Origin of the sequence: Streptomyces griseicoloratus (assembly GCF_014534645.1) — a bacterium.
Classification (GTDB): domain Bacteria; phylum Actinomycetota; class Actinomycetes; order Streptomycetales; family Streptomycetaceae; genus Streptomyces; species Streptomyces griseicoloratus.
Window position 1 is genome coordinate 1 of sequence record NZ_JACVQF010000213.1, and the last position, 54,748, is coordinate 54,748.

At 72.6% G+C, this 54,748-nt stretch carries 56 protein-coding genes, 1 pseudogene and 1 riboswitch (1 of these 58 cut by a window edge); of the genes and pseudogenes, 25 read left to right on the forward strand and 32 right to left on the reverse strand.

Annotated elements, in window-relative coordinates:
* Positions 1 to 23: 23 nt before the first annotated feature.
* On the reverse strand, positions 24 to 869 hold the full coding sequence (locus H0H10_RS25680; RefSeq protein WP_188183486.1) for a spermidine synthase: 846 nt from the start codon (positions 867 to 869) through the stop codon (positions 24 to 26).
* A 91-nt stretch (positions 870 to 960) separates the two neighbouring features.
* On the reverse strand, positions 961 to 2,130 hold the full coding sequence (gene tuf, locus H0H10_RS25685) for an elongation factor Tu (protein WP_188183487.1): 1,170 nt from the start codon (positions 2,128 to 2,130) through the stop codon (positions 961 to 963).
* A 409-nt stretch (positions 2,131 to 2,539) separates the two neighbouring features.
* Between tuf and H0H10_RS25690 the strand changes: the two genes are divergently transcribed.
* The 3 genes from H0H10_RS25690 (at position 2,540) to H0H10_RS25700 (ending at position 4,621) form a co-directional block, all read left to right on the forward strand.
* Positions 2,540 to 3,304, forward strand: coding sequence for a TVP38/TMEM64 family protein (locus H0H10_RS25690; RefSeq protein WP_188183488.1), 765 nt, complete (start codon positions 2,540 to 2,542; stop codon positions 3,302 to 3,304).
* Between the two features lie 199 nt (positions 3,305 to 3,503).
* Entirely contained in the window at positions 3,504 to 4,379 is an 876-nt protein-coding gene (locus tag H0H10_RS25695; RefSeq protein WP_188183489.1) for an undecaprenyl-diphosphate phosphatase, read from the forward strand.
* A 62-nt stretch (positions 4,380 to 4,441) separates the two neighbouring features.
* Positions 4,442 to 4,621, forward strand: a complete 180-nt coding sequence (locus tag H0H10_RS25700) for a hypothetical protein (protein ID WP_188183490.1) — start codon at positions 4,442 to 4,444, stop codon at positions 4,619 to 4,621.
* A 29-nt stretch (positions 4,622 to 4,650) separates the two neighbouring features.
* Here the strand turns inward: H0H10_RS25700 and H0H10_RS25705 are convergent, their stop codons facing one another.
* The gene (locus H0H10_RS25705) at positions 4,651 to 5,391 is read right to left on the reverse strand and encodes an SDR family oxidoreductase (protein WP_188183491.1); all 741 of its coding nucleotides are present in this window, start codon (positions 5,389 to 5,391) and stop codon (positions 4,651 to 4,653) included.
* A gap of 136 nt (positions 5,392 to 5,527) precedes the next feature.
* On the opposite strand from H0H10_RS25705, the gene H0H10_RS25710 reads away from it, so the two are divergent.
* Positions 5,528 to 5,983, forward strand: a complete 456-nt coding sequence (locus H0H10_RS25710; protein WP_188183492.1) for a nuclear transport factor 2 family protein — start codon at positions 5,528 to 5,530, stop codon at positions 5,981 to 5,983.
* Positions 5,984 to 6,080: 97 nt separating this feature from the next.
* Entirely contained in the window at positions 6,081 to 7,655 is a 1,575-nt protein-coding gene (gene lnt, locus H0H10_RS25715) for an apolipoprotein N-acyltransferase (protein ID WP_188183493.1), read from the forward strand.
* Here lnt and H0H10_RS25720 read toward each other — a convergent pair.
* Positions 7,579 to 8,484: a Gfo/Idh/MocA family protein gene (locus tag H0H10_RS25720; protein ID WP_188183494.1), complete on the reverse strand. Its 906-nt coding sequence runs from the start codon at positions 8,482 to 8,484 to the stop codon at positions 7,579 to 7,581. The two genes, lnt and H0H10_RS25720, sit on opposite strands and share 77 nt — an antisense overlap.
* Before the next feature lie 12 nt (positions 8,485 to 8,496).
* On the reverse strand, positions 8,497 to 9,684 hold the full coding sequence (locus H0H10_RS25725) for an FAD-dependent monooxygenase (protein WP_188183495.1): 1,188 nt from the start codon (positions 9,682 to 9,684) through the stop codon (positions 8,497 to 8,499).
* A gap of 94 nt (positions 9,685 to 9,778) precedes the next feature.
* Between H0H10_RS25725 and H0H10_RS25730 the strand changes: the two genes are divergently transcribed.
* The 3 genes from H0H10_RS25730 (at position 9,779) to H0H10_RS25740 (ending at position 11,542) form a co-directional block, all read left to right on the forward strand.
* Positions 9,779 to 10,369: a TetR/AcrR family transcriptional regulator gene (locus tag H0H10_RS25730; protein WP_188183496.1), complete on the forward strand. Its 591-nt coding sequence runs from the start codon at positions 9,779 to 9,781 to the stop codon at positions 10,367 to 10,369.
* A gap of 43 nt (positions 10,370 to 10,412) precedes the next feature.
* Complete coding sequence (locus H0H10_RS25735) at positions 10,413 to 10,925, forward strand: DinB family protein (protein WP_188183497.1); 513 nt, start codon at positions 10,413 to 10,415, stop codon at positions 10,923 to 10,925.
* A gap of 113 nt (positions 10,926 to 11,038) precedes the next feature.
* A complete protein-coding gene (locus tag H0H10_RS25740; protein ID WP_309141893.1) occupies positions 11,039 to 11,542 on the forward strand; it encodes a hypothetical protein in 504 nt (167 codons plus the stop codon).
* Positions 11,543 to 11,554: 12 nt separating this feature from the next.
* On the opposite strand, the gene H0H10_RS25745 is transcribed toward H0H10_RS25740, so the two are convergent.
* From H0H10_RS25745 to H0H10_RS25775, 7 genes are all read right to left on the reverse strand, one after another.
* Entirely contained in the window at positions 11,555 to 12,082 is a 528-nt protein-coding gene (locus tag H0H10_RS25745; RefSeq protein WP_188183499.1) for a hypothetical protein, read from the reverse strand.
* 123 nt (positions 12,083 to 12,205) lie between these two features.
* Entirely contained in the window at positions 12,206 to 12,889 is a 684-nt protein-coding gene (gene ung, locus H0H10_RS25750) for a uracil-DNA glycosylase (RefSeq protein WP_188183500.1), read from the reverse strand.
* A 101-nt stretch (positions 12,890 to 12,990) separates the two neighbouring features.
* Positions 12,991 to 14,577, reverse strand: coding sequence for an ABC transporter substrate-binding protein (locus H0H10_RS25755; RefSeq protein WP_188183501.1), 1,587 nt, complete (start codon positions 14,575 to 14,577; stop codon positions 12,991 to 12,993).
* A gap of 186 nt (positions 14,578 to 14,763) precedes the next feature.
* The gene (locus tag H0H10_RS25760) at positions 14,764 to 15,519 is read right to left on the reverse strand and encodes an SDR family oxidoreductase (RefSeq protein ID WP_188183502.1); all 756 of its coding nucleotides are present in this window, start codon (positions 15,517 to 15,519) and stop codon (positions 14,764 to 14,766) included.
* Between the two features lie 17 nt (positions 15,520 to 15,536).
* Complete coding sequence (gene fabG, locus H0H10_RS25765) at positions 15,537 to 16,298, reverse strand: 3-oxoacyl-ACP reductase FabG (protein ID WP_188183503.1); 762 nt, start codon at positions 16,296 to 16,298, stop codon at positions 15,537 to 15,539.
* A gap of 590 nt (positions 16,299 to 16,888) precedes the next feature.
* Positions 16,889 to 17,272 (reverse strand): DUF3037 domain-containing protein, encoded by a 384-nt coding sequence (locus H0H10_RS25770; RefSeq protein ID WP_188183504.1) that lies wholly within the window; start codon positions 17,270 to 17,272, stop codon positions 16,889 to 16,891.
* The gene (locus H0H10_RS25775; protein ID WP_188183505.1) at positions 17,269 to 18,042 is read right to left on the reverse strand and encodes a HipA family kinase; all 774 of its coding nucleotides are present in this window, start codon (positions 18,040 to 18,042) and stop codon (positions 17,269 to 17,271) included. Before H0H10_RS25775 ends, H0H10_RS25770 begins: the two co-directional genes overlap by 4 nt.
* 115 nt (positions 18,043 to 18,157) lie before the next feature.
* On the opposite strand from H0H10_RS25775, the gene H0H10_RS25780 reads away from it, so the two are divergent.
* Positions 18,158 to 18,622 (forward strand): Rieske (2Fe-2S) protein, encoded by a 465-nt coding sequence (locus tag H0H10_RS25780; protein WP_188183506.1) that lies wholly within the window; start codon positions 18,158 to 18,160, stop codon positions 18,620 to 18,622.
* A 14-nt stretch (positions 18,623 to 18,636) separates the two neighbouring features.
* Entirely contained in the window at positions 18,637 to 19,104 is a 468-nt protein-coding gene (locus H0H10_RS25785) for a pyridoxamine 5'-phosphate oxidase family protein (RefSeq protein WP_188183507.1), read from the forward strand.
* Between the two features lie 50 nt (positions 19,105 to 19,154).
* Here H0H10_RS25785 and H0H10_RS25790 read toward each other — a convergent pair whose 3' ends face one another.
* Positions 19,155 to 20,057: a LysR family transcriptional regulator gene (locus tag H0H10_RS25790; protein WP_188183508.1), complete on the reverse strand. Its 903-nt coding sequence runs from the start codon at positions 20,055 to 20,057 to the stop codon at positions 19,155 to 19,157.
* A gap of 74 nt (positions 20,058 to 20,131) precedes the next feature.
* Here H0H10_RS25790 and H0H10_RS25795 point away from each other — a divergent pair, with 74 nt between their 5' ends.
* Complete coding sequence (locus H0H10_RS25795) at positions 20,132 to 21,100, forward strand: DMT family transporter (protein WP_188183509.1); 969 nt, start codon at positions 20,132 to 20,134, stop codon at positions 21,098 to 21,100.
* Positions 21,101 to 21,278: 178 nt separating this feature from the next.
* Here the strand turns inward: H0H10_RS25795 and H0H10_RS25800 are convergent, their stop codons facing one another.
* Entirely contained in the window at positions 21,279 to 22,610 is a 1,332-nt protein-coding gene (locus tag H0H10_RS25800; RefSeq protein WP_188183510.1) for an aminotransferase class I/II-fold pyridoxal phosphate-dependent enzyme, read from the reverse strand.
* 35 nt (positions 22,611 to 22,645) lie between these two features.
* On the opposite strand from H0H10_RS25800, the gene H0H10_RS25805 reads away from it, so the two are divergent.
* The gene (locus H0H10_RS25805) at positions 22,646 to 23,332 is read left to right on the forward strand and encodes a pyridoxamine 5'-phosphate oxidase family protein (RefSeq protein WP_188183511.1); all 687 of its coding nucleotides are present in this window, start codon (positions 22,646 to 22,648) and stop codon (positions 23,330 to 23,332) included.
* Positions 23,332 to 23,964: an FMN-binding negative transcriptional regulator gene (locus tag H0H10_RS25810; RefSeq protein WP_188183512.1), complete on the forward strand. Its 633-nt coding sequence runs from the start codon at positions 23,332 to 23,334 to the stop codon at positions 23,962 to 23,964. The genes H0H10_RS25805 and H0H10_RS25810 overlap by 1 nt, the downstream gene beginning before the upstream one ends.
* Positions 23,965 to 24,032: 68 nt before the next feature.
* On the opposite strand, the gene H0H10_RS25815 is transcribed toward H0H10_RS25810, so the two are convergent.
* The 3 genes from H0H10_RS25815 to H0H10_RS25825 all read right to left on the reverse strand — a co-directional run bounded on the left by H0H10_RS25815 (position 24,033) and on the right by H0H10_RS25825 (position 26,792).
* Entirely contained in the window at positions 24,033 to 24,983 is a 951-nt protein-coding gene (locus tag H0H10_RS25815) for a DMT family transporter (protein WP_188183513.1), read from the reverse strand.
* A 182-nt stretch (positions 24,984 to 25,165) separates the two neighbouring features.
* Positions 25,166 to 26,170, reverse strand: a complete 1,005-nt coding sequence (locus H0H10_RS25820; RefSeq protein ID WP_188183514.1) for an EamA family transporter — start codon at positions 26,168 to 26,170, stop codon at positions 25,166 to 25,168.
* A gap of 82 nt (positions 26,171 to 26,252) precedes the next feature.
* Positions 26,253 to 26,792 carry a Clp protease N-terminal domain-containing protein gene (locus H0H10_RS25825; protein WP_188183515.1) on the reverse strand — a complete coding sequence of 180 codons (540 nt, stop codon included), beginning with the start codon at positions 26,790 to 26,792 and terminating at the stop codon, positions 26,253 to 26,255.
* Positions 26,793 to 26,989: 197 nt separating this feature from the next.
* On the opposite strand from H0H10_RS25825, the gene H0H10_RS25830 reads away from it, so the two are divergent.
* Entirely contained in the window at positions 26,990 to 27,178 is a 189-nt protein-coding gene (locus H0H10_RS25830; protein WP_188183543.1) for a hypothetical protein, read from the forward strand.
* Between the two features lie 68 nt (positions 27,179 to 27,246).
* Here H0H10_RS25830 and H0H10_RS25835 read toward each other — a convergent pair whose 3' ends face one another.
* Positions 27,247 to 27,951 (reverse strand): PadR family transcriptional regulator, encoded by a 705-nt coding sequence (locus H0H10_RS25835; protein ID WP_188183516.1) that lies wholly within the window; start codon positions 27,949 to 27,951, stop codon positions 27,247 to 27,249.
* A gap of 209 nt (positions 27,952 to 28,160) precedes the next feature.
* Here H0H10_RS25835 and H0H10_RS25840 point away from each other — a divergent pair, with 209 nt between their 5' ends.
* On the forward strand, positions 28,161 to 28,970 hold the full coding sequence (locus tag H0H10_RS25840) for a PhzF family phenazine biosynthesis protein (protein WP_188183517.1): 810 nt from the start codon (positions 28,161 to 28,163) through the stop codon (positions 28,968 to 28,970).
* Between the two features lie 49 nt (positions 28,971 to 29,019).
* Here the strand turns inward: H0H10_RS25840 and H0H10_RS25845 are convergent, their stop codons facing one another.
* Entirely contained in the window at positions 29,020 to 29,817 is a 798-nt protein-coding gene (locus tag H0H10_RS25845) for a CPBP family intramembrane glutamic endopeptidase (RefSeq protein ID WP_188183518.1), read from the reverse strand.
* 87 nt (positions 29,818 to 29,904) lie between these two features.
* Positions 29,905 to 31,422: a glutamate-cysteine ligase family protein gene (locus tag H0H10_RS25850; protein WP_188183519.1), complete on the reverse strand. Its 1,518-nt coding sequence runs from the start codon at positions 31,420 to 31,422 to the stop codon at positions 29,905 to 29,907.
* A gap of 558 nt (positions 31,423 to 31,980) precedes the next feature.
* On the opposite strand from H0H10_RS25850, the gene H0H10_RS25855 reads away from it, so the two are divergent.
* From H0H10_RS25855 to H0H10_RS25865, 3 genes are all read left to right on the forward strand, one after another.
* Positions 31,981 to 32,571 carry a hypothetical protein gene (locus H0H10_RS25855; protein WP_188183520.1) on the forward strand — a complete coding sequence of 197 codons (591 nt, stop codon included), beginning with the start codon at positions 31,981 to 31,983 and terminating at the stop codon, positions 32,569 to 32,571.
* Positions 32,572 to 32,924: 353 nt separating this feature from the next.
* Positions 32,925 to 33,128 (forward strand): DUF5999 family protein, encoded by a 204-nt coding sequence (locus H0H10_RS25860; RefSeq protein ID WP_188183521.1) that lies wholly within the window; start codon positions 32,925 to 32,927, stop codon positions 33,126 to 33,128.
* Between the two features lie 225 nt (positions 33,129 to 33,353).
* Positions 33,354 to 34,421 (forward strand): LacI family DNA-binding transcriptional regulator, encoded by a 1,068-nt coding sequence (locus H0H10_RS25865; protein WP_188183522.1) that lies wholly within the window; start codon positions 33,354 to 33,356, stop codon positions 34,419 to 34,421.
* 121 nt (positions 34,422 to 34,542) lie between these two features.
* On the opposite strand, the gene H0H10_RS25870 is transcribed toward H0H10_RS25865, so the two are convergent.
* The 4 genes from H0H10_RS25870 to H0H10_RS25885 all read right to left on the reverse strand — a co-directional run bounded on the left by H0H10_RS25870 (position 34,543) and on the right by H0H10_RS25885 (position 38,825).
* Entirely contained in the window at positions 34,543 to 35,628 is a 1,086-nt protein-coding gene (locus H0H10_RS25870; protein ID WP_188183523.1) for an endo-1,4-beta-xylanase, read from the reverse strand.
* A 63-nt stretch (positions 35,629 to 35,691) separates the two neighbouring features.
* Positions 35,692 to 36,531, reverse strand: a complete 840-nt coding sequence (locus tag H0H10_RS25875) for a carbohydrate ABC transporter permease (RefSeq protein WP_188183524.1) — start codon at positions 36,529 to 36,531, stop codon at positions 35,692 to 35,694.
* On the reverse strand, positions 36,528 to 37,526 hold the full coding sequence (locus H0H10_RS25880; protein WP_188183525.1) for a carbohydrate ABC transporter permease: 999 nt from the start codon (positions 37,524 to 37,526) through the stop codon (positions 36,528 to 36,530). Before H0H10_RS25880 ends, H0H10_RS25875 begins: the two co-directional genes overlap by 4 nt.
* A 6-nt stretch (positions 37,527 to 37,532) precedes the next feature.
* Positions 37,533 to 38,825, reverse strand: a complete 1,293-nt coding sequence (locus tag H0H10_RS25885; protein WP_188183542.1) for an extracellular solute-binding protein — start codon at positions 38,823 to 38,825, stop codon at positions 37,533 to 37,535.
* Between the two features lie 404 nt (positions 38,826 to 39,229).
* Here H0H10_RS25885 and H0H10_RS25890 point away from each other — a divergent pair, with 404 nt between their 5' ends.
* From H0H10_RS25890 to H0H10_RS25915, 6 genes are all read left to right on the forward strand, one after another.
* Entirely contained in the window at positions 39,230 to 41,185 is a 1,956-nt protein-coding gene (locus H0H10_RS25890; RefSeq protein WP_188183526.1) for an APC family permease, read from the forward strand.
* 103 nt (positions 41,186 to 41,288) lie between these two features.
* Positions 41,289 to 41,684 (forward strand): TOBE domain-containing protein, encoded by a 396-nt coding sequence (locus tag H0H10_RS25895; RefSeq protein ID WP_188183527.1) that lies wholly within the window; start codon positions 41,289 to 41,291, stop codon positions 41,682 to 41,684.
* 248 nt (positions 41,685 to 41,932) lie between these two features.
* Complete coding sequence (modA, locus tag H0H10_RS25900) at positions 41,933 to 42,775, forward strand: molybdate ABC transporter substrate-binding protein (protein ID WP_309141894.1); 843 nt, start codon at positions 41,933 to 41,935, stop codon at positions 42,773 to 42,775.
* A complete protein-coding gene (gene modB / locus H0H10_RS25905; protein WP_188183529.1) occupies positions 42,772 to 43,623 on the forward strand; it encodes a molybdate ABC transporter permease subunit in 852 nt (283 codons plus the stop codon). The genes modA and modB overlap by 4 nt, the downstream gene beginning before the upstream one ends.
* Positions 43,624 to 43,696: 73 nt before the next feature.
* Complete coding sequence (locus H0H10_RS25910; RefSeq protein ID WP_188183530.1) at positions 43,697 to 44,788, forward strand: ABC transporter ATP-binding protein; 1,092 nt, start codon at positions 43,697 to 43,699, stop codon at positions 44,786 to 44,788.
* 28 nt (positions 44,789 to 44,816) lie between these two features.
* Positions 44,817 to 45,251, forward strand: a complete 435-nt coding sequence (locus H0H10_RS25915) for a TOBE domain-containing protein (RefSeq protein WP_188183531.1) — start codon at positions 44,817 to 44,819, stop codon at positions 45,249 to 45,251.
* A gap of 61 nt (positions 45,252 to 45,312) precedes the next feature.
* Here H0H10_RS25915 and gcvP read toward each other — a convergent pair whose 3' ends face one another.
* Entirely contained in the window at positions 45,313 to 48,198 is a 2,886-nt protein-coding gene (gene gcvP, locus H0H10_RS25920; protein WP_188183532.1) for an aminomethyl-transferring glycine dehydrogenase, read from the reverse strand.
* A 177-nt stretch (positions 48,199 to 48,375) separates the two neighbouring features.
* A riboswitch (glycine riboswitch) is annotated at positions 48,376 to 48,471 on the reverse strand.
* Between the two features lie 126 nt (positions 48,472 to 48,597).
* Here gcvP and H0H10_RS25925 point away from each other — a divergent pair.
* Positions 48,598 to 48,969 carry a PRC-barrel domain-containing protein gene (locus H0H10_RS25925; protein WP_188183533.1) on the forward strand — a complete coding sequence of 124 codons (372 nt, stop codon included), beginning with the start codon at positions 48,598 to 48,600 and terminating at the stop codon, positions 48,967 to 48,969.
* On the opposite strand, the pseudogene H0H10_RS25930 reads toward H0H10_RS25925, so the two are convergent.
* The 7 genes and pseudogenes from H0H10_RS25930 to H0H10_RS25960 all read right to left on the reverse strand — a co-directional run.
* Positions 48,891 to 50,436: pseudogene (locus tag H0H10_RS25930) on the reverse strand (DNA polymerase IV). The gene H0H10_RS25925 and the pseudogene H0H10_RS25930 sit on opposite strands and share 79 nt — an antisense overlap.
* A 53-nt stretch (positions 50,437 to 50,489) precedes the next feature.
* On the reverse strand, positions 50,490 to 51,173 hold the full coding sequence (locus H0H10_RS25935; protein ID WP_188183534.1) for a MerR family transcriptional regulator: 684 nt from the start codon (positions 51,171 to 51,173) through the stop codon (positions 50,490 to 50,492).
* Between the two features lie 193 nt (positions 51,174 to 51,366).
* The gene (locus H0H10_RS25940) at positions 51,367 to 51,840 is read right to left on the reverse strand and encodes a bifunctional nuclease family protein (RefSeq protein ID WP_188183535.1); all 474 of its coding nucleotides are present in this window, start codon (positions 51,838 to 51,840) and stop codon (positions 51,367 to 51,369) included.
* Positions 51,841 to 51,923: 83 nt separating this feature from the next.
* Positions 51,924 to 52,661 (reverse strand): transcriptional regulator FtsR, encoded by a 738-nt coding sequence (gene ftsR / locus H0H10_RS25945; protein WP_188183536.1) that lies wholly within the window; start codon positions 52,659 to 52,661, stop codon positions 51,924 to 51,926.
* 42 nt (positions 52,662 to 52,703) lie between these two features.
* A complete protein-coding gene (locus H0H10_RS25950) occupies positions 52,704 to 53,663 on the reverse strand; it encodes an FHA domain-containing protein (protein WP_188183537.1) in 960 nt (319 codons plus the stop codon).
* A 61-nt stretch (positions 53,664 to 53,724) separates the two neighbouring features.
* A complete protein-coding gene (locus H0H10_RS25955) occupies positions 53,725 to 54,558 on the reverse strand; it encodes a DUF881 domain-containing protein (protein WP_188183538.1) in 834 nt (277 codons plus the stop codon).
* 5 nt (positions 54,559 to 54,563) lie between these two features.
* A protein-coding gene (locus tag H0H10_RS25960) for a small basic family protein (protein WP_003977440.1) crosses the window boundary here: on the reverse strand, positions 54,564 to 54,748 show its 3' portion. Its footprint extends 148 nt past the window's final position; 185 of the gene's 333 nt are visible here — the last part of the coding sequence; its start codon lies off the right edge, out of view; the stop codon is at positions 54,564 to 54,566.

Here is a 54,748-nt window from a genome sequence, read left to right on the forward strand (position 1 = left end):
GCGTCCCGGAGCCGGCACCCGGCTCAGCCGATGCCGAACGCCCCGTCGGGAGGCACGGGTGACGGAACGGCGTCCTCGTCCCGCACCGGCCGGGCAGCGCCGATGAAGTCCCGCAGCGCGGACCCGTGCTCGACCCGGGCCGGGAAGACGTCGGCTGCCGTGAGCCTGGTCAGTCCCGCCGTGTCGAGGGGCCGGTGCGCGGCGACGAGGACGGCGTTGCCGAAGCGGCGGCCGCGCAGCACGCCCGGCTCGGCGATCAGCGCCAGTTCCTCGAAGAGCGTGGCGAACCCGGCCAGTTGCGAGCGCAGGAAGGCGAACGGCGCCGCGTCGGCCAGGTTGGCGAGGTAGACGCCGTCGGCCCGCAGGACGCGTTCGGCCTCGCGGGCGTAGGCGACGGAGGTCAGGTGCGCGGGGACGCGTGAGCCGCCGAAGACGTCGGCGACGAGGACGTCGGCGGAGTCCGCGGGGGCGGCGGCCAGCCAGGCCCGCGCGTCGGCGGCGTGCGTGACGATGTGCGCGCCCTCCGGCAGCGGCAGGTGCTCGGCGACCAGCTCCAGCAGGCCGCCGTCGGCCTCCACCACGTCCTGCCGGGAGCCCGGCCGCGTCGCGGCCAGGTACCGGGGCAGGGTCAGGGCACCGCCGCCGAGGTGCAGGACGTCCAGCGGACGCCCCGGTTCGGCGACGGTGTCCAGGACGTGTCCGAGCCGCCGCGCGTACTCGAACTCCAGGTGCGCCGGCTCGTCGAGGTCGACGTAGGACTGCGGCGCCCCGTCCACGGTCAGCAGCCAGGCCCGTTTCCGGTCGACGTCGGGCATGAGCTTGGCGGTGCCGTGGTCGGTCACCCGGGTGACGGGTATGGCTTCGTTCACCTTCCCATTGTGCCGGGGCGAAGCGCCCCGAAGGGGCGCGGGACAGCACCGGCGTGCGGCCCCGCAGCCCCCCGCGGACGCGCACCGCCCCTCAGTGCACGGCGGTCACGGTCCCCGCTCCCACGGTCCGCCCGCCCTCACGGACGGCAAACCCGAGGCCCGGCTCGAGAGGCACGTCACGCCCGAGTTCGACGGTCATGGTGACCGTGTCACCGGGCCGGGCGACGGCCGCCTCACCGAGGTCGACGTCACCGACCACGTCCGCCGTACGGATGTAGAACTGCGGCCGGTAACCGGTGGACACCGGCGTCGTGCGCCCGCCCTCGCGCGCCGACAGCACGTACACCTGCGCCGAGAAGCGCCGGGCCGGCACGACACTGCCGGGCGCGGCGACGACGTGCCCACGGCGCACCGTGTCGCGGGCGACACCGCGCAGCAGCAGGGCCACGTTGTCCCCGGCCTGCGCCTCCTCCATGGGCTTGCCGAAGGTCTCCAGCCCGGTGACCACCGTCTCGACGGACGCCCCGAGCACCTCGACCCGGTCGCCGACGCGGACGGTGCCGCGCTCGACCGCACCGGTGACGACCGTGCCCCGGCCGGTGATGGTGAGCACGTTCTCGACGGGCAGCAGGAACGGCGCGTCCAGATACCGCTCCGGCATGGGCACGTAGGTGTCCACGGCGTCGAGCAGCGCCTCGACGGACGCCGTCCACCGGGGGTCGCCCTCCAGGGCCTTGAGGCCGGAGACCCGTACGACGGGCACGGCGTCGCCGCCGTATCCGTGCGCGGTGAGCAGCTCGCGGACCTCCAGCTCGACCAGGTCGGTCAGCTCCTCGTCGCCCGCGTCGGCCTTGTTGAGGGCGACCACGATGTGGTCGACGCCCACCTGCCGGGCGAGCAGGACGTGTTCGGCGGTCTGCGGCATGATCCCGTCGAGCGCGGAGACGACGAGGATGGCCCCGTCGAGCTGGGCGGCGCCGGTGACCATGTTCTTGACGTAGTCGGCGTGGCCGGGCATGTCGACGTGCGCGTAGTGCCGGGTGTCGGTCTCGTACTCGACGTGCGCGATGTTGATGGTGATGCCGCGCGCGGCCTCCTCCGGCGCCCGGTCGATGCGGTCGAACGGGACGAAGGTGCCGGCGCCGCGCTCGGCGAGGACCTTGGTGATGGCGGCGGTCAGGGTGGTCTTGCCGTGGTCGACGTGACCCATCGTGCCGATGTTGAGATGCGGTTTGGTGCGGACGTAAGCCGTCTTGGGCATGGCGGTACCTCGAAGCCTCGTGGTGGCGGTGATGGGACCCCGGGAACTCGCCGACCCTCCCCCTGCGGGGTCCGCCGGACGATCCGGGGAGGGTCAGCTTCGGGCGCCGTCGACGGCGGTCAGGAAGTGGGGAACGGCAGCCTTCGGGGCATCCGCGGCGGCGGATGCGGCGAGGTGGAAGGCGTACCGGAACATGACGCCGATCATCGCCGACGCCTCGCCCGGCGTCGAATGGTTTTCAGCGCACGGCAGTTCGAGCGGTCACGGGCCGGTGTTCCGCGGCGCCTCCCGCACGGGCAGCGCGGCGAGGTGTGCGCCGCGGTTCGCCACGTCCGGTGTTTGCGCCGTTGTGACGCTCATGAGACGCACCATACGGCGATCACACACATTTGTCGGTTAGTGTCACCGGATGCTCGATGCCACCACCCGCTCTGGGGGCACCGCCACGGCCTCTCCCCGGGCCGTCACCACCGCCGCCGCCGGTCCGGTCGCGCCGGCCGGCTTCGCCGCCCGCGTGACGAGAGTGCTGCTCTCGCCGTGGTCCCGGCTGTCGCTGCTCGTCGCCCTGCTGGCCTCGGCCGCGGTGACGGTGCTGCTGTTCGAACCGCAGAAGCTGCTCGTGCACGGCTGGCCGCCACAGCTCGGCGGAGCCGCGGCGGCGGTGGCGTACGCGCTGGCCTACGGGCTGTGCACGGTCGCGTTCGTGCCGCGCCCGCTGCTGAACCTCGCGGCCGGTGCCCTGTTCGGCTCCCAGATCGGCCTGGTCTCGGCCCTGGCGGGCACGGTGCTCGGCGCCGGCATCGCCTTCTGCCTCGGCCGGGTGCTGGGCCAGGAGGCGCTGCGCCCGCTGCTGCGGGGCAGGTGGCTGAAGGCCGCGGACGGGCAGCTCAGCCGGCACGGCTTCCGCTCGATGCTGGCGGCGCGGCTGTTCCCCGGCGTGCCGTTCGCCGCCGCCAACTACTGCGCGGCCGTCTCCCGCATGGGCCTGCTGCCGTTCCTGCTCGCGACGGCCCTCGGGTCGATCCCGAACACGGCCGCCTACGTCGTCGCCGGCGCCCGCGCCTCGGCACCGACGTCGCCGGCCTTCCTGATCGCCCTGGCCGGCATCGCCCTGCCGGGACTGGCGGGCGCGGTGGTGGCCTGGCGCAAGCGGCACCGGCTGCGGGGGCGCTGACGGGACGTCCGGCACCGGGTCGCACGCGGGGCGGGCGGCGCCCGGGCCGGGAGGGCGACCCGGCCCAACCCCTGTGCCGTTCCATTCACCCAAGGACGCTACGCTGCCCCTCGACACGCCCGACCCCTGATCACCGCACGTGGCGGCTCGGTGTGTCCATCGTCCGTTCCACGATCGGCCACTTGGACTCCGTAACTTCATGTCTTGGTTTGAATCTCTCATCCTCGGACTCGTCCAGGGGCTGACCGAGTTCCTCCCCGTGTCCTCCAGCGCCCACCTGCGGCTGACGGCGGCGTTCTCCGGCTGGCACGACCCGGGCGCGGCCTTCACGGCGATCACCCAGATCGGCACGGAGGCCGCCGTACTGATCTACTTCCGCCAGGACATCGGGCGGATCATCTCGGCCTGGACCCGGTCGCTCCGGGACAGGACCATGCGCAAGGACCCCGACGCGCGCATGGGCTGGCTCGTGATCGTCGGCTCGATCCCGATCGGCGTGCTCGGTCTGACGCTGAAGGACCAGATCGAGGGGCCGTTCCGCGACCTGCGGGTCACCGCGACCATGCTGATCGTCGTCGGTGTGATCATCGGCGTCGCGGACCGGATGGCGGCGCGCGACGAGACCGGCGGCCGGCACCGCGCGCCCAAGCGCCGCAAGGAACTGCAGGACCTGGGCGTCCGCGACGGCCTGATCTACGGCCTGTGCCAGGCCATGGCCCTCATCCCCGGCGTCTCCCGCTCCGGCGCGACCATCAGCGGCGGCCTGTTCATGGGCTACCGGCGCGAGGCCGCGGCCAGGTACTCCTTCCTGCTCGCGATCCCGGCGGTGCTCGCCTCCGGCCTGTTCGAGCTGAAGGACGCGATGGAGAGCGACCACGTCAGCTGGGGGCCGACGATCTTCGCGACGATCATCGCCTTCGCCACGGGGTACGCGGTCATCGCCTGGTTCATGAAGTTCATCTCGACCAAGAGCTTCATGCCGTTCGTCTGGTACCGCGTCGCGCTCGGCGTGGTGATCATCGTTCTGGTCGCGTTGGGCGTCCTCAGCCCGCACGCCGCGGAGTCGGCGGGCTGACGCACACGGTCCTGTAGCCGTCCGGTAGCGCACTGTCAGTGCTTGCCCCTAGGCTTGTCCGCATGTCCCCCGATTTGGTTACCCCTGGTTCCGTGCGGTCCGCCGCGGAGCTGAACGAGCAGATCCGCGCCCTGTGGCGGCGCGCGGGCGGGACCCTGTCGTCCCAGGAGCGCGCGGAGTACGAACTGCTGGTGGTCGAGTGGGCGGCCGCGATCCGGGGCGAGGTCATCGAGGCGGCGTGAGCCGGGCGCCGGCCCGAGGCACGCGCCCCTCAGCGGCCGCCCGCCACCCGCAGCACGGCCCCCGTCGTGTACGAGGCGTCCGGCGACATCAGCCAGGCGATGGCGGCGGCGATCTCCTCGGCCCGGCCAGCACGGCGCAGCGGGATCGCCGGAGCCATCTGCCGGACCCGGTCCGGCGCGCCCATCGCGGCGTGCATCTCCGTGTCGACGAGGCCCGGTGCGACCGCGTTGACGCGGACACCGTCCGGGCCGAGCTCCTTGGAGAGCCCGACCGTCAGGGCATCGATGCCGGCCTTCGTCGCCGCGTAGTGGACGTACTCCCCCGGGCTGCCGAGGGTCGCCGCACCCGACGACACGTTCACGATCACGCCGTTGCCCCGGGCGGTCATGAGCTGCGCGGCGCGGCGGGCGCACAGCAGCGCGCCCAGGAGGTTGACGTCGAGGACGCGGCGCAGGTCCGTGGTGTCGCTGTCGGCGAGGCGGCCCAGCGGACCGGTCACCGCCGCGTTGTTCACCAGCCCGGTCACCGGTCCGAGGGTGCTCTCGGCGACGTCGAAGAGCCTGTCGACGTCGGCCTCGGCCGAGGTGTCCGCCCGGACCGTGACAGCGCGGCCGCCGGCCTCGCGCACGCCCGCCGCCACCGCTTCCGCGGCCGCCTCGTCCCGGACGTAGCCCACGGCCACGTCGTGCCCGTCCGCCGCGAGGCGCAGGCAGGCCGCCGCGCCGATTCCCCGGCTGCCGCCGGTGACCACCGTGACCGGACGCGACATGAGGACCTCCTGAAACGACTCGTTTGATCGATCATCGATCATCTTAGGCGCGATCATCGTGGCCGCACAGGTGCGCGGGCCACCGAATACGGCCGCGCCCCTTGGCTGGGCACCTCCCATGCCCAACACTGAGCCGATGACGCAGCGTGTGGAACTCGCGACCGTGAGGGACCGGCTGGCGGTCGACCAGTTGGTGACCGACTACGCGGTGGCGCTGGACGACGGGGACTGGACGGCGTACCGGGAGCTGTTCGCACCGGGCGGGCGGGCCGACCACCGGGCGGCCGGCGGCATCGCGGGGGACGCCGGGCAGGTCGCCGCGTGGCTCGCGGAGAACCTGCGGCCGTTCCCGGTACGGCAGCACCTGATCGTCAACCGACGGGTGCGCTTCGGCGTCTGGGAACAGGACACCGGCGACACGGCCCGCCTCCGGGCCGACTACGTCAACGCGATGGGCCCCGCCGGCCGGGACGGCGTCCCGGGTACGCCCGACTTCCTGAGCGGCGGCCGGTACGTCTTCGGGCTGCTGCGGACGGCTGACGGCTGGCGGCTCGGCGAGGTGGTCGCCGAGGAGAAGTGGCGGCGCCTGTGATCGACTGTGCCGGTGCCGGTGCCGCCCGGCCGGATCTTCTGCTCCCGGTCCCGCCCAGGGGCGCACACTGACGGCACCACGGGGTAGGGAAGCGCCTATGAAGACGCTGGGCCACTGGCTCGCCTCCCCCTGGCGGCGCTCGGCCGTCGCCGCCGTCGCCGGCGCCCTGCCCGTGCTCGCCTTCCCGGCCCCCGGCCTGTGGTGGTGGGCCTGGGTCGCCCTGGTCCCCTGGCTGCTGCTCGCCCGTGCCGCGCCGAGCGGGCGCCGGGCGGTGTACGACGGCTGGTGGGGCGGGTTCGGGTTCATGCTGGCCATGCACCACTGGCTGCTTCCCAACCTGCATGTGTTCACCTTCGTCATCGCCGCGCTGCTCGGCGCGCTGTGGGCCCCGTGGGGCTGGCTGGTGCGCCGTCTGCTGGGCTCGGCACCCTCGGGCGGCCGGGTCGCGGCGGCACTGGTCGTGCTGCCCTCGGGCTGGCTGGCGGTGGAGCTGGTCCGCTCCTGGCAGGGGCTCGGCGGCCCCTGGGGCATGCTCGGCGCCAGTCAGTGGCAGGTCGCGCCGGCGCTGCGGCTCGCCTCGGTCGGCGGGGTGTGGCTGCTCAGCTTCCTGGTGGTGGCCGTCAATGTGGCCGTGGCCGTCCTGATCGCCGTCCGCCGCGCCCGCGTGCCCGCCGTGGCCGGGCTCGTCGCGACCGCCGCGGCCACCTCGGCGGCCTGGGTGTGGTCACCGCGCCCGGACACCGACGAGCGGGTCGCGGTCGCCCTGGTGCAGCCGGGCGTCGTGGCCGGGCGGGACAGCGCCGACCGCCGGTTCGACCTCGAGGAGCGGCTGACCCGCCGGCTGGCCGGCCGGGACGTCGACCTGGTCGTGTGGGGGGAGAGCAGCGTCGGCTTCGACCTGGACGACCGGCCCGACCTCGCGCGCCGTCTCGCGGCGCTGTCGCGGGAGACCGGGGCGCGGATCCTGGTCAACGTGGACGCGCGGCGCTCGGACAGACCCGGCATCTACAAGAGCTCGGTGCTCGTCGGCCCCGACGGCCCGACGGGAGACCGGTACGACAAGATGCGGCTCGTGCCCTTCGGGGAGTACGTGCCGGCCCGGTCCGTGCTCGGCTGGGCCACGTCCGTCGGCGAGGCGGCGGGCGAGGACCGCAGGCGCGGCTCGCGCCAGGTGGTGATGGACGTCGGGGACGGGCTGCGGATCGGGCCGATGGTGTGCTTCGAGAGCGCGTTCCCCGACATGAGCCGCCGTCTCGCCGCGGACGGCGCCGAGGTGCTGCTCGCCCAGTCCTCGACCTCGACGTTCCAGCACAGCTGGGCGCCGGGGCAGCATGCGTCACTGGCCGCGCTGCGCGCCGCGGAGACCGGCCGCCCGATGGTGCACGCCACGCTGACGGGGGTCTCCGCGGTGTACGACGCGAGCGGCGCGCGGATCGGGCCGTGGCTCGGCACCGAGGCGAGCGCGGCGCACGTGTACGAGGTGCCGCTCTCCCACGGCAGCACGCCCTACGTCCGCTTCGGCGACTGGCCGGTGCGGGCGGCGCTGCTGGTCCTCGCCGTCTGGGGCGCTGCCGAGGGCGTACGGACGCTGCGGCTCAGGCGTGGCGCTCCTGCACCGCGCGTACGACCCGCTCGCACAGTTCATGGGTCTCCAGCGCGTCCCGGGCACTGAGCACCTTGCCCGCGCGCACGGCGTCCAGGAAGGCCAGGACCGCCTGCTCGATGCCGCGCTGCCGGGCCACCGGCACCCAGTCGCCGCGCCGCCGCACGGTCGGCTGGCCCCGGTGGTCGATCACCTCGGCGAGGTTGACCACCTGCCGCTTGGTGTCCTGGCCGGAGACCTCAAGGATCTCCTCCGCCGAACCGCTGAGCCGGTTCATCACGCCGAGCGCGGTGAAGCCGTCCCCGGCGAGCTGCAGCACGACGTGGTGGAGCAGGTCGCCCTCGACGCGGGCACGGACGCCGACGTCGTCGATCTGTCCGGGCACCAGGAAGCGGAGCGTGTCGACGACGTGGATGAAGTCGTCGAGGATCATCGTGCGCGGTTCCTCGGGCAGCCCTATGCGGTTCTTCTGCATGAGGATCAGCTCGCGCGGATGCTCGGCGCACTGCGCGTACCCGGGGGCGTAGCGGCGGTTGAAGCCGACGGCGAGGCTCGTGTTCCGCTCCTCGGCCAGGGCCACCAGCCGCTCGGAGTCGGCGAGGTCGTAAGCGAGCGGCTTGTCGACGTAGGTCGGGACGCCGGCCCGGAGCAGCCGGGTCACGATCTCGGGGTGGACGGCCGTCGGCGCGTGCACGAAGGCGGCGTCGAGGTCCTGGGCGAGAAGCGCGTCGAGGTCCGCGTGCCGCCGGTCCGGCGGGAGGTGGAGGCCGTCGGCGATGCGGGTGAGCGTCGCCGGGGTGCGGGTCTGCAGGTGCAGCTCGACCCCGGGCAGGCCGGCGAGCACGGGAAGGTACGCCTTCTGCGCGATGTCGCCGAGTCCGATGCAGCCGACCTTCACGGGGTGTGCTCCTCACTGACGCATGTCGGGACGGGTGTGCTGCGAAGCATACGGCCGCTGCGGGGGCCGCCAGTCGGCGATGCCGTCGAAGCTGCGCAGGAACAGCGCGGGCCCGGCCTTCGACAGGGCGGCGATCACCGCGTTGCGTACGGCGATGCCGGCGCGGTTGCTCATCATGTCGAGCCGGGCGACCTTGACGGCCTGGCGCGCGATGGCGGTCGTGCGGGGCAGCCTGGCGGCGGTGTAGGCGGCGAGGTCGTCACGGTGGTGGGCGAGCACGATCGCGTCCTCGATGGCCTGGTTGCCGCCCTGGCCGAGGGTCGGCGGCATGGCGTGCGCGGCGTCGCCGAGCAGGGCGACCCGGCCGCGGTGGTAGGCGGGCAGCGGCTCGGCGATGTGGTGCACGTCGTGGCGCAGGACGTCCTCGGGGCGGGCGGCGGCCAGGACGGCGGGGATGGGGTCGTGCCAGTCGCCGTACCGGCGCAGCAGCTCCGCCCGCTCGTCGTCCGGTGCGTGCCCGCCGGCGGGGGTGACCGCGGCGGCGTAGGCGTAGACCCGGCCGTCCTTGAGCGGGTGCGTGCCCCAGATGCGGCCCGGGCCCCAGCTCTCGTGCGAGGCGAACCGGACGCCGGGCACCGGGATCACGACCCGCCAGGTGGTGAATCCCGAGTAGACGGGGCCCGGGTGCTGCGGGAACAGCACCCGGCGTGCGGCGGACCGGATGCCGTCGGCGGCCACGACCAGGTCGGCCTCCAGTTCGCCGTCGGGTGTGCGGACCGTGGCCGGCCGATGGGCGTCGCCGGGGTCGGTGACGGTCGCGGCGGCGGCCGTGCGGACGGCGTCCGGCGGCAGCTGGGCGGTGAGGCTGTCGATGAGGGTGGCCCGGTGCAGCAGCACGAGGGGACCGCCGAAGCGCCGGGCCGCGGCGTCGGCGTCGGAGCGGGAGAGCCAGCGTCCACGCGGGGTGCGCAGTCCGCCGTCGCCCTGCCAGGCGGCGAGGTCGCGGATCTCGTCACCGAGGCCGATGACGTCCAGGGCCCGGAGGGCGTTGGGGGACAGGGAGATCGCCGCCCCGATCGGCTGGAGCGTGGGGGCGCGCTCCAGGACGGTGACCTGGGTCCCCCTGCGGTGCAGGGCCGCCGCCGCGGTCAGCCCGCCGATTCCGCCGCCGATCACGACGGCCCGCATCGACCGTGCCATGGCTCCTCCTCGTCTCCACCGCACTCACTACAACTGTAGTGAGGTGATGTCCCGACTGTACTACAGCTGTAGTTCCGCGGGTAGGTTGACCTCCATGTCCGTACGCACCGCAGGCGCCTCGCGCTCCGATCTCGTCGCCGACACCGCTCTCGCCCTGCTCGCCGAGCGCGGGATGCGCGGGCTCACGCACCGGGCGGTCGACGAGGCGGCCGGACTCCCCCAGGGCTCCACCTCCAACCTCGCGCGGACCCGGCAGGCGCTCCTGGAACTGGCGGTGCGGCGCCTGGCCGAGCGGGAGGCGCGGGTGCTCGGGCTGCACGAGATGCCGGACCCCCGCGGCGGCCTCGACGCCCTGGTGGACGCGCTGGCGCTGGCGACGCACCGGGCCCTGACCCGCAACCGGGAACTGACGCTGGCTCGCTACGAACTCGCCCTGGAGGCCACGCGCCGCCCCGAGCTGCGCGCCCATTTCGACGCGGCGGGCGCCCGTTTCCGCGACCAGCTCGACGCCCTCGTCAGGGCCATGGGATCGGCCGACCCCGACCGGCACGTGCTGTCGCTGGTCGCCTGGGCGGACGGGCTGATGTTCTCCTGCGTGGCCGGGTCCTTCCACGCCGAGGTCCCGGGCCTCGCGGAGGTGCGGGCGGGCCTGCGCGAACTGCTCGACGGCATGCTGGGCGGCTGAAACCCCGTGGTGGGACCGGGCCCGCGTCGGCGAGGATGCGGGCATGACCACCGAACGCCGTGAACCCGCCAACGACGCCGACGAACGCACCATGCTGGAGGGCTGGCTGGACTACCACCGCAGCACCCTCGCGTGGAAGTGCGAGGGCCTGACCGACGCCCAGCTCAGGACCGCCTCCGTGGCACCCTCCGGACTGTCCCTGATGGGCCTGGTGCGGCACATGGCCGAGGTGGAACGCAGCTGGTTCCGCAGGGTGCTCGCGGACGAGGACGCCGGGCCCATCTACTACGGCGACGAGGACCCGGACGGCGAGTTCCGGCTGACCGAGGGGGACACCTGGCAGGAGGCGTACACCACCTGGCAGACCGAGATCGCGATCGCCCGCCGCCATGCGGCCGGCTTCCGTCTCGACGAAATGTCCCGGGGAAGGCACCGGCGGACCGGCGAGCGGTTCAGCCTGCGCTGGATCCACACCCACATGATCGAGGAGTACGCGCGTCACAACGGCCACGCCGACCTGATCCGCGAGTGCATCGACGGCGCCACCGGCGACTGACGTCACCCCCGCCGGTCCCGGGGCCCTCGTACGGGGCCGGAGATCACCCGTGTGGGCCAACCGAGGCCCGTCCCGCTGCCATGGAGCGCGCCCGACCCGCCAGAGTGGCGCGCGTGCATCGATCGACGACCACCGCAGCGCTCCTGGTGACCGTGACGGCCTCCGCCCTGACCGGCTGTGTGACGGTCCAGCGGACACCCGGGTCCGACCCGGCGGCGGCCGGCGCCCGCTCGTCGGCGCCGCGTCCCGACGGCCCGGTCACACCGCGGGCCGTGCAGCCCCCGGCCCGGGAGGCACTGGAGCGGATCACCCCCTCCGACGGCCCGGACCGCGCCTCCGGCGAACCCCGGAGCACGGTCCCCTCCGCGACGCCACCGCGGCGCAAGGCCCCGGCGGCCCGACCGGAACCGCGGCCGCGGACGGCCCGCCCCGAGCCGCGGCAGCGGGAGGGCGGGCCCACGCCGGCACCCCGTCCGTGGACCCCTCGTCCCGCCGGCCCGGCCGGCGGGCGTGCGGGCGGGGACACCGCGGACCTGTGCTCCCTCGGGAAGACGTACGGCGGCTGGCGGGCGGGCAGCCCCGAGGCGGTCATCTGCGAGCAGGCGTACGGCCGCTGAGAGCGCCCGCCCCTAGGGCCGCTGCCGCGGCGGGCCCCAGGGCCAGGGTCCCTCCGCCGAGGGGCCGTCGTCGCCCAGCCGCAGCTCCATGCGGCCGATCTCCATGCGCACGCCCTCGCCGTAGCGGTCGTCGCCCAGCGACTCGGCCGCGTACCGGGCCCGCCGCAGATGGGCGCGCGCGGCCTCGCGGTGGCCGAGCCTGTCGTAGTCGGCGGCGAGGTTGAGGTGGAGCGTCGGGTAGAGGGCGCGCGCGGCGAGGGCCCCGGGGTGCTCGGCCAGCCGGTCGGCCGTGAGTTCCTCGGCGGCGGCCAACGCCCTGAGGTCCCAGGCCAGTTCGTCCCCCGGGTCGTCCTGGGTGTCGGCCAGGTAGTGGGCCAGGGTGCAGCGGTGCAGCGGGTCGCCGTGCTCGCCGATCTCGGCCCACAGGTCGAGGAAGCGACGCCGGGCCTCCTCGCGGTCGCCCGCGTGATGCAGCATGACGACCTGCCCGATCCGCGTCGGCACGGCGTCCGGCGCCGCCTGCTCCTGTCCCTTGGCCACCGCGTCCTCCGTACCACTCGTCGGCTGTTCCCGACGAACGCTAACGGCACGCACCGGCAATCCCGGTCAGGCGGCTCCGTGGGGCACGGGCCGGCCGGTGGCGGACCGGCCCGTCCGGCGGGGTCAGCCCAGGTTCGGGATGCGCCAGTCGATGGGCTCGTGGCCCTGCCGGGCGACCGCCTCGTTGATCTGCGTGAACGGGCGGGAGCCGAAGAACTTCTTCGCCGACAGCGGCGAGGGGTGCGCGCCCTTGACCACGGCGTGCCGCGTCTCGTCGATCAACGGGAGCTTCTTCTGCGCGTAGTTGCCCCACAGCACGAACACCGCCGGGTCGGGCCGGTTCGCCACCGCGCGGATCACCGCGTCGGTGAACAGCTCCCAGCCCCGGCTCTTGTGCGAGTTGGCCTCGCCCGCCCGGACGGTCAGCACGGCGTTGAGCAGCAGGACGCCCTGCTTCGCCCACGGCATCAGATAGCCGTTGTCCGGGATCGGGACGTCCAGCTCCGCGTGCAGCTCCTTGTAGATGTTCCGCAGGGACGGCGGGACCTTCACGCCCGGCCGGACCGAGAAGCACAGGCCGTGGCCCTGGCCCTCGCCGTGGTACGGGTCCTGCCCGAGGACCAGCACCTTCACCCGGTCGTACGGCGTGGCCTCCAGGGCGGCGAAGACCTCCTCGCGCGGAGGGTAGACCGGGCCGTTCGCCCGCTCCTCCTCGACGAACTCCATCAGCTCCTTGAAGTAGGGCTGCTGCAGCTCGCCGCCCAGCACCTCGCGCCAGGACTCGGGCAGCATGGCGATGTCGGTCACGTCAACTTCCTTACGCTGTGCGGTCGCTTCCAGGCCACAGAACCTACAGGCGACCACTGACAACCGGGCCCCGGGGGCGTTCGGCGAGGGCGTGGCCGCCCCTACCAGCTGGTCTTCCGGTAGAGCTGCCACATCATCATGATCGTCGACGGGTCCAGGGCCCGCTCCGCACCCGAGATGTCCTCGCTCGCGGCCACGTACTGCTTGCCCTGCCACAGCGGGAGCAGCCGCGCGTCGTCCACGAGGATCTGCTGCGCCTCCTCGAACTCCTTCACCACGTTGGCGCGGTCCCCCTCGCGCCGCGACCGGGGCAGCAGATCGCCGGTGATCTCCGGCGCCGGGTAGGGCGTGCCGAGCGCGTTCTGGTCGCCGACGAAGGGGGCGATGAAGTTCTCGGCGTCCGGGAAGTCGGGGGACCATCCGCGTCCGAACACCGGGTACTCGCCCTTCTGGTAGCCGGTGACGTACGTCTTCCAGGGGCGGCTCTTGAGGGTCACCGTGAACAGGCCGGAGGCCTCCAGCTGGCGCTTGAGCTCCTTGAACTCCGCGGCCGTCTCGGAGCCGTAGCGGTCGGTGGTGTACCAGAAGGTCAGCGGGACGGGCTCGGTGATGCCCGCCTCGGTGAGGATCGCGCGGGCCTTGGGGACGCTGGGGTCGCCGTAGTCGTCGAAGAAGCCCGTGGTGTGGCCGGTCAGCCCCTTCGGGACCATCGAGTACAGCGGGTCGACGGTGTCCTGGTAGATCGTGTGGGCTATCGCGGCCCGGTCGATCACCTGGGCGACGGCCTGGCGCACGGCCCTCCGGCCCGCCCAGGGGTCCTCGGGGTTGAAGACCAGGTAGCTGATCTCCGTACCGGTGCCCTCGACCAGCTGGAGGTCCTCCTCCTTGCTGGCCCTGCCCTGGAGCGTGATGATGTCGTCGGCCGCGAGGCCCCGGTAGGTCACCTGGATCCGGTCGTCGCGCAGCGCCTTCACCATGGCGGCCGAGTCCTTGAAGTAGCGGATGGTCACCGCCTTGTTGCGGCGCTCCGCGAAGCCCTTGTATCGGTCGTTGCCGACGAGTTCGGCCTGCTCGCCGTCCTCGTACGACCGGAGGGTGTACGGCCCCGAGCCGACGACGCCGCCCTCCTCGCGCAGGGAGTCCGCCGGGTAGGTGTCGGGGTCGACGATCGACATCGCGGGCGTGGCGAGCACGAAGGGGAAGGTGGCGTCCGGCTTGTTGAGGTGGAAGACGACCTCGCGCCCGCTCGGTGCCTGGACCCGGTCGAGGCTGCCCAGCAGACCGGCGGGGCCGCCGTTGACGTTGATCTTCCTGATCCGGTCGATCGAGTGCTTGACGGCCTGGGCGTCCAGCGGGTCCCCGTCGGAGAAGGTCAGGCCCTCGCGCAGCTCGCAGCGGTACACCTGGTTCGTGCTGTCCGTGAACGCGCACTCGGAGGCCGCGTCGGGCTCGGGGGCGGTCGCGCCGTTGGGGTAACTCAGCAGGGTCTGGTACACGTTGCGGAAGAGCTCCCAGGAGCCGTCCCAGGACGCGGCGGGGTCCAGCGTGCTGGGGGCACTGGTCGTCCCGACGACGATCGGTTTCTCCTCGTCGGAGGGGTCGGACGACAGAATGCCGCACCCGGTGACCAGTGATGACATGGACGCGATGGCCGCCACCCGCCGCAGGCATCGGTTCCGGTTGAACACGCGCACGCTCCTCGATCTGCCGTACCAAGGGTCGGCAGACCATACCGCAGCGCCACGCCCCCTGAACCCCCTTCTGAACAGGGGTTTTGATCATTTCGGGAATGACTACGTTGTCATGACCCCTGAAGTCTCGAAACGCGGACACGGGCGCCGTCGTCGACGGCGCCCGTGCCGGGATCGCGAGCGTCAGGCCACGCCGGCGTTCAGGAAGATGCCGCCGTCGACCACCAGCGTCTGGCCGGTGATCCAGTCGGACTGGGCGGAGGTGAGGAACGCGGCGGCGCCGCCGATGTCGGAGGGCACGCCGAGCCTGCCCAGCGGGTAGCCCGCGGCGGCCTCCTCCTCCCGGCCCTCGTACAGGGCCGCGGCGAACTTGGTCTTGACGACCGCCGGGGCGATCGCGTTGACCCGCACCTTGGGCGCGAACTCGTGCGCCAGCTGTGCGGTCAGGTTGATCAGCGCGGCCTTGCTGACCCCGTAGGCGGCGATGAAGGGCGAGGGCGACAGCCCCGCGACGGAGGCGATGTTGACGATCGCGCCGCCGTTGTCCTTCTGCCAGGCGTGCCAGGTGCGCTGGGCGAAGCCGAGCGCCGAGATCACGTTGGTCTCGAAGACCTTGCGCGCGATGTTCAGGTCGAGGTCGGCGATCGGGCCGAACACCGGGTTGGTACCGGCGTTGTTGACCAGGAAGTCGACGCGGCCGAAGGCCTCCATCGTGCGCTCGACGGCGACGGCCTGGTGGGCCTCGTCGTGCGCCTTGCCGGCGACGCCGATGACCCGGTCGGCGCCGAGCTTGTCGACGGCCTCCTTCAGGGCCTCCTCGTTGCGGCCGGTGATGCACACCCGGTCGCCGCGCGCGACCAGCGCCTCGGCGACGCCGTAGCCGATGCCGCGGCTGGCGCCGGTGACGAGGGCGACCTTGCCCGAGAGTTCCACTGTCATGTCCGTTTCCCCGGCCCCTAGTCGAGCGGTCCGCCGGCCACGTACAGCACCTGGCCGGAGACGAAGCCGGCGGCCTCGCCGGTGAAGAAGGCGATGGCGTTGGCGATGTCGTCGGGCTCGCCGACGCGCTGCACCGGGATCTGGGTGGCGGCGGCGGCCTTGAAGTCCTCGAAGCCCATGCCGACGCGCTCGGCGGTCGCGGCCGTCATGTCGGTGGCGATGAAGCCGGGGGCGACGGCGTTGGCGGTGACGCCGAACTTGCCGAGCTCCTTGGCGAGGGTCTTGGTGAAGCCCTGCAGACCGGCCTTGGCCGCCGAGTAGTTGACCTGGCCGCGGTTGCCGAGCGCGGAGGAGGAGGAGAGGTTGACGATGCGGCCGAAGCCGGCGTCCACCATGTGCTTCTGGCAGGCCTTCGACATCAGGAAGGCGCCGCGCAGGTGCACGTTCATGACGGTGTCCCAGTCGGAGACGCTCATCTTGAACAGCAGGTTGTCGCGCAGCACGCCCGCGTTGTTGACGAGGATCGTCGGCGCGCCCAGTTCCTCGGCGATCCGCGCGACGGCGGCCTCGACCTGCGCCTCGTCGGAGACGTCGCAGCCGACCGCGATCGCCTTGCCGCCGGCCGCGGTGATCTTCTCCACGGTGTCCTTGCAGGCCGCCTCGTCGAGGTCGATGACGGCTACGGCACGGCCCTCGGCGGCCAGTCGTACGGCGGTGGCGGCCCCGATGCCGCGCGCGGCGCCGGTGACGACGGCGACCCGCTGCTCAGTGGTGGACATTGCTGCTTCTCCTCGACCTAGGGGTGCGGCTCATGCGGAGCGCCCTGCGGTGAGCGACCGCTTAGTACCTTCAGCAGACGTGACGCTAGAAGCACCGGCACCCGGTGTCAACGGGACACCGGCCCGGTGTGATCCATTACCTGGGCCCCACGTCCGGTTTCCGGCCCCGAATCGCCCGTTCGGCCCAGTGGGGCGGGCCGTCCCACGGGCAACGCCGGCCCCGGGTCGACGGGACACAGTGCGCGGCGCGATACCGCAGTGGCGTGGCACGCGGCGGCCTGGACGGCGGCGACGCTCCGGACGGCCCGGACGGTGACGCCGAGGCCGACACGGCGGCCTGGACGGCGGCAACGCTCCGGACGGCCCGGACAGTGCCCCCGAGGCCCACGCGGCGGCGCCCGGAGCGGCGGCGGCGCAGCGGACTCCGGCGGGGCGCGCCCTTCCGCGGCCGCGGCTCGACGGGGAGAGGTGTGCCCGACCGGGCGGCTCGGACGCCGGCGTCGGCCCGGCCCGTCACGGGCGTCTCGCTCACCGGCGGCCAGGCGCCGGGCGGCACCGCCGGTCGCTCGCGGAGGTGACGGCCGTGCCGTCTACCGCACCAGCAGGTCCAGCAGCCGTTCGGTCTCGGCCGCCGGATCGGCCGTGAGACCGGTGTGGACCGGACCGGGCTGGACGATCGTGGAGCGGGGGGCGATCAGCCACCGGAAACGGCGGCCGGCATCGTCGCCGGACGCCTGGCCCGCCGCGGCCCCGCCGGCGCACACGCCCTCGACGGCACGCAGCGCGGCCCGCACGCCCGCCAGGTCCACGGCGGCGTCCAGCGCCAGCAGCCTGGCCTCGTCCAGGTGGGTGCGCGCGCCGACGTACGCCTTGGCACGGCAGTACACCAGCACCCCGGCGTTGACGCACTCGCCGCGCTCGACGCGGGGCACGACGCGCAGCAGCGCGTACTCGAAGACGTGCCGTTCGCTCACCGGTCCCCCTCCGTTCCGTCGATGCCCTTGATGCGCTCGTGGACGACCGCGGCGCGGGCCAGCAGCGGCCGGGCGTAGGCCCGCCGGAGGTCGTCGGGCGTGACGAAGCCCGGCTCGTCGGCCAGCCAGACGTCCGGGATCTCGGCGGTGACCTCGGCGAGGAGTTCCTCGGTGACCAACGGCGCGAGTGCCGCGGCGGCCGCGGCGACGTCCGGTGCGAACGGCGCGAGGGCGTGGTCGCGCGCGTCGTAGGGGCGGGCGGCAGAGGCTTCGGCGCCGGGCCAGTTGTGGTGCCAGATCATGGTCGCGCCGTGGTCGATCAGCCACACCTCGCCCCGCCAGCGCAGCAGGTTGGGGTTCCGCCAGGACCGGTCGACGTTGTTCACCAGCGCGTCGAACCAGACGATCCGCCCGGCCTCCTCGGGGCTCACCTCGAAGGCGAGCGGGTCGAAGCCGAGCGCACCCGAGAGGAAGTCCATGCCGAGGTTGGTGCCGCCGCTGGACTTGAGCAGTTCCTGCACCTCCTGGTCGGGCTCGCCGAGGCCCAGCACCGGGTCGAGGCCGACGGTCACCAGCCGCGGCACCCGGAAGCCGAGCCGGCGGGCGAGTTCGCCGCAGACCACCTCGGCGACGAGGGTCTTGCGGCCCTGCCCGGCGCCGGTGAACTTCAGGACGTACGTCCCGAGGTCGTCGGCCTCGACGAGTCCCGGCAGCGAGCCGCCCTCACGCAACGGCGTGATGTAGCGGGTCGCGATGACTTCCTTGAGCATCGCCCCAGGTTACCGGCGTGCCGACGGCAGGGCGCCGGGCACGGTCTGAACGGCACGCGCCCGCCGGCCGTACCTCTCTGTAGATCACTCATCCACCCCGGAAGGGAACGCCAGCATGACCAGCGCACAGTTTCAGCCCGCAGCGGGACCGGCACGTCGTACCGTCGTGGCGGCGGCCGGAGCGGCGGGGCTCGCCGTCGCGCTGACCGCGTGCGGGGGCTCGGACGACGACGCCTCCGGCGGCAAGGCGGCGGACTCCTCCGGTTCGGGCGGCGGTGAGAGCTCCGGTGCCGGGACGGCGCTGGCGGCGACCGCCGACATCCCCGAGGGCGGCGGCAAGGTCTTCCCCGATCAGAAGGTCGTCGTCACCCAGCCGGCCGCCGGTGAGTTCAAGGCGTTCTCGGCCACCTGCACCCACCAGGGCTGCGCGGTGAAGAGCGTCTCCGGCGGTCTCATCAACTGCCCCTGCCACAACAGCAGCTTCTCGATCACCGACGGCAGCGTGCAGAGCGGCCCGGCGCCCAAACCACTGCCCGCCGTGCGGATCACGGTCAGCGGGGACTCGGTCCGACTGGCGTGACAGGAAGGGGCCGCATGACCGTCACTCAGCGCCGGGGCCGGAAGATCATGATGACGGCCGGTGAGCTGGACGCGTTCCTCACCACCCAGCGCACCTGCCGGGTCGCCACGGTCTCGGCCGGCGGCGCCCCGCACGTGAGCACGCTGTGGTTCGCCTGGGACGGCCGCGCGATGTGGCTGTACTCGGTGGTGCGCAGCAGGCGATGGGCGGATCTGCGCCGCGACCCCCGGGTGGCCCTCGTGGTCGACACCGGCGAGGAGTACGACGAGCTGCGGGGCGTTGAGCTGTCCGGCAGCGTGGAGTTCGTGGGCGAGGCTCCGCGCACCGGCGAGCTGTGCGCCGAGCTCGACGTGCCCGAGACGCTGTTCGCCCGCAAGAACTTCGGCCTGGACGAGATGCCGCACGACGGCCGGCACGCCTGGCTGCGGCTCGTCCCCGAGAAGGTCGTCTCCTGGGACTTCCGCAAGCTGGCGTCGCTGTAGGGCAGCAGGGCAGGGTGCCGGCGGCCCGGCGGCGGAGCCCGGCCGCCGGGTCAGCCCACCTCGCCGGCCGAGGTCTGCAGGGCCCGCACCGCCGCCCGGATGGACGGGCGGCGGTCGGCGTCCGCCCGCCAGACCACGTACACGTGCCGGCGCACCCGCTGCCGCAGCGGCACGGTGACGACGCCGGCGGGCATCGGATGGCGTCCGAGCAGCGGGACGATGCACACGCCGAGCCCCACCGCGACCAGCCCGAGCTGGGTGTGGGTCTCGGCGGCACGGTGGCCGACGATCGGTTCGATGCCCTTCGAGCGCAGGGTGAACATCAGCCACTCGTGGCAGAACTCGCCCTCGCCCCAGGTGATCCACTCGTCCTCGGCGAACTCGGCGAGGTCCACCTCGTCCCGGCCGGCGAGCCGGTGGCCTTCCGGCATCGCCACGTCGGCCGGGTCGTCCAGGAGCGGCGCCTTGACCAGGCCGTCGGGCAGCGGCATCGGCTTGTTGTACCAGTCGAGCACGACGGCCAGGTCGAGGTCTCCGCGCACCACCCCGGCGATGCCGCGCTCCGGCTCCAGTTCGCAGGAGCGGATCCGCAGGGCGGGGTGTTCGGCGCGCAGCGCGGCCAGCGCGGTGGGGAACAGCCCGCGCGCGGCCGTCGGAAAGGCCGACAGCCTCAGCTCGCCCACCACCTGCCCGCGGTGGGCCTCCAGGTCGGAGCGGGCCAGCTCGACCTGGGAGAGGATGCGCGCCGCGTGCTCGGCGAGCAGCCGGCCGGCGTCGGTGAGGCGTACGCCCCGGCCGTTCTTGGCCAGCAGCTGCTGGCCGACCTCGCGCTCCAGCTTGGACATCTGCTGGGAGACCGCCGACGTCGTGATGTGCAGGCCCTCGGCGGCGCCGCTGACCGATCCGTGCCGGGCGAGGGCGTCGAGGGTGCGCAGGCGCTCCAGGTTCAACATGTAAGCGATGCTACGAGGTATCGGGCGCGGATTCTCGATTGTGCTACGAGATTCCTTGTCGCATCGTTGCCTGCATGAGCAGCGTTCACCCCTCCCGCGCGCCCCGCCGCGCCCTCGACTGGCGACTCCGCTTCGGTCTCCTCTCCCTCGTCTGGGGCTTCAGCTTCCTCCTGATCAAGGTGGGCACCGAGAGCTACGCCCCGTTCCAGGTCACGCTGGGCCGGCTGGTGTTCGGTACGGCGGTGCTGGCGGTGGCGATGGCCGTCAAGCGGGAGCGGCTGCCGCGCGGGGCCCGGACGTGGGCGCACCTGGCGGTCGCCGGGTTCCTGCTCAACGCGCTGCCGTTCTCGCTCTTCGCGTACGCGGAGCTGACGATCCCCTCGACGCTCGCGGGCATCTGCAACGCGACCTCGCCACTGTGGGGGATGGCCCTGTCGCTGGTGGCCCTCTCCGAGGACCGGCCGACGCGGCTGCGGGTGGCCGGGCTGGGCATCGGCTTCCTCGGCGTGCTGACGGTGCTCGGCGCCTGGCAGGGCTTCCGGGGCCTGGACGCCACGGGCACCGCGCTGGCCCTGCTCGCCTCGCTCAGCTATCCCGTCGGCTGGATCTACGTCCGTCGCACGCTGGCCGGCTCGGGCCACTCCCACCTCTCCCTGACGGGTGTCCAGTTGCTGCTGGCGACGCTGCAACTGGCGGTCGTCACCCCGGTGTTCACCACGTTCCCGTCCGAGTTCCCCGTCGTGCCGCTGCTCGCGGTCGCCGCGCTGGGCGCCCTCGGCACCGGGTTCGCCGTCCTCGTCCAGTACGGCCTGGTCGCCGAGGTCGGCCCGACGACGGCCCAGATGGTCACCTACTTCATCCCGGTCATCGCCACCGCCGCGGGCGTCGCGATCCTCGGCGAGTCCCTGGCCTGGTCCACCCCGGTCGGCGCGCTGATCGTGCTCGCGGGCGCGGCACTGACGCAGGCCGGCCCCAAGGCCGCCCCCTCCACCACGGAGCCCGAGCGCTCCGCGCCGGTCCGGCGGAAGGCCACGGTGGGCTAGGTGCGGCGACCCGCGCCGTTGTCCACCGGCTGACGGGCGCGGTGCGCCGATGGGGGCGGTGCGCCGGTGTCGCACCGCCCCCATCGGCGCACCGCGCCCGGAACGCCCCGTCGACGGACCGGACCTGGACGCCACCACCGGCGGACCGGGCCCGGAGGCCGCCACCCGCAGCACGCAGCTACACGTAACTCCGCGTCGATCCCCGCAGCAGTGCCGCGGCGACCGCGTCCGCCAGCGGGCCGATGTCCTGCTCCGCCAGCGTCGAGACGGTGACGCGGATGCCGGGCGGCGCGCTCATCCGGAAGCGGGCGCCGGGCGCCACGGCCCAGCCGGCGTGCAGCAGCCGGGCGACGGCACCGGTCTCGTCCGGCACGGGAATCCAGACGTTCATGCCGCTGCGGCCGTGCGCCGCGACGCCGCGCTCCGCGAGGGCGCCGAGCAGCGCGTCCCGGCGCCGCCCGTACGCCGCCGCCACCGCCCCCGCGTCCACCGAGCCCTCGGCCCAGAGCCGGGCCACGGCCCGCTGGGTGATGCGGCTGACCCACCCGGGCCCCAGTCGCTGCCGCCCGCGCACCCGGTCGAGCGTGACCGCGTCACCGGTGAGCACGGCGAGCCGCAGGTCGGGCCCGTAGGCCTTGGCGGCCGAGCGGACGAAGGCCCAGCTGTGCGTCGTACCGGCGAGGGGGTGCAGGGGCAGGTCGACGATCCGGTAACCGTGGTCGTCCTCGATCAGCAGCGTCTCCGGGTGGTCGCACAGCACGGACCGCAGGGCACGCGCGCGCGTGGCGCCCACCGCGGCACCCGTGGGGTTCTGCGCCCGGTCCGTGACGACGAGGGCGCGTGCACCGGCCGCCAGGGCGCGGCGCACGTCGTCCGGCAGCGGGCCCTCGTCGTCGACGCCGACGCCGACCGTGCGCAGGCCGAGGGCCGGGACGAGGTCGAGAAGGCTGCCCCAGCCCGGGTCCTCGACGGCGACGGCGTCGCCCGGCCTGAGATGCGCCGCCAGCACCCGTTCCATGGCGTCCAGCGATCCGGACGTGACGGCGACGGGGCCGTCGGGCACCCCGTCGGCGTCCAGATCGGCCCGTGCCAGACGCACCAGCTCCGGCTCCAGGGCCGCGTGCCCGTACAGCATCGGCTCCCGGTCGCCCTGCCCGGCCGCCGCGGCGAACACCGGGCCCAGCGCGGGCAGCAGCGCCGGGTCAGGGTTGCCGTCGGAGACGTCGCGCACCCCCTCCGGCACCTCCACCCGGATGAACTCGCGCCCCGTGGTGGCCGGCTTGGACCGCACCCGGCTCCCCCGGCGCCCGGCGGTCTCGATGACCCCGCGCTCCCTCAGCGTGCGGTAGGCGGCCGCGACGGTGTTCGGATTCACCCCCAGCCGGTCGGCCAACTCCCGCATCGGAGGCAGCGGTTGGCCCGGTTCCAGCTCCCCCGAGCCCACCGCGCGCTCGATGCTCGCGGAAATCTCCGCTGCGCGTCGCCCCGTGATCAGATACTCTCCTAGCACAAAGCCAATTATGCACTAGTGCAATGGAGAGCGCCATGCAGGGGACCTCGCAGACGCCGTCGCGGCCCACCACCGCCTACACGCCCACCGACCGCACCGTCCCCACCCGCTCCCCCGACCGCGCGTCGTACGACAAGGAGCTGGTGCACGCGATACTCGACGAGGGCTACGTCTGCCACCTCGGCTTCGTCCGCGACGGCGCCCCGGTGGTGCTGCCCACGCTGTACGGCCGGGTCGGCGAGCGCCTCTACGTCCACGGCTCCACCGGTTCGCGCCCCCTGCGGATGGCGGGCGGGGCCGACCCGGGGCTGCCGGTGTGCCTGACCGTCACCCACGTCGACGCGCTGGTGCTGGCCCGCTCCGCCTTCCACCACTCGATCAACTACCGCTCGGTGGTGGTGCACGGCACCGCCCACGACGTGACGGACCCCGACGAGAAGCGGCAGGCCCTGGACGCCCTGGTCGACCACGTCGTACCGGGCCGCTCCTACGACTCCCGGCCGGCCAACAAGAAGGAGCTGGCGGCCACCGCGGTCATCCGCCTCGACCTGGACGAGGTCTCCGCCAAGGTCCGCACCGGCGGGGTGAACGACGAGCCCGAGGACCTCGCCCTCCCCCACTGGGCCGGCCTCGTCCCGCTGCGCAAGGGCTACGAGGCCCCGGTCGCCGACCCCGGCCTGGCCCCCGGCACCGCGCTGCCCGGCTACCTCGCGGAGCTGTGATGCTGATCCACCCCTGGGACGCGCCCCACGACGACGCCGAGTGGCAGCACTGGCTGGCCGAGCACGACTTCGGCCAGCTCGCCGTGAGCGGCCCGCCGGGCGAGCCGCCCCACGTCCAGCCGCTGCACTTCGCCTACGACGCCGGGCGCGCCGAGGTCGTCACCCACCTGGCGCGGCCCAACCCGCTGTGGCACGCGCTGGAGGCGAACCCGGACGTCCTGCTGAGCGTGGTCGACGACTACGTGTACGTCCCCGGCCCTTGGCAGGCCGCGCCGGACGGCCCGCCCGAGCACGGCGTGCCGACCAGCTTCTACGCGGCCGTCCAGCTCCGCTGCCGCGCCCATGTGGTGGACGACCCGGACGAGAAGGCCGACCTCCTCAACCGCCAGGTCGGCCACTTCCAGCCGGAGGGCGGTTCCGCGCGGGCGGCGGCGGGCGAGGCGCCGTACGGGCGGATGCTGTCCGGGATCCGCGGCCTGCGGCTGGAGGTGACCGGCGTACGGGCGAAGTTCAAGTACGCGGGGCACCGGACCGAGGAGGTCCAGGACCGGATCGCCGCCGGGCTCGCCCACCGGAGCGGCCCCGGCGACGCGGCGGCCCGGGAACACCTGCTGCGCCGCAGGGGCACCTGACCGCGGGGCTCCGGGGGCGGAGGCACCCGACCGCACGGCATCCTCCGGCGGTCAGGCCCCGCGTGCCGTCACACGAGCACCGGCCGCTCCTGTCGCGTCCGTGCCTCGCGTGCCTCCGCCACCGCAAGCCCCGCGACCGAGCCGAGCATCAGCAGGGTGCCGGCCAGGGTGGCCGCCGTGAGGTGCTCGCCGAGCAGGGCGACGGCCAGCACGGCCGCGCTGACCGGCTCCAGGAGCATGATCACGGACACGGTGGCGGACCGCACGACGGCCGCGCCGGCGAAGTACAGGCCGTAGGCGAGGGCCGTGGGCACGGCCGCCACGTACGCCAGCAGCCACAGGAGCCGGCCGGGGTCGGCGGTGTGCGGCACCAGGCCCTCGGCCAGGGCCAACGGCAGCAGGCACAGGCTCGTGACGGCGAACGCGCCGACGGACGTGGCGGCGGCGTCCGTCCCGCCGTCCCGGCCCCACCAGCGGGTGAGCAGGGTCATCACCGAGTACCCGGCCGCAGAAAGCAGCGCGAGGAGGACGCCCGCCGGACGTACGGTCGCGCCGCCACCGCCGAGCACGAGCACGCCGAGCCCGGCGAGCGCCCCGGCCACGGCGAGGGCCCCGCCCCGGCCCAGACGCTCCCCGAGGCCCAGCCGCGCGCCGAGCGCGATGAGGACGGGACCGGCGCCGAGGGTGACGACCGTGGCCACGGCGAGCCCGGTGGACCGCACCGCGGCGAAGTAGGCGGTCTGGAACACGGCGAGCCCGAGGCCGGTGACACCGGCCCGCAGCGCCCTGCGGCCCAGCGGTTCGCGGACGGCGGTCCGCACGCGCGGACGCAGCAGCCGGGCGGCGAGCAGCAGCACCAGGCCGGCCGCGCAGCGCCAGAACGACAGGGCGACCGGCCCCATGTCGCTGGTCCGGTACACCAGCGACGCGGCGGCGCCCGCGGTGCCCCAGGCGGCACCGGCGACGATCAGATAGAGGAGGCCACGCCCGACGGGCAGGCCGGAGACGGCATTCGACACGAGTTCTCTCCGCAGACGCGCACAGGGCGCGGAAGTTCGGAGCACCCCACGAGCAGGGGCGCAAGGACTTCGTCCGCGGGCAGCACCGTTCGGCCCGGCGACGACACGCCGGGCTTGCGAGGGGCCCGCCTCAGGCGGCCGGAGGCGGGAGAACGAGTGCGTCCGAATGCATGATCAGCAGCCTATGCGGCCGTTCCCCGGCCGGACAACTCCCTTTCCGCCCCGCCGCTCGCCACCGGTTCCGCGGAGCCCTTCGAGGGCGCCGACGACTGGGCGATGAACGCGCCCACGAGGACCACCACGCCGCCGGCGATCTGCGGTGCCGAGAGGTGCTCGCCCAGCAGCACCCAGGCCAGGACGGTCGCGATCACCGCTTCGAGGCAGGCCACGACGCCCGCGACCTGCGGGGAGAGGCGGCGCACGGAGACGATGCCGGTGACGTAGGCGAGGACCGTGGCGACGAGCACGATCCAGGCCAGCAGCAGGCCGGCGGCGACGGGCGTGCCGTTCATGGGCACGGTGTGGGCGAGCAGCGACCAGTCCATGCCCCAGGGGCGGGCGACGACGGTGAGCACGGCGGCGCCTACGAGCAGCCCGTAGGCGATCACCCCGAGCGGGTCGGGCGTCTCGTCGCCCGCGTCGCTGCCCTGGTCGGACAGGACGAAGTAGCCGACCTGGCAGCAGGCGGCGCCGAGCGCGAGCAGCAGTCCGAGGGCGTCGAAGCCCAGGCCCGCCCAGACCTCGACGACACAGGCGAGGCCGCCGATCGCGAGGACCACGCCGAACGCGGCGGCCCGGGTCACCGGCCGCCGCTGCACGAACCGGACCCAGCCGAGCACGAGCGCGGGCGCCAGGTACTCGACGAGCAGGGCGACGCCGACCGGGATGCGGGAGAGCGCGGCGAAGTAGCAGGCCTGGACGCCGGCCACGGCGAGCAGCCCGAACCCGGCGAGCAGTCCGGGCCGGCGGCGCAGCAGCGCGCGGTGGCGGACGGCGAGCGGAAGCATCACCAGGGCGGCGCCCGCGACGCGCAGCCACACCACGTGGAGCGGGTCGAGACCCGCCTCGATCAGCGGCTTGGCCGCCACTCCGGATCCGCCGAAGGCGACCGCGGACACGAGCGCGAGGCCGAGCCCGAGGCCCCTTCCACGGCTGCCGTGAGCACTGTCTGACGTATGCACCGGCACATGATGACAGGGGACGACATGACCGTCACCCCCGATGACACCTGTCTCAACGGCTGGACGTCCGGGTCGGCCCGGCGCGGGATCAGGACGTCGGTCCGACGTGGCTGTCGCAGCGGTGGAGCACGGTGCACGGGTCGACGGCGGCGCGGCCGAGCACCTCGACGGCGCGCGCCCCGGGGTCCACGACGAGGGCGGCGAGCAGGTCGACGCCGCAGGCCCGGGCGGCGCCCCGCCGGGCGGCGCGGGCGCAGGCGTACTCCATGGCGGCCGCGGCCAGCGGCGAGAACCCCGCGGCCTCGGTCACGACGGGTACGGCGCCGGAGTCCTCGACGGTGCCCTGCCAGCGCAGGCCGTAGCCGATGCTGCGCTGCACGAGGTAGCCGAGGAGCCGGGCGATCTGCGGCCCGTCGCCGAGGACGGCGCGCACGTCGGGGTCGTACTCCAGGAGGGAGTGCAGCAGGTGGGCCGTGTCGATCTGCCGGTCCCCGTCCCGGACCGCCCGGCGACGCGCGCCGGAGACCACCGATGCCAGCTCTGCGCTGAACCGGGCATCGACGTCGGCGCCGTCCGCGCGCCGGCTGCCTTGCTCACCGGCCGACTGCCGGGGGATACGGGGTTGCACACCCCCTACCCCATCAGCCCCTTCGGCCCGGGTCATCCCCGAAGGGGACCATCTTCACGTCCCACGCAGAGCGGACTCGGGGCGCCGGAATCTCCTCCTTGCGGATGAGATCAGGCCGTTCCTCCCCCGGGCGCACGCCACCTCGCCCCGCGCTCCCCCGGGCAACCGAGGCGCATGATCACGGGTCGTACCAAGGCATGAGGAGCAGGTGCTGGCTGGTGGCCCTGCCGGCGGTCGACGGCAGGCAGTACGTCTACCGGGTGTACGCCCCAAAGGACGCGCTGCCGGCCGATCTGTTCTGGGCGGCCTGGCACTGCCATGACGAGAGCGCCCTGCCGCGCGCGTGGGACCTGTTCGACGCGGCGGTGATCCGGCGTCTCGACTGAGCCGGGCGGCCGCGCGGGCACACAGGAGGCGCCCCACGGAGGGTCCGCGGGGCGCCTGCCGACCGGGGTCAGTCCTCGTCGGCGAGGATCAGGTACAGCTTCTTGCGGGCGTCGTTGATGACGGCCAGCGCCTTCTCTCGCTGCTCCTTGCTGCCGGTCTTCCAGACCTGGCCGAAGGCCTCCATCAGCCCGAAGCCGGCCTGCCGGACGTCGTTCAGCGCCTCCCAGTCGACGCCGCGCGAGGCCTCCTCCCAGGGGGCCTCGGGGCCCGCCTCGGCGGCCGCCCGGCCCTCTTCGGTGAGCGAGAAGAGCTTCTTGCCGCCCTCGCTCTCACTGGCGATCAGGCCCTCGTCCTCCAGCAGCTGGAGGGTGGGGTAGACCGAGCCGGGGCTGGGCTTCCACACTCCGCCGCTGCGCTCGGCGATCTCCTGGATCATCTCGTAGCCGTGCATCGGCCGGTCCCTGAGCAGGGCCAGGATCGACGCGCGGACGTCACCGCGCCGCGCCCTGCCCCTCGGACCGCCGCGCCCTCGTCCGCCCCAGGGCCCGGGGCCGAAGCCCGGCACGAAGGGACCGAAGGGTCCGCCCGGACCCCCAGGACCGAAGCCGCCGGGGCCCCCCGGTCCACCGGGGCCGCCCGGACCACCGGGACCAGCCGGCCCGAAGGGGCCGAACGCCGCGCGCCGCTCGTCGAAGCCGAAACCGAAGCCGCGACCGCGGCGTCCGCCCTGTCCACGTCCACCGTGTCCACGCTCGTATCCGTGGGTACGCATCGCCATCACTCCATTCCATCGTTGATCTGTCGCGATGCCTCAACGATATATCGGAACAGTTCGCCTGACAATCCCCTGCGCTGCGCGAGTACGGTGAAGCCGCCAACCCCGCCCGGCCGGGTCGAGCAGGGGCCGGGCCGCGGAAAACCGGTCCAGCGGTCGCGAATTGGCGTTGGCCCGCGGCTCGGCCGAGCACCTAGCGTCGGGGCATGCGCATCCGAATCGTCGACGCCTTCACCGACCGTCCCTTCTCCGGCAACCCCGCCGGCGTCCTGCTCCTCGACGCCTTCCCGGACGACAACCGGCTCCAGCAGGTGGCCCTGGAGGTCAACCACGCCGAGACCGCCTTCGCCCACCGCCTCCCCGAGGGCGGCGAGGCCGACTGGGCCCTGCGCTGGTTCACGCCGCTCACCGAGGTCGCGATGTGCGGCCACGCGACCCTGGCCACGGCCCACGTCCTGCACACCACCGGCGTCCACGAGGGGCCCGTCCGGTTCGCCACCCGCAGCGGCGTGCTCACCGCCACGCCGCGCGAGGACGGCTCGATCGCCATGGACTTCCCGACCGCCCCGCTGACCCCGGCCGAGGCTCCCCCGGGACTGGCCGAGGCCCTCGGCGCCGAGCCGTGCACGGTCCTCGACACCGGCCCGCTCATCGGTGACCTGCTGGTCGAGCTGGCCGACGAGAAGACCGTCCACGCACTGAGGCCGGACCACAAGGCACTGGCCGCCAGTTCCGAGCGAGGCGTCATCGCCACCGCCCGCGCCGAGAACCCCGCCCTCGGCTACGACTTCGTCTCCCGCTGCTTCTTCCCGAACGTCGGCATCGACGAGGACCCGGTCACCGGCAGCGCCCACACGGCCCTCGCCCCCTTCTGGTCCGGGCGTCTGGGCCGCCCCGACCTCACCGGGCTCCAGGCATCGCCCCGCACCGGCCGCGTCCGCACGGAACTGCGCGGCGACCGCACCCTGCTCAGCGGGCGCGCGGTGACGGTGATCGAGGGCGAGCTGCTCGCCTAGCGGCACACGGAGGGGCGTACGAATCGCCCGTACGCCCCCGCCGGAGCCTTCACGCCGTGGGCAGCCAGTCCACCTTCCCGGCCAGGAGCGCGTAGCCGACGAAGGCCCCGATGTCGAGCAGCGAGTGCGCCACCACCAGCGGACCCACCCGGCCCCAGCGGCGGTACAGGTACACGAACACCACGCCCATCACCATGTTGCCGATGAAGCCGCCGATGCCCTGGTAGAGGTGGTACGACCCGCGCAGCACCGAGCTGGCCGCCAGGGACGCGCCGGGCGTCCAGCCGAGCTGGTCGAGCCGGCGCAGCAGGTAGCCGACGACGATGACCTCTTCCAGCACGGAGTTCTGCACGGCCGACAGGACGAGGACGGGGTACTTCCACCAGACGTCGGGCAGCGCCTCGGGGACGACGGTGAGGTTGAAGCCGAGTCCCCGGGCGGCCAGGTAGAAGGCGATGCCCGTGCTGCCGATGACGGCCGCGATCGCCGCCCCCCGGCCCAGGTCCGGCCAGGGGCGGGTGCGGTCGAAGCCGAGGGTGCGCAGGCTCTGCCCCTCGCGCAGCAGGAGGTGGGCCACCAGGGCCACCGGGACGAGCGCCGTGGCGATCCCGAAGAGCTGCCAGGCCAGGTCCAGCCAGGGACGGCCGGGCGCCGCGGAGGCGTTGAGGGTGGCCGCCTGGTCCTTGAGGCCGCCCGGCCTGGTGACCGAGCCGATGAAGCTGATCAGCGCGGACACACCGCTCGCGCCGAGCGAGAGGGCCAGGACGAGCAACGTCTCGTCACGGACGATCCGTCGCGAGAGCCGCTCCTGAGGAATTGAATCGGTCACCGGGCCCGCCTCCGCCATGCACACCTGCCTCCAGCTGGGACGTCACAGCTTGCCGGATCAGTGTGAGGCGGCGGGCGGCGGGGGCGGGCCCGCCGGTTCCGGCGGTCAGCTCAGGGACACCGGCTCCGGCAGACCGACCGGCCACCTGTGCACGGGGTCGCCCTTGTGCATGAGTTCGCAGTAGCGGCGGGTGGTGGCGGCCAGCGCGGCCTCCCGGGACAGGCCCGCCTCCAGCGCCCGGTGGAACGTGGCCGCCTGCCAGGACGCGCCGTTGACCCGGCGCCGGCAGCGCTCCTCGATCACACCGAGGTACAGGTCCCGGTCGGCGGGCTCCACGCCCCACGCGTCCAGCCCGGCCTCGGCGAGCGGCAGCAGTTCGTCGCGTACGAGCACGGCGGCGTCGACCTGCGTGGTGCCGCCGAGCCGGCCGCGCCGGGGCCAGGTGAAGACGGCGTCGATGCCGTGTCGGCACGCGGCCTCGAAGTTGGCGGCGGCGGCCTCGAACGGCAGCCGGGTCCACACCGGCCGGGGTTCGTCGGCGAGGGCGCGGACGATGCCGTAGTAGAAGGCGGCGTTGGCGATGACGTCGGTGACGGTGGGGCCGGCCGGCAGCACGCGGTTCTCCACGCGCAGGTGCGGGACACCGTCCGCGATGTCGTAGACCGGACGGTTCCAGCGGTAGACCGTTCCGTTGTGCAGGACGAGTTCGCCGAGCCTGGGCACGCCGCCCGCGTCCAGCACCTCCAGCGGGTCCTCGTCGTCGCAGATCGGCAGGAGGGCGGGGAAGTAGCGCAGGTTCTCCTCGAACAGGTCGTACGCCGAGGTCACCCACCGCTCGCCGAACCAGGTGCGGGGGCGGACCCCCTGGGCCTGGAGTTCCGGCGGGCGGGTGTCGGTGGACTGCTGGAAGAGCGGCGGCCGCGACTCCCGCCACAGCTCGTGGCCGAACAGGAACGGCGCGTTGGCGCCGACGGCGATCTGCGCGGCGGCGACCGCCTCGGCCGCGTTCCACACGTCGGCGAAGCGCTCCGGGGTGACCTGGAGGTGCAGCTGCACGGATGTGCAGGCCGCCTCCGGAGCGATGGACTTCGATGTGCAGGTGAGATGCTCGACGCCGTCGATGTCGAGCGTGAAATCCTCGCCGCGGGCGGCCACGATCTGCTCGTTGAGCAGGGCGTAGCGGTCGACGTCGGAGAGGTTGGAGGAGACCAGGTCGTCACGGTCCAGGGTCGGCAGAATGCCGATCATGGCGATTCCCGCGTCCACCTCGCCGGCTTTTCGGTCCGCATATGCCAGTGACGTTCGGATCTCCTCGGCGAGCCGGTCGAATACCCGCCCGGACAAGCGGTGTGGAGCTATGTTGACTTCCAGGTTGAACATGGCGAGTTCTGTTTGGAAGTCGCGACTCGCGATGCGCTCCAGGACTTGCGCATTCAACATTTTCGGCATCCCGTCCACACCGACGAGATTCAATTCGATCTCCAGCCCCATCAGGTTCTTGGGACGGTCGAACCGCCGCTCCGCCAGGAGTCGCTCCAGCCCCGTCAGACACCGGCGGAGCTTGTCACGGTAGCGCTGGCGATCGGACAGGTCGAACTGACCTGCCACGACCTTCTCCCCCATGGAAGCGTCCCTTCTCGGATCAGCGGGCCGAAGATCCGGCCGCCGGTGTGCGGGTCAGGTGGGATGATGCCCAGCCGAAGCGATCGATAACGTCCACGCGCGGGCCCGCCGGCCGTTACGCTGAGCCGGTGCGACCGGTGGCACATTCACCGGGCATGGCGCATCGCACAGTTCCGCCGGCCGGGAACTCGTGAAAAACGCCGACGACAATTGGCCGACCGCTCGGTGACCATTTCCCGAGGTCATCGCCGTGCCTCCGCTGCGGAATCCGGATGATTCTCTCATATCGACGACTGAATGCGCCCTTGTTCCGCTTGCCGGAGGCGGCTAGGGGAAACACAGTCTGAACACATGTCGTATAAACTCCGCGAACAAGGGCAGTAGACCGGCGCCCGGTCGAAGGTTCCTGCTGTCGGGATGGCGGCAGGCCTCACCCCCCACTTCCAGGTTCCCGGGCCCCGGCCCCTGCCTCTGTCGACCCCGTGAGCTGACAGCGTCGTCCGCCCCACCCTGCACCGCCCTCGCGCCACCGTGCCTTCGAATGAGAGGCGACCCACCATGCCGCTGCATGTCCCCCCGGCTCCCGCGCCCGCACTTCGCTCCGTCCTCGCCGCGCTCTCCTCCCCCACCGCGGTCCGCGAGGCCCGAACTCCCTCCCTGCTCCGCGCCCAGGGGCCGACCACGCCCGAGCTGCCGCTGCCCGTGCACGTCCTGGACCGGATCACCACCGAGGGCGTGACGGCGACGCGGCTGGCCGGCTGGCGGTTCCTGATCCGCTGCGGCGACCACGCGGTGGCCGCGGCCGAGACCATGCTGACCCCCGACGGCTGGGCGTTCTCGCACTTCTTCGAGGGGCCCTACGTCGCCTCGACCGAGCGCGCGCTGCGGCAGGCCGAGACGGTGCCCCAGCCCTACCAGCCGCGCCTGCTGTCCCTCCCCGGCCTGTACATGCTCACCCTGTGGCTGCACGGCGACTGCGCCGCGGACGCCGCCATGGGCCACCCCGCCGCCACCGATCTGCTGGTGCCCCTGGCGCCCGCCCCGCCCGGCATCGCGGCCCACCGCCCGCACCGGGTGGCCGAACTGCTCCCGGTGCTGACGCACCGCGTCGCGCCGGCACCGACGCGGCTGCTGCGGTCTCCCGCCTGACCCGCCGCAACCCCTCGAACACCGTCGCAACGCCCCGAACACCGTCGCGCTCGTAGGAGCAGTCAGCTGCTCCTACGAGCCCTCCAGGGCTGCCGCCCCGACTGGACTAGCCCCATCCGGCCATGACGAACCATCCGAAGTGACAGTGCAGTTGAGATGAACCGTCCGCGCGGGTGACGCGTCATCAACCTGTGAGAAGCGGTGCTGCGAAATACCTGCGGATCGGCGCCCGCAGGGCAACACTGGGTTCGGACCGACACACACAACGGGGGGCGGCCATGAACGACGCTTCACGCCGCGGGACAGCCACGACAGCGAACTCACCCATCACGACAGAGCGAAAGATCCCTCCCATGTGCCAGCACCAGCCACCGTGCCCGTCAGCCGACTCCGCCGACCGGGAATCCGCCCGTCTCGTGGCGCACCACCCGGAGCAGGGTTGGAGCCTGCTGTGCAACGGCGTCGTGCTCTTCGAGGACACCGGTGAGCTCCTGCCGGACGGCCAGGTCATCGCCCCGCACCGCCCGCTGGGTACGGGCCTGATGACAGCCGCCTGAGCACCGGCCGGGCGGCCCGCCCACCGGCCGCCCGGCTCACCGAAGGGGCCGGCCCGCAGTGACCGCTGCGGACCGGCCCCGACGTGTGTCCCAGTGCCATCCCCCCGTAGCCCTCTGCGCCGCCGCGGTCATGGCGCGCCCGGGCCGCCGGCCGCGGCTTCCCACCGGCGCCGGCTTTCCGGAAGACTCCTGGAAGTTTTCGCGTCCGTCGGCGGAGGTGGGGAAGTGGCAGCAGACGAGGCCGGTGCCGGGGCGGATCCCGGGGGGCGGGGCAGGGTCACGATCACGGAGATCGCCCGGCGGGCGGGCGTCTCGGTGCCGACCGTGTCCCGGGTCGTCAACGGCCGGTCCGACGTGTCGCCGCAGACCCGGGCACGGGTGGAGGACCTGCTGCGCCGGCACGGCTACCGCAGGCGGAACAGCACCTCGGGCGGCCGGGCGGCCCTGCTCGACCTGGTCTTCGACGACCTCGACAGCCCCTGGGCGGTGGAGATCATCCGGGGCGTCGAGGAGGCCGCCCACACGGCCGGGGTGGGCACCGTGGTGTCGGCGGTCCACGGGCGGTCGGGCGACGCCCGCGAGTGGATGCGGAACCTGCGTGCCCGGGCCTCCGCCGGCGTCGTCCTCGTCATGTCCGTCCTGGAGCCCGTCCTCCACGAGGAACTGCGGATCCTCGGCGTACCGCTGGTGGTCGTCGACCCGGCGGGCTCCCCCGCCCTGGACGTACCGACCGTCGGCGCCGCCAACTGGTCGGGCGGCATGGCGGCCACCCGGCATCTGCTGGCGCTCGGCCACCGCAGGATCGGCCTGATCTCCGGACCACCGCGGCTGCTGTGCTCCCGCGCCCGCCTCGACGGCTGTCGCGCGGCCCTGGAGGGCGCCGGCGTCGCCGTGGACGACTCCCTGATCGTGTCCGGCGACTTCCGTCCCGAGTCCGGCTTCTCCGGCTGCAACGCGCTGCTGGACCTGCCCGAGCCGCCGACCGCCGTGTTCGCGGCCGGCGACCAGATGGCGCTCGGTGCGATCGAGGCACTGCGCCGGCGTGGGCTCAGGGTGCCCGAGGACATGAGCGTGGTCGGATTCGACGACCTTCCGGCCGTGCGCTGGTCGGCTCCGCCGCTGACCACCGTGCGGCAGCCCCTCGCCGACATGGGCAAGCTGGCCGTGCGCACGGTGCTGCGGCTGGCCCGGGGCGAGCGGCCGGACTCGCCCCGGGTGGAACTGGGCACGGAACTGATCATCCGCTCGAGCACGGCGCCCCCGGCGAAACCCGGGCCGACCCCCTCACTCTGACGGCACCACCCCGCCCACGCCGCCCACCACCGACGACCCCGCGTCGGAACACCGCGCACCGTGCGGAGCCGTCCCGGCGGTGGGGTGCGGACCGGCCGGAGAAGCCGCCGCGCACGTCTCGTCACCTGCCGCCGAGCGCCTCCCGGATCGCGAAGTACGCCGGCTTCGGTCGCAGTTGCTCGTCCCACGGGAGCGCCGCGCCCTCCCCGGGGAAGAAGCCCGGGATCCACGAGTACTTGTCGGTGTAGTCCCACAGGGTGATGCCCACGCAGCGGCGTACCGCGAGGCAGTCCTCGGTCAGCTGCCGGTACCAGTCGGCCTGGGTGGCCAGCTTCGTCTCGTCCGCGGGCAACTCCATCCGCACGTCGACCTCGGTCAGGGCCGTGTCGAGCCCGAGCCGCGCGAACCGGCGGAGGTTGTCCTCCAGGGTGGTCGGATAGCCGTACTGCAGGGCGAGATGGGTCTGGAGGCCGATCCCGTGCAGCGGCACGCCCTGCGCCCGCAGATCCTTGGCCAGCCGGTAGTACGCGTCGCTCTTCGGGCCGACCGCCTCGATGTTGTAGTCGTTCAGGTACAGCTTGACGCGCGGGTCGGCCTCGTGGGCCCAGCGCAGTGCGTCGGCGATGTAGCCGGGGCCGAGGGTGTTGTAGAAGACGGTCTCCCGGTAGGTGCCGTCCTCGTTGAAGGCCTCGTTGACGACGTCCCAGGCGAAGACCTTGCCCCGGTAGTGCCGCACCTCGGCCTGGATGTGCTTCTTCAGTACGGCCCTGAGCTCGTCGGCCGTCCAGTCGCGGCCGGTCAGCCAGTCGGGCAGCTGGCTGTGCCAGACCAGGGTGTGGCCGCGCACCTTCTGGTGGTTGGCACGGGCGAGATCCACGATCTCGTCGCCCGCCGACCAGTCGAAGACACCCTGCTGCGGCTCGGTGGCGTACCACTTCATGCCGTTGCCGGGCGTGATCTGGTCGAACTCGCGGCCGAGCAGCGCCGTGTACGCGCCGTCGGTCAGCTCGGGGTTGTCGGTGGCGCTGCCGAAGTAGCGGCCGTGGCGCTGGGCGAGCTCGGCCAACGTGCTGTCCCTGCCGTGCCGTTCCTCGCCGGCCTGGGCCGCCGGTCCGGTGGCGACGCCGGCGGCGACCAGGACGGCGGCGAGCGCGCCGGCGAGTCTGAGCCGGGTCCGGGAGCGGATGGCCGTACACGTCGTACGCATGGTGCGACTCCTCACGATCGTCGGATGCGGGGGGGTGTGAAAGCGTGCGGCCGCGGGCGCGCGTCATCCCTTCGTGGCGCCGGCGGTGAGGCCGCCGACGAGCTGCCGCTCGGCGACGGAGTAGAAGGCGAGGGCCGGGACCATGGCCAGCACCAGATAGGCGAAGACCCGGGCGGTGTCCGCCGAGTACTGCCCCTGGAACTGCTGCACGCCGATCGGGATCGTCCACCACGTGGAGTCGGTGAACACCAGCAGCGGCAGGAAGAAGTTGTTCCAGCTCGTGACGACGGCCAGGACCGACACCGTGCCGAGCGCGGGCCGGGCCATGGGCAGCAGCACCCGCCAGAAGAAGCCGAAGGGGCCGCAGCCGTCGAGCGTGGCCGCCTCCTCCAGCTCGCCGGGGATCTCCCGGAAGAAGCCGCGCAGGATGATGATGGTCATCGGCAGCCCGAAGGCGGCCTGCGGAAGGATCACGCCGAGCGGGTTGTCCAGCAGGCCGAGCGAACGCAGCAGCAGGAACAGCGGGAGGGCCGCGACCGCGAAGGGGAACATCAGCCCCATGGTGAACAGCGTGAACAGCAGTTCCCGCCCGCGGAAGGCGAACCGGGCGAAGGAGAACGCGGCCAGCGCCGAGACCGCCACCACGAGGACGGTGGTCGCCACCGCGATCAGCGTGCTGTTGCCGACCAGCCGCCAGAACGAGCCGGACCCCAGGATGCCGGTGTAGTTGGAACCGACCCACGGGTCGGGCAGCCCGAAGGGGTTGTCGGAGAGCTGGTCGGTGGACTTGAACCCGGAGAGCACCGCGTACAGCAGCGGCACGGCCATCACCGCGCCGACGACGATCAGGACGACGTGCAGGGGAAGGGTCCGCCTCGCACGGGACTTGGAACGGACGGTCACTTCCCGCCTCCTCGCATGGTCGTGGTGGCCCCCTCCAGGTCGCGCCGGAGCACGAACCGCTGGTAGGCGAGGGCGAAGACGAGGCTGATGCCGAACATGACCACGCTGATCGCGCTGGCGTAGCCGACCTGGTACCGCTTGAAGCCGAACTGGAACATGGTCACGGCCATCGTCTCCGAGTGGTGGTCGGGACCACCCTGGGTGACGACCCACACCAGGTCGAACAGCTGGATCGCGCCGATCACCGACAGGAAGACGCTGATGCGCAAGGTGGGCGCGAGCAGCGGCAGGGTGACACTGCGGAAGCGCTGCCAGGCGTTCGCGCCGTCGATGAGCGCGGCCTCGGTCAACTCCTTCGGGATGGACTGCAGTCCGGCCAGGTAGAGCATCATGTGGAAGCCGAAGTACTTCCACGTCATGACGAGGAAGAGCGTCGCCATGACCATCGACGGGTCGGCGAACCACTCCCCGCCGATCCCGTCCAGCCCGACGCTGCCCAGGATCTGGTCGGCGAGGCCGTCGCCCGGCGCGAAGATCATGCTGAACAGCACGCCGGTGATGGCCTCGGAGAGCACGTACGGCGCGAAGAACAGCATCCGGTACACCGCCCGGCCGCGGAACCGCTGGTTCAGCAGGACGGCCATGGCGAGCGCGAACGGCAGCTGCAGGGCGAGGGAGAGGACGACCAGGACCAGGCAGCGCCACAGGTCACCGAGGAAGACGGGGTCGTCGAACGCCCGGGTGAAGTTCTCGGTGCCGATGTAGTCGGAGGGCATGCCGAAGCCGCCCCAGCGGAAGAAGGCGGCGTACAGGGCGAACAGGATCGGCAGCAGCACCAGGACGATGAACAGCACCAGTGCGGGCAGCTGGAAACCGACCGCGGTGAGCCAGTGGAACACACGGCGCCGTGCCCGCCCCCGGGCCGCGGCGGCGGACGGGGGCGGGAGGTCGACGCCGGGGCCGGTCCGCTTGTCCGGCAGGAACGTGGAGGTCATCGGGACCTACTGCTCTTCCTTCGCGGTCTTCGTGATCGACTCGGCGACCTGCTGCGGGGACTTGGAGCCGGCGACGAGCGCGGCGACGCTGTCGTTGACCTCCTGGCCGACGGCGGGCGCGTACGCCTGGTCGAGGTAGAGCTGGAAGCCGGTGGCGCCATTGAGCTGCTTCTGCACGGCCTGCAGGTTGGCGTCCGTCAGGGCGTCCTCGGCGGCCGGGACCACCGGGAGGACCCCGGTCTTCTTGACCAGTTCACGGTCGGTGGCGGCCGAGGCGAAGAACTTCAGGAAGTCGACGGCGGCCTGCGGGGCGTCCCGGCGCAGCGCGTGCCCGCCGCCCCCGCCGAACACCTCGGTGATGGCGCCCTTGCCGCCCTCCACCGCGGGGAACGGGAAGAAGCCGAGATCGTCGCCGAGCCCCTTGCCGGCGTCGGACTGCACGACCGGGGCCCACTGGCCCATGAGCTCCATCGCCGCCTTGCCGTTGCCGACGGTGGCGGCCTGGCCGGTGGGGGTGGAGTAGGCCGCGCCCAGGAAGCCCTTCTGGAACGGCTGGAGGTCGACGAGCTCCTCCAGGTGCTTGCCCGCCTGGACGAACTCGTCGCCCGTGAAGTCCTTCGCGTCGTTGGCCTTCTCCAGGGCGTCGGCGCCGGCGGTACGCATCGCCAGGTACGCCCAGTAGTACATCCCGGGCCACTTCTCCTTGCCGGCCAGGGCGATGGGCGTGATGTTCTCCGACTTCAGTGCGCGCACGGCGTCGAGGAAGCCGCTCCAGGTGGTGGGGGGCGCGCTGATGCCCGCCTTCTTGAAGTGGGCCTTGTTGTACCAGAAGCCGACCATGCCGATGTCGAACGGGATGCCGTACACCTTGTCGTCGATCAGGTACGGCTCCTTGGCGACGGGCAGCAGGCCGTCGGCCCACTCCTTGGTCCGGTCCGTGAGGTCCTCGACGAGGCCCGCGTCGACCTGCTGCCTGAGAACGCCGCCGCCCCAGGTGTGGAAGATGTCCGGGAGCTTCCCGGAAGCGGTCAGCGCCGTCATCTTCGACTTGTAGGCGTCGTTCTCGAGCTGGACGATCTTTACCTTGACCTTGGGGTTCTGTGCCTCGAACTGCTTGGCGAGGGCTGCCCACACGTCCTTCGTCGGCTGGGTGGTGGAGATGTTCCACCACTCGATGGTGGTCGTCCCCGACGACCCCCCGTCCGAGTCACCGCCACAGCCGCTCAGCGCGGTCATCCCCAGACCAGCCGCGGTGGAGGCCGCCAGAAAGCCGCGGCGGGACAGTGCCGGGTCGCCCATCATGTTGCTCCTTGAGTGCGGGACGGCGTGTGTACGCCCATCCGGAGAACCGAAAGTTTCGGAAATAATTCGGAAAGCCGCGCTGCTGCCGCACCCTAGAGACAGGCCGTAAACGGTGGCAACCCCTTGTGCAGGATGAATCTTCGATCGATCATCCTTAACCACGCTGAGCGAGTGCACGCGCGCCCGTATCACACTGAGCGTGGCCGAAATTTTCGCTGCGGACAACGAACGTTACGCCCTGCTCGTGGCGCCGGTCTTGACGGAAGCTTGACGCCCTTAACGGAAGCTTGACGCCCGCTGCCCCCTTTGAGCGCGGGCCCCGACAACACGCTCTGCCTACGCTGATTCCGCCGTCCGCGTGATGGCCTCACCCCGCCGAACCCCGCACCAGGAGCACCCCCATGGCCACCGCACAGCGCCCGAGGGCCGGCCGGCTGCGCACCTGGATGCTGGAGGGCCTGTCCGACATGGGCAGGAGCGGCGAACACCAGGGCCCGCACGCCCCGCCGCAGCCCGCCCACAAGGGCCAGCGCTGGTGGCGGGTCATGTGCCTGACCGGCGTCGACTACTTCTCGACACTCGGCTACCAGCCGGGCATCGCCGCCCTCGCCGCCGGCCTGCTGTCACCCGTGGCGACCATCGTGCTGGTGATCGTCACCCTCGCGGGCGCCCTGCCGGTGTACCGGCGGGTGGCCGAGGAGAGTCCGCGCGGCGAGGGCTCGATCGCGATGCTGGAGCGGCTGCTGTCCTTCTGGAAGGGCAAGCTGTTCGTCCTGACCCTGCTGGGCTTCGCCGCCACCGACTTCCTGATCACCATCACCCTGTCGGCGGCGGACGCCTCGACCCACCTGGTCGAGAACCCGCACCTGACCGACGCCCTGCACGACAAGCAGCTGCTGATCACCCTGCTCCTGGTGGCACTGCTCGGCGCGGTGTTCCTCAAGGGCTTCCTGGAGGCCATCGGCGTCGCCGTCGTCCTGGTCGGCATCTACCTCGCCCTGAACGCGGCCGTCGTGGTCGTGGGGCTGTGGCAGGTCGCCACCGCCGGTCATGTGGTCACCGACTGGTCCAGCGCGCTGACCGCCGAGCACGGCAACGTCTTCGTCATGATCGGCCTGGCCCTGGTGGTCTTCCCCAAACTCGCCCTCGGCCTCTCCGGCTTCGAGACCGGCGTCGCCGTGATGCCGCACGTCAAGGGCGACCCCGAAGACACCGAGAAGCGGCCGGCCGGGCGCATCCGGGACACCAAGAAGCTGCTCACCACCGCCGCGCTGATCATGAGCTGCTTCCTGATCACGAGCAGCTTCATCACGACCCTGCTGATCCCGGAGAAGGAGTTCGAGCCGGGCGGCGACGCCAACGGCCGCGCTCTGGCGTATCTCGCCCATGAGCACCTGGGCAACGCCTTCGGCACGGTCTACGACGTCTCGACGATCGCCATCCTGTGGTTCGCGGGCGCGTCGGCCATGGCCGGCCTGCTCAACCTCATGCCGCGCTACCTGCCCCGTTACGGCATGGCCCCGCACTGGGCGCGGGCCGTGCGACCGATGGTCGTCGTCTTCACGCTCATCGCCTTCCTGGTCACCTGGATCTTCGACGCCGACGTCGACGCCCAGGGCGGCGCCTACGCCACCGGCGTCCTGGTGCTGATCAGCTCCGCCGCCATCGCGGTGACCATCGCCGCCCGCAAGGCGGGCCAGCGGAACTGGACCATCGCGTTCGCCGTGATCTCGGCCGTGTTCCTCTACACGACCGTCGTGAACGTCGTCGAGCGACCGGACGGCGTGAAGATCGGCGCCTGCTTCATCGCCGGCATCATCCTGGTCTCGCTGCTGTCCCGGCTGGCGCGTGCCTTCGAGCTCCGCGTGACCAGCGTGACGCTCGACGACATGGCGGAACGTTTCGTCCGGGACATGGCCAGCCGCAAGATGCGCTTCATCGCCAACGAGCCCGACCAGCGGGACCTGGCCGAGTACCGCGACAAGATCGAGCAGATCCGGCAGGACAACGACGTACCGACCCACGAGGACTTCGTCTTCGTCGAGGTCACGGTCGTCGACCCGTCCGAGTTCGAGGCGGGCCTGACGGTCCGCGGCTCGACCCTGCACAACCGCTACCGCGTCCTGACCCTGGAGTCCTCCTCCGTCCCGAACGCCCTCGCCGCCCTGCTCCTCCACGTCCGTGACACGACCGGCCGTACGCCGCACATCTACTTCGAGTGGACCGAGGGCAACCCCTTCGCCAACTTCCTGCGGTTCTTCCTCTTCGGGCAGGGCGAGGTCGCCCCGGTCACCCGCGAGGTCCTGCGCGAGGCGGAGCCGGACCCCGCGCGCCGCCCGCGCGTCCACACCGGATGACGGGCGGGCCGGCGCCGACTCGCCCTCCCCGGGCCGGGGGCTCGCCGAGGCCACGCCCGACCCCGCACCCACCGCCGCCCGGCCTCCGCCTATCGTGACCGGCATGCAGTCCTACACCATCGGCCAGGCGGCGCGGCTGCTCGGCGTCAGCCCCGACACCGCCCGCCGCTGGGCGGACGCCGGCCGGATCACCACCCACCGCGACGAGAGCGGACGGCGGCTCATCGACGGGCGGGACCTCGCCGCGTTCTCGGTCGAGCTGGCCCGGACCGCCGACGGCGACGAGGGCGCCCCGCACACCTCGGTCCGCAACGCCTTCCCCGGGATCGTGACCGCGATCAAACTCGGCGACGTCGCCGCCCAGGTCGAGATCCAGGCCGGCCCGCACCGGCTCGTCTCCCTGCTGACCCGGGAGGCCGTCGAGGACCTCGGCCTGGAGGTGGGCATGGAGGCCACCGCGCGCGTGAAGTCGACGAACGTCCACATCGACCGCACCTGAGACGACCTCCCCCGCTCTCCGGCTCCCTGGCTCCCCGGCCGCCCGCTTCCCGTACGAACGCACATGCGGCCCCTTTACGTCCCCAGGGTCGCTCATGCGATACGACAGGAGACTTACCCCTCGCAGATGCGGAAGTATGATCGATGCATCGGAGGAGCCCGGACGGCCGCCGTCCGCCGGACCCGGACAAGGGCCCGGACGCGGTGGGCCTGCCGGACTCCTGTCCAAGACCACAGAGGGAGTGGCCCGTGTCGACCCGTTCCGTGCGCAGCATCCGCCGCACCCGCCCCGCCCTGCGGGTGGCCGGCGCCGGGGCCGCCCTGCTGCTGGCCCTCAGCGCCTGCTCCTCGTCCGGCTCCGACTCCGGTTCCGGTTCCGGTGAAGCGGGTTCCTCGGGGTCCTCGTCCGGCAAGCTCTCCGGCACGGTCACCGTCTTCGCCGCCGCCTCGCTCAAGGAGAGCTTCACCGAGCTCGGCAAGGAGTTCGAGGAGCGGCACCCGGGCACCGAGGTCGCCTTCAACTTCGGCGGCAGCGACAGCCTGGCCGCCAGCATCACCAGCGGTGCCCCGGCGGACGTCTTCGCCGCCGCCAGCGGCAGGACCATGGAGATCGTCACGAAGGCCGACGGCACGGCCGGGACGCCGGCCGTCTTCGCCCGCAACCAGCTGGAGATCGCCACTGCGCCGGGCAACCCGGACAGGATCTCGACGCTGAAGGACCTCACCAGGTCCGGCCTGAAGGTCGTCCTGTGCGACGAGAGCGTGCCGTGCGGCGCAGCCGCCCGCAAGGCCCTGGCAGCAGCCGGACTCGACCTCACCCCGGTGTCGTACGAGCAGGACGTCAAGAGCGCCCTGACCAAGGTCGAGCTGGACGAGGCCGACGCCGCCCTCGTCTACAAGACCGACGTGAGGGCGGCCGGCGACAAGGTGGAGGGCGTGGACTTCCCCGAATCGGCCGAGGCCCTCAACGACTACCCGATCGCCCTGCTCAAGGACGCGCCCAACGCCGGCGCGGCGAAGGCCTTCGTCGACCTGGTGAGCTCCGCCGAGGGCCAGAAGGTGCTCACCGACGCCGGATTCCGCAAGCCGTGACGAAGCCCGCCACAACCACGCCCGGCGGCGTCGGGGGCGGGCCGCGGCGCACCCGCCTCCGCCGCGGCACCCGCGCGGTGCCGGTGCCCCTGCTGCTGCCCGCCCTGGCCGGCCTGGCCTTCCTGCTGCTGCCGCTGGTCTCCCTGCTCGTCCGGGCCCCCTGGCGGGACCTGCCCGAGCAGCTGGCCAGTGCCGAGGTCTGGCAGGCGCTCAGGCTGTCGCTGGTGTGCGCGACGTCGGCGACCCTGCTGAGCCTGCTCGTCGGCGTTCCGCTGGCCTGGCTGCTGGCCCGCACCGAGTTCCCCGGCCGCGGCCTGGTGCGCGCCCTGGTGACGCTGCCGCTCGTCCTGCCCCCTGTCGTGGGCGGCGTCGCGCTCCTGCTCGCCTTCGGCCGCAACGGTGTCGTCGGGCAGTGGCTGGACTCCTGGTTCGGGATCACGCTGCCGTTCACCACCACGGGCGTCGTCCTCGCGGAGACGTTCGTCGCGATGCCGTTCCTGGTCATCAGCGTCGAGGGCACGCTGCGGGCCGCCGACCCCCGGTACGAGGAGGCGGCCACGACGCTGGGTGCCTCGCGGTTCACCGCGTTCCGTCGCGTCACGCTGCCGCTGATCGCGCCGGGCGTCGCGGCGGGCGCCGTCCTGGCGTGGGCCCGGGCGCTGGGCGAGTTCGGGGCGACGATCACGTTCGCCGGCAACTTCCCGGGCCGTACGCAGACCATGCCGCTCGCGGTCTACCTCGCCCTGCAGTACGACCCGGCGGCGGCGATCGCCCTCAGCCTGGTGCTGCTGGCCGTCTCCATCGCCGTACTGGCCGGTCTGCGGGACCGGTGGATGACGGCCTCCTAGACCCGTACCGAGACCCGGCACCGACGGCCTTCCCGGAGCCGCCCCGAGACACGATTGGGTGGACGATCCCCAGATGACCGACCTCGACGACACCGCCCCCGCCCGCGCGATCCCCCGCGCGCCTGCCGAGGGTCTCGACGCCCGTCTCGTCGTGGACCGCGGCGGCTTCCGCCTGGACGTCGAGCTGACCGCCGCACCCGGCGAAGTCGTCGCCCTGCTCGGCCCCAACGGCGCCGGCAAGACCACCGCCCTGCGCGCGCTCGCCGGCCTGGTCCCGCTCACGGACGGCCGGCTGCTCCTGGACGGCGTCTCCCTGGACCGCACGCCGCCGGAGTCCCGCCCGGTCGGCGTGGTCTTCCAGGACTACCTGCTCTTCCCGCATCTGACCGCGCTGGACAACGTGGCGTTCGGACCGCGCTGCCGGGGCGCGACCAAGGCGGAGGCCCGCGCCCAGGCCGCCGAGTGGCTGGACCGCATGGGCCTGGCCGAGCACGCCGGCGCCAAGCCGCGCAACCTGTCCGGCGGCCAGGCCCAGCGCGTCGCCCTCGCCCGCGCCCTGGCCACCCGGCCCCGGCTGCTGCTCCTGGACGAGCCGATGGCCGCGCTGGACGCCCGCACAAGGCTGGAGGTCCGCGCCGGGCTCCGCCGCCATCTGGCAGGGTTCGAGGCCGTCGCCGTCCTCGTCACGCACGACCCGCTGGACGCCATGGTGCTGGCCGACCGGCTGGTCGTCGTCGAACACGGCCGGGTCGTCCAGGAAGGCACCCCCGCCGACATCGCCCGCCGGCCCCGCACGGACTACATCGCCCAGCTGGTCGGCCTGAACCTGTACCGGGGCCGGGCCGACGGGCACACGGTACGGCTGGACGCCGGGCCCGCGATCACCACGTCGGAGGAGCTGTCGGGGCCGGCGTTCGTGGCGTTCCCGCCCTCGGCGGTCGCCCTCTTCCGGGACCGGCCCACGGGCGCCGGCGCGCGCAACCTGTGGCGCTGCGAGGTCGCCGGCCTGGAGACCTACGGCGACCGGGTCCGCGCCGGCCTCACGGGCGAACTGCCCCTGGCCGCCGACCTCACCACGGTCGCCGCAGCAGAACTCGGCCTGCACCCGGGTGCACCGGTTTGGGCGATGGTCAAAGCGACGCAGACACACGCATACCCTGCCTGAACCCCCTCCCGCACTACGGTGAGGGGCCATGACCCTGAGCATCCGCAACCAGCTTCCCGGCACCGTCACCGAGGTGCACCCCGGCGAAGTCATGGCGACCGTGAAAGTCCGGCTGACGGGCGGCCAGGAACTCACGGCGGCCATCACCCTGGAGGCCGTCGAGGAACTCGGCCTCGCCCCGGGCTCCCCGGTGAGCGCGCTGGTGAAGTCGACGGAGGTCTCGCTCGCCACCGGCCGGATCGAGGGCCTGTCGATCCGCAACCAGCTGCCCGGCACGATCACCCGCCTCACGCTCGGCGAGGCCATGGCGATCGTCAAGGTCACCGTGGACGGCGGCGATCTCACCGCCGCGATCACCAAGGACGCGGCCGGCGACCTGGGCATCTTCGTGGGCTCCGACGTGGTCGCCCTGATCAAGTCGACCGAGGTCGCGCTGGCCACGGCCCCGCACCAGGTGCCGTGACCACAAACCCGAAGGCCCCGCCCGGAACAACCCGGGCGGGGCCTGGAGAGCGTCGGCCCGCTCAGTCCTCGTAGGCGTCCAGCGGCGGGCAGGAGCAGACGAGGTTGCGGTCGCCGAAGGCCTGGTCGATGCGGCGGACCGGCGGCCAGTACTTGTCGGCGGCCTGCACACCGGCCGGGAAGACGGCCTCCTCGCGCGTGTACGCGTGGTCCCACTCGCCGCCCAGCGCGCCGGCCGTGTGCGGCGCGTTGCGCAGCGGGTTGTCGTCCGCGGGCCACTCGCCGGAGCCGACCTTCTCGATCTCCGCGCGGATGGCGATCATCGCGTCGCAGAACCGGTCGAGCTCGGCCAGGTCCTCGGACTCGGTCGGCTCGATCATCAGCGTCCCGGCCACCGGGAACGACATGGTCGGCGCGTGGAAGCCGTAGTCGATCAGCCGCTTGGCGACGTCGTCGACACTCACGCCGGTGGCCTTGGTCAGCGGACGCAGGTCGATGATGCACTCGTGCGCCACCAGCCCGCCCGGGCCGGTGTACAGGACCGGGTAGTGGGGCTCCAGCCGCTTGGCGATGTAGTTGGCGGACAGCACGGCCACCTGAGTGGCGCGCTTGAGGCCCTCGCCGCCCATGAGCCGGACGTAAGCCCACGAGATCGGCAGGATGCCGGCCGAGCCCCAGGGGGCCGCGGAGACGGGTCCGACGCCCGTCTCCGGGCCGGCGGCCGGCTGCAGCGGGTGGTTGGGCAGGTACGGCGCCAGGTGCGACCGTACGGCCACCGGGCCCACGCCGGGACCGCCGCCGCCGTGCGGGATGCAGAAGGTCTTGTGCAGGTTCAGGTGGGAGACGTCGCCGCCGAAGTGACCGGGCTTGGCCAGGCCCACCAGGGCGTTGAGGTTGGCGCCGTCGACGTAGACCTGGCCGCCGGCCTCGTGCACCCGGGCGCAGATGTCGGCGACGTGCTCCTCGAACACGCCGTGCGTGGACGGGTAGGTGATCATGAGCACGGCCAGCTCGTCGCGGTACTGCTCGATCTTGGCGCGCAGGTCCTCGACGTCGATCTCGCCGTCCTCGGCGGTCTTGACGACGACGACCTTCATGCCGGCCATCACGGCGCTCGCGGCGTTGGTGCCGTGCGCGGAGGACGGGATCAGGCACACGGTCCGCTGGTCGTCGCCGTTGGCCCGGTGGTAGCCGCGTACGGCGAGCAGCCCGGCGAACTCGCCCTGCGAGCCGGCGTTGGGCTGGAGCGACACCTTGTCGTACCCGGTGACCTCGGCGAGCCGTTCCTCCAGCTCACGGATGAGGGTCAGGTAGCCCTGGGCCTGCTCGGCGGGCGCGAAGGGGTGCAGCTGCCCGAACTCGGACCAGGTCACCGGCTCCATCTCGGTGGTCGCGTTGAGCTTCATGGTGCAGGAGCCCAGCGGGATCATGCCGCGGTCCAGCGCGTAGTCCCGGTCGGCGAGGCGGCGCAGGTAGCGCAGCATCGCCGTCTCGGAGCGGTGCTGGTGGAAGACGGGGTGCGTCAGGTAGTCGTCGGTGCGCAGCAGCGCCTGGGGCAGCGCGTCCTCGGTGGCCGCGTCCAGCGCCTCGACGTCGCCCTCGACACCGAACGCGTTCCACACACCCGCCACCTGCGCGCGTGCCGTGGTCTCGTCGCAGGCGACCGACACGTGGTCGGCGTCGACGAGCCGCACGTTGATGCCGTTCTCGCGGGCGGCGGCGACGACCTCGGCGGCCCGGCCCGGCACCCGCGCGGTGACCGTGTCGAAGTAGGCGCCGTGGACGATCTCGACGCCCCCGGCCGTGAGGCCCGCGGCGAGGACGGAGGCGTAGCGGTGCGTGCGCCGTGCGATTCCCTTGAGGCCCTCCGGGCCGTGGTAGACGGCGTACATGCCGGCCATGACGGCGAGCAGCACCTGCGCGGTGCAGATGTTGCTGGTCGCCTTCTCCCGGCGGATGTGCTGCTCGCGGGTCTGCAGGGCGAGGCGGTACGCCTTGTTGCCGTCGGCGTCCACGGAGACGCCCACCAGGCGGCCGGGCAGGCTGCGCGCGAACTTCTCGTGCACGGCCATGTAGCCGGCGTGCGGCCCGCCGAAGCCCATCGGCACACCGAAGCGCTGCGTCGTGCCGACGGCGATGTCGGCGCCCAGCTCACCGGGCGACTTCAGCAGCGTGAGGGCGAGCAGGTCGGCGGCGACGGTGACGAGCGCGCCGAGCTCGTGCGCCCGGTCGATCACCGGCTTGATGTCGCGTACGGCACCGGAGGCGCCGGGGTACTGGATGAGGACGCCGTTGATCTCCCGCTCGGCGACCTCGGCCGGGATGCCGTCGGTGAGGTCGGCGACGACGACCTCGACGCCGGTCGGCTCGGCCCGGGTCTGGATCACGGCGATGGTCTGCGGCAACGCGTCCGCGTCGACCAGGAACAGGCCCTTCTTGTTCTTGCCCATGCGCCGGGACAGCGCCATGGCCTCGGCGGCCGCCGTGCCCTCGTCGAGCAGGGAGGCGCCGGAGGTCGGCAGGCCGGTGAGGTCGGCGACCATGGTCTGGAAGTTCAGCAGGGCCTCCAGGCGGCCCTGGGAGATCTCCGGCTGGTACGGCGTGTACGCCGTGTACCAGGACGGGTTCTCCATGACGTTGCGCAGGATGACCGGCGGGGTGAAGGTCCCGTAGTAGCCGAGGCCGATCATGGAGTCGAGGACCTGGTTGCGGTCGGCCAGCGAGCGCAGCTCCGCCAGCACCTCGGCCTCGGTGCGCGCGCCCGGCAGGTCGAGCGCGTCGGCGTTCTTGATCACATCCGGCACCGCGGCGGCGGTCAGCTCGTCCAGCGAGCCGTAACCGGCCTGCGCGAGCATCTTGGCCCGGGCCTCGTGGTCGGGGCCGATGTGGCGCTGCTCGAACGGGATGCCCTGTTCGAGCTCGGAGAGCGGAATGCGAGGGGCGGTCATTGCGGAGGCCTCCTGGTCTGACGCGACCTGTGAGGGGCACCACGGCGCGGGTACCCGGACGGCCTCCCCCTCTGTCATCTCGACCTGAGAGCTTCACCGGAGCGCCCGAGGGCTTTCCGGCTTTCACCGTCGGTGAGAGCGGAAGCCGTCGACACCCGCCCTGCTTTCCAGAGTGACCTCGTCCGTGCGGTACGTGGGCCTGAGAGATTCCGGGGAGGATTTGCTCCTTCGGCGCCTCCGATGGTGTCTGGAGGACTCTCCCGCACGGGGTCAGCAGCCGCTTGTCAGCGTACCAGCGAGGTCAACGGCCGGACTTCGAGTGGCCGCGGGCCCGGATGTGCTCTTTTGTAGTACTTACGGATGATTGACCGGGGTGGTTTGCGACCAAGTGGAGGGCCCGTGCGTACCGACATCGATCCACGCAACCTGATCGGCCGCAAGGCGTTCGACCGCAACGGCACCAAGATCGGCACCATCGACGAGGTCTACCTCGACGACGCCACCGGTGTGCCCGAGTGGGCGGCCATACGCACCGGGCTGTTCAGCAGGGACGCGTTCGTCCCCCTGGAGCCCAGCGAACTGGTCGACGGCGCCCTGCGGGTGCCCTTCGACCGGGCCCTGATCAAGGAGGCCCCCGACTTCGGCGTCGGCCGCCATCTCTCACCGGAACAGGAACTGCAGCTCTACCACCACTACGGCCTCGACGTGGCCGCCCCTCCCCCGCTGCCCGACCGCGACTTCGGCAAGCTGGCCGGCAAGGACGACAGCTGACCGCCCGCTGCGGCTCCCCGGCGTCGCCCGGCCCGGTCGCGGGCGCTACCCCGGTCGCGACGTCACCTCCGCCGGACCGACCGGCCCCCCGGCGTCGGGAGCCCCTTGGCCGGCGTCCCCGGGTCTTCGCGGCCCAGCCGGCACCAGCGGCAGCGGATCGGCCGGTTCCAGGTCCGGGTCGTCGACGGGGAAGGTCCGCACCCGGCCCGGCGCCGAGCCGGGCGTCTCGAACCGCACGGTGACCCGGCCCAGGCCGCTGCCCTGCACCCATCCGTGCCCGTAATCCGCGTGCCGCACGTCGTGCCCCGACGGCCACCGGCGCTCGGCGGGCGGCTCCTGCCGCTCCTCGACGGGCTCGGCATCGGGCTCCTCCGCGTGCTCGTCGGCCCGCTCCCCCGCCGCCTGGGCGAACAGGTCCTCCTGCGTGTAGTCGGCGAGACCGCTGACGCCCACGCCGAGCAGCCGCACGCCGCCCGTGGTGTCCACCGAGTCCAGCAGCCGGGCCGCCGCCTCCCGCACCACCGCCGGGTCGTCCGTGGGCCCGCGCAGCGTCTCCGAGCGCGTCAGCGTGGAGAAGTCGTACCGCCGCACCTTGAGCACGATGGTCCGCCCGGACAGCCCGGAGCCGCGCAGCCGCCGCACACACCGGTCGGCCAGCCGCCGCACCTCCACGCCCACCCGCACCCGGTCGTGGATGTCCACGTCATAGGTGTCCTCGACCGACACCGACTTGGCCTCCCGCTCGGCCACCACGGGCCGCTCGTCACGGGCCAGGGCCATGGCGTACAGCGCGTGCCCGTGGGCCTTGCCCAGGAGCCGCACGAGTTCGTCCTCGCCCGCCTCGGCGAGCTCGCCCACCGTGGTGATGCCGGCCCGCCGCAGATGGTCCCCCGTCGCCGGGCCGACCCCGGGCAGCGTCCGGACCGGCATCGGCGCGAGCAGATCCCGCTCCGTCCCCGGCGGGATCAGCACCAGCCCGTCGGGCTTGGCCTCCTCCGAGGCGATCTTGGCGAGCATCTTGGAGGCGGCCAGCCCCACCGAGCCGGTGAGTCCGGTGACCGCCCGGATGTCCGCGCGCAGCTTCGTCCCGGCCAGCCGGGCCGACTCCGCGTCCCAGGCCGCCCCACCGGCCTCCAGGTCCACGAACGCCTCGTCCAGGCTGAGCGGCTCCACCAGCGGCGACAGCGCCCCCAGCAGCCGCATCACCTGCTCGCTGATCGACCGGTAGAACCCGAAGCGCGGAACGAGATAGGCGGCGTTGGGCGCCAGCCGCCGGGCCTGCCCCATCGGCATGGCGGAGTGAACGCCGAAGACCCGCGCCTCGTACGAGGCTGTGGCCACCACGCCGCGCGGCCCGAGCCCGCCCACCACGACGGCCTTTCCGCGCAGACTCGGCTTGGACGCCTGCTCCACCGAGGCGAAGAAGGCATCCATGTCGAGATGCAGGATCGTGGGCGCGGTTCTCACATCTCCGATGCTGCCCTACGCCACTGACAACGCCCTGTCCGCGGGCCGCTTCCTCAGACCGCCCGGTTCCGGCGTCGCGCGAGTTCGTCCGCCGGGTTGTGCCCGACCAGGGTCTCGCCCGTGTCGATCCGCTCCCCGTGCAGCTGCGACAGCGCGCTCTCGACGTCCCGCCACACCACGCCGACGGCGATCCCGAAGATGCCCTGCCCGCCCTGGAGCAGGGCGTGGACCTCGTCGGGCGAGGTGCACTCGTAGACCGTGGCGCCGTCGCTCATCAGCGTCATCCGCTCCAGGTCGCAAAAGCCACGCTCCCTGAGGTGCTGGACGGCGGTCCGGATGTTCTGCAGCGACACGCCCGTGTCGAGGAACCGCTTGACGATCTTCAGGACGACGACGTCCCGGAAACTGTAGAGACGCTGGGTGCCCGACCCGTGGGCGGGCCGCACACTGGGCTCCACCAGCCCGGTGCGGGCCCAGTAGTCCAGCTGCCGGTAGGTGATGCCGGCGGCCGCGCAGGCCGTCGGGCCGCGATAGCCGATCTGCTCGGACGCCATGGACGTCACCCCTCCGCTGCTCGGCACGGCCGTCGGACGCTGCGGAGCGTGATCGGTCGCGCTGCCGTGATGGGGGTACCCTCCGCTCGAGCGGAGCCGAGAGCGAGGGGAAGGGTACGGACCGCTCGCCCCGGGGGTGCTCCGGGGTCCACCCCCGGTCGTACCGTCGCCGCTGATTCTCACGCCGACCTCCGTCCTTGACCTGCCTCCTCGACGGTAGGCAGTCACCAAGGGTGCGTCAACGATCGCCACACTCGGCACGCCGAGTGATAATCACCCTACGAGTGGTTTCCCGTACCCAACCGCGGGGAAAGGCTAGCCGAATGTGTCCGGAGCCGGCCGTGCGGCGCTCCCGTCCGCCCTCGGCCCGCGCGCGTCACTGGTTGCTGCTGCCGAAGTCCTCCGGCGAGATCTGGTCCAGGAACTCGCGGAACTTCTCCACCTCGTCCTCCTGCTCGTCCGGGATGGCGATACCCGCGTCGTCGAGCACCGTGTCGCTGCCGAAGATCGGCGTCCCGGTGCGCAGCGCGAGCGCTATGGCGTCGGACGGCCGTGCGCTCACCTCGACTCCGCTGGCGAAGACCAGCTCCGCGTAGAAAACCCCCTCACGCAGGTCCGTGATGCGTACCTCGGTGAGCTCCTGGCCGACGGCTTCCAGCACGTCCTTGAACAGATCATGGGTCAGCGGCCGTGCGGGAGCCATGCCCTGCTGGGCGAAGGCGATCGCCGTCGCCTCCCCCGGACCGATCCAGATGGGGAGGTAACGGTCGCCTCCCACTTCACGCAGCAGCACGATCGGTTGGTTGGAGGGCATTTCGACCCGGACACCTACGACATCGAGCTCGTTCACACAGCAACCCTAGGCGCTGCCCGGGACCTTTGGGTAGTCGGGCCGGGATCGGGGGGCGATCCGGGGCCCGCGAATCCGCCGTTTCAGGGCAGGCGCACCCCGAGAGCGGTCTGCACGAGGGCCGCGTGCAGTCTCACCGCGAGTCCCGCCAGCTCCTTCGTGCGGGCCTCCGCATGCGCCCTGGTCTGCGGGTTCCGATGGCGCTTCAGCGGGGCGACCACCTGGTCCACCAGCCCGGCCTCCCGGTCGGCGGCGGCCTTCATCACCCGCAGGTGTCGCGGCTCGATCCCGAATCGCCCCAGCTGGACCACGAGCGAGGCGACCGTCACGGCCTCCGCGTCGTAGGCCCCGTCGGCCAGCGGAGTGATGAGCCCGTACGACTCCCACTCCTTCAGCTCCTCGTCCCCGATCCCGGCGGCGACGAGCAGCTCGTCCCGGCCGATCCGGGCCGGCGTGGGCCCCTCGGGGGGCTCCGGGACGGCCTCCGCGTCCCGCTGCCGGCCCAGCGTGGGCAGCCGCGCCGGCTCACCGCGCTCCATGGCGTCCAGATGCTCGCGGATCACCTTGAGCGGCAGATAGTGGTCCCGCTGCATACGCAGCACATGACCGAGGCGCTCGACGTCGTGCGCACTGAACTTGCGGTACCCGGCCGGGGTCCGCTGCGGCTCGACCAGGCCCTCCGACTCCAGAAAGCGGATCTTGGAGATGGTGATGTCGGGAAACTCGTCCCGCAGCACGTTCAGCACCGTGCCGATGCTCATCGGCCCGCTGTCCGTGGCGGCGGTGCCGTGCCCGGCACCGCCGCTCGGTGTTTGAAGCATGGACCTTCCCTGTGAGTACCCCCGGACGGAGTGGGGGGAGGGTCAGTAGCCCCGCTGGCTCGCGTAGAAGACCAGCCGGTACTTGCCGATCTGCACCTCGTCACCGTTCGACAGGGCGACCTGGTCGATCCGCTCCCGGTTGACGTACGTGCCGTTCAGGCTGCCGACGTCGGCCACCGTGAACGAGCCGTCCGGACTGCGGCGGAACTCCACGTGCCGGCGGGAGACCGTCACGTCGTCCAGGAAGATGTCGCTCTGCGGATGACGCCCCGCAGTGGTCAGCTCGCCATCCAGCAGGAAGCGGCTGCCGGAGTTGGGCCCGCGGCGCACCACCAGGAGCGCGGAACCCATCGGCAGCGCGTCCACGGCCGCCTGTGCCTCGGGAGACAGCGCCGGGATCGCCGTCTGACCGGTGGTCTCGGCGTCGTACGCCTCCAGCCCGGAGATGGAGATCGTGGAGGTCGTCTCCGAGGAGCGCTCCGGGACCACTCCGGGCCGCAACGGGGCGCCGCAGTTCGAGCAGAAGCGGCTGTTCTCCGCGTTGCGGTTACCGCACCTCGTACACACCAGGGCCGACATGGACGGATCCTCCTGCCGCGGCTGCCCCGCCGGGGCGTTCGACGCGTACGGACCGGGGGCAAACCCTCCACCCGTACCTGAGGTTGACGGTTGGCCGAAACCTATGCCGCCGGACTGCGCAGGGTCAACAGACGCCGCGCCCTGACCTCCGGAAATGTCACCGCCCGGACCAGCCACCTGGTCCCGGAACAGCGGGCGCTGGCCTTCTGCGTCAGGCTGCGCGCGGTGGCGAGCGGTCGCGTTGTCGCGGCCCTCTCGCGCGCTCTTGCCGAACAACTTCGCAAACAACTTCACGGGCGATTCCCCTTGACCGAAACAGACCCGCCCGTGGGGCAGGACGAACCCTGACTGACCGTACTGGCCGACTCGGACACCTTCACAACGTCCGTCTCCACCAGACAGTTTCCACCACGCACCGCCCAATCGGTGCGCCGACCCCCCGCAACCTCATGCCCTCGCCGGATGTCCTCCATGCACCCCCGGTTCACCGGGAGGACGACCGAGCGTAGTCAGGCCGCTTCACCGCTCGCAAGGCATCCACGACGATCTTGCTCGACCTCTCAACAGTAACGGTGGCCTGTTCCTTCTCCAGAGTCTGCACCACGCCTCCCGGGATGTTGAGCGCCGGTTCGAGATCCTGCGGTTTGCCGATGACCTGGAAACGATAGGGCGCGTTGATCTTGTTCCCGTCGACGCTCACACTCTTGCCGGAGTCCGTGAGGTACGTGCCCGCCACGACCCGTACGCCGTTCACCTGGATCGCCTCCGCGCCGGCGGCACGCAGTTCCTGGATCGCGTCGAGCAGCATGTCCGCCTCGACCGTCCCCTTCGTGTCCTCGATCGTCATCGTGATGCCGGGCCCCTGCGCGGCCACCGTGCCCGCCAGGATGCCGAGTTGCCGCTCCTTCTCGACCGTCTGCCTGCGGGCCTCCTCGGCCTGGTCGGAGCTGTTCTCCAGCTCGTCGCGCTGCTTCTCCAGACCCTGCTTCTCGTCCTCAAGACGCTGAGTACGGTCGTCCAGTTCATCGAGGATGCGCACGAGATCCTCCTGGCGGGCGCCACGCAGCGCGCTGTCGCTGTCGCTGTTCGACGCCACCTGGACCGCCAGCCCGAAGCCGAGCCCGAACAGCAGCAGCGCGACGGTGAGTTGGGCCCGGGTGACGCGCGGCGGCCACAGGCCCTTCACCAGTCGCTGCCGGCCGGTCAGCGCGGCCGGCTTCTCCGCCTCGGCGTCCGCCGCGGGAGGCTTCGCCGCCGGCACCTCCTCGGGCAGCTCCTCGCGCAAGCTGTTCGCGGGCTTCTGGTCCTGGTCGCTCATCGGCCTCACGCCCTGAAGACGTGCCGGCGGATCGCCGCGGCGTTGGAGAAGATCCGGATGCCGAGGACGACCACGACACCGGTCGACAACTGGGCGCCGACGCCCAGCTTGTCGCCCAGGAACACGATCAGCGCGGCCACGACCACGTTCGACAGGAACGAGACCACGAAGACCTTGTCGTCGAAGATGC

What these genes read in the sequence shown, in the direction of transcription:
- H0H10_RS25870 (WP_188183523.1), bottom strand. Translation starts at nt 35,628, where the DNA reads ATGCGTACGACGTGTACGGCCATCCGCTCCCGGACCCGGCTCAGACTC.
- H0H10_RS25805 (WP_188183511.1), top strand. Translation starts at nt 22,646, where the DNA reads ATGCAGGGGACCTCGCAGACGCCGTCGCGGCCCACCACCGCCTACACG.
- H0H10_RS25760 (WP_188183502.1), bottom strand. Translation starts at nt 15,519, where the DNA reads ATGACAGTGGAACTCTCGGGCAAGGTCGCCCTCGTCACCGGCGCCAGC.
- H0H10_RS25775 (WP_188183505.1), bottom strand. Translation starts at nt 18,042, where the DNA reads ATGCTCAAGGAAGTCATCGCGACCCGCTACATCACGCCGTTGCGTGAG.
- H0H10_RS25705 (WP_188183491.1), bottom strand. Translation starts at nt 5,391, where the DNA reads ATGTCGCGTCCGGTCACGGTGGTCACCGGCGGCAGCCGGGGAATCGGC.
- H0H10_RS25690 (WP_188183488.1), top strand. Translation starts at nt 2,540, where the DNA reads ATGCTCGATGCCACCACCCGCTCTGGGGGCACCGCCACGGCCTCTCCC.
- H0H10_RS25840 (WP_188183517.1), top strand. Translation starts at nt 28,161, where the DNA reads ATGCGCATCCGAATCGTCGACGCCTTCACCGACCGTCCCTTCTCCGGC.
- H0H10_RS25915 (WP_188183531.1), top strand. Translation starts at nt 44,817, where the DNA reads ATGACCCTGAGCATCCGCAACCAGCTTCCCGGCACCGTCACCGAGGTG.
- H0H10_RS25845 (WP_188183518.1), bottom strand. Translation starts at nt 29,817, where the DNA reads ATGGCGGAGGCGGGCCCGGTGACCGATTCAATTCCTCAGGAGCGGCTC.
- tuf (WP_188183487.1), bottom strand. Translation starts at nt 2,130, where the DNA reads ATGCCCAAGACGGCTTACGTCCGCACCAAACCGCATCTCAACATCGGC.
- H0H10_RS25710 (WP_188183492.1), top strand. Translation starts at nt 5,528, where the DNA reads ATGACGCAGCGTGTGGAACTCGCGACCGTGAGGGACCGGCTGGCGGTC.
- ftsR (WP_188183536.1), bottom strand. Translation starts at nt 52,661, where the DNA reads ATGCTTCAAACACCGAGCGGCGGTGCCGGGCACGGCACCGCCGCCACG.
- H0H10_RS25910 (WP_188183530.1), top strand. Translation starts at nt 43,697, where the DNA reads ATGACCGACCTCGACGACACCGCCCCCGCCCGCGCGATCCCCCGCGCG.
- H0H10_RS25955 (WP_188183538.1), bottom strand. Translation starts at nt 54,558, where the DNA reads ATGAGCGACCAGGACCAGAAGCCCGCGAACAGCTTGCGCGAGGAGCTG.
- lnt (WP_188183493.1), top strand. Translation starts at nt 6,081, where the DNA reads ATGAAGACGCTGGGCCACTGGCTCGCCTCCCCCTGGCGGCGCTCGGCC.
- H0H10_RS25730 (WP_188183496.1), top strand. Translation starts at nt 9,779, where the DNA reads ATGTCCGTACGCACCGCAGGCGCCTCGCGCTCCGATCTCGTCGCCGAC.
- H0H10_RS25885 (WP_188183542.1), bottom strand. Translation starts at nt 38,825, where the DNA reads ATGGGCGACCCGGCACTGTCCCGCCGCGGCTTTCTGGCGGCCTCCACC.
- H0H10_RS25890 (WP_188183526.1), top strand. Translation starts at nt 39,230, where the DNA reads ATGGCCACCGCACAGCGCCCGAGGGCCGGCCGGCTGCGCACCTGGATG.
- H0H10_RS25735 (WP_188183497.1), top strand. Translation starts at nt 10,413, where the DNA reads ATGACCACCGAACGCCGTGAACCCGCCAACGACGCCGACGAACGCACC.
- H0H10_RS25695 (WP_188183489.1), top strand. Translation starts at nt 3,504, where the DNA reads ATGTCTTGGTTTGAATCTCTCATCCTCGGACTCGTCCAGGGGCTGACC.
- H0H10_RS25810 (WP_188183512.1), top strand. Translation starts at nt 23,332, where the DNA reads ATGCTGATCCACCCCTGGGACGCGCCCCACGACGACGCCGAGTGGCAG.
- H0H10_RS25860 (WP_188183521.1), top strand. Translation starts at nt 32,925, where the DNA reads ATGTGCCAGCACCAGCCACCGTGCCCGTCAGCCGACTCCGCCGACCGG.
- fabG (WP_188183503.1), bottom strand. Translation starts at nt 16,298, where the DNA reads ATGTCCACCACTGAGCAGCGGGTCGCCGTCGTCACCGGCGCCGCGCGC.
- H0H10_RS25780 (WP_188183506.1), top strand. Translation starts at nt 18,158, where the DNA reads ATGACCAGCGCACAGTTTCAGCCCGCAGCGGGACCGGCACGTCGTACC.
- H0H10_RS25790 (WP_188183508.1), bottom strand. Translation starts at nt 20,057, where the DNA reads ATGTTGAACCTGGAGCGCCTGCGCACCCTCGACGCCCTCGCCCGGCAC.
- H0H10_RS25830 (WP_188183543.1), top strand. Translation starts at nt 26,990, where the DNA reads ATGAGGAGCAGGTGCTGGCTGGTGGCCCTGCCGGCGGTCGACGGCAGG.
- H0H10_RS25855 (WP_188183520.1), top strand. Translation starts at nt 31,981, where the DNA reads ATGCCGCTGCATGTCCCCCCGGCTCCCGCGCCCGCACTTCGCTCCGTC.
- H0H10_RS25700 (WP_188183490.1), top strand. Translation starts at nt 4,442, where the DNA reads ATGTCCCCCGATTTGGTTACCCCTGGTTCCGTGCGGTCCGCCGCGGAG.
- H0H10_RS25795 (WP_188183509.1), top strand. Translation starts at nt 20,132, where the DNA reads ATGAGCAGCGTTCACCCCTCCCGCGCGCCCCGCCGCGCCCTCGACTGG.
- H0H10_RS25835 (WP_188183516.1), bottom strand. Translation starts at nt 27,951, where the DNA reads ATGCGTACCCACGGATACGAGCGTGGACACGGTGGACGTGGACAGGGC.
- H0H10_RS25850 (WP_188183519.1), bottom strand. Translation starts at nt 31,422, where the DNA reads ATGGGGGAGAAGGTCGTGGCAGGTCAGTTCGACCTGTCCGATCGCCAG.
- H0H10_RS25785 (WP_188183507.1), top strand. Translation starts at nt 18,637, where the DNA reads ATGACCGTCACTCAGCGCCGGGGCCGGAAGATCATGATGACGGCCGGT.
- H0H10_RS25725 (WP_188183495.1), bottom strand. Translation starts at nt 9,684, where the DNA reads ATGGCACGGTCGATGCGGGCCGTCGTGATCGGCGGCGGAATCGGCGGG.
- gcvP (WP_188183532.1), bottom strand. Translation starts at nt 48,198, where the DNA reads ATGACCGCCCCTCGCATTCCGCTCTCCGAGCTCGAACAGGGCATCCCG.
- H0H10_RS25895 (WP_188183527.1), top strand. Translation starts at nt 41,289, where the DNA reads ATGCAGTCCTACACCATCGGCCAGGCGGCGCGGCTGCTCGGCGTCAGC.
- H0H10_RS25880 (WP_188183525.1), bottom strand. Translation starts at nt 37,526, where the DNA reads ATGACCTCCACGTTCCTGCCGGACAAGCGGACCGGCCCCGGCGTCGAC.